The organism is Pseudomonas sp. p21 (genome assembly GCF_001642705.1).
Lineage (GTDB): Bacteria > Pseudomonadota > Gammaproteobacteria > Pseudomonadales > Pseudomonadaceae > Aquipseudomonas.
This window is the reverse complement of sequence record NZ_LWBV01000002.1, coordinates 169,245-224,537: the sequence shown is the minus strand read 5'-3', so window position 1 is coordinate 224,537 and position 55,293 is coordinate 169,245. Positions and strand designations below refer to the sequence as shown.

Genomic DNA, 55,293 nt, shown 5'->3' with positions numbered 1-55,293 from the left:
CAGCCGATCGTGCGAGAGGCGGGCGAGGTGGCGCAGCGCACCGGCGTTGAGATTGGCGCGATGGCCCAGCGCAATGCCGGCGCCGATGCTGCCGCTGCGCTGCAACGCGATGAAGTGGCGGCCAGCCTGCGTGACCTTTCGAGCATGGCCGACGAGGCTCAGGCTGAAAGCCATGCGATGCAGGCAGCCCTGCAGCAGGTGGTGGATATCCGCCAGGCGACTGACGAGAACAGTCGCACCTCGACCCAACTTGCCGGTTTGATCGAGAACCTGGCCGGGCAGGTGGATACCGGCTCCCAGGTGATCGAGCGCTTGGCCAAGCAGAGCGAGCAGATCGAAGTGGTGCTGACGGTGATCCACGGTATTGCCGAGCAGACCAACCTGCTGGCCTTGAACGCCGCCATTGAAGCAGCCCGTGCTGGTGAAACCGGGCGCGGGTTTGCCGTGGTGGCCGATGAGGTGCGGGCGCTGGCGAGCAAGACGCAAAGCTCCACGGGTGATATCCAGGCGCATATCGCCGCGTTGCAGAAGGGCGCCAAGGAGGCCGTGGCCACCATCAGTCAGGCAGGGCTAAAGGCCAGCGAGGGGCTTCTGGTGTTGCGTGATAACGAGCGCCGCCAGCAGTCGGTGCAGGCGGCAGTGGAGCAAGTACACGCAGCCATCGGCCTGGCCACTCGGGCGGCCGAGCAGCAGGCGAGCGGGGCGCAGGCCGTGCGTGGACGGGTGGAAACCATACACGCCCAGGCCGAACGCTCGGCCGAGGTGGTGATGCAGACCACCGCCAGCAGCAAGGTGCTGGATGAGCTGGCGTCGCAGCTACGGGCGAGCCTGGGCCAATTCAGGGCCTGACCGGATCATTGTGGGAGCGGGCGTGCCCGCGAAGCAGGCGACACGGTGGATGGCACCGGCTTCGCCGGTGTTCGCGGCGGTTCGACGCCTCGACATGCCCGCTCCCACATCGATCGCGATACAGGTCCTTACCTCAGTGGGCAGTGTTGCTATGATGGCAACGAAACATGGCAAACGGAGTTGTTCATGTCAGCCCAACTGGTCGCCGCCCCGGCCGCCCTGGATTTCCTTCATTGCGACAGCGTGCATGTCAGTACGCCAATGACCGCCCTCCAGGCCTACTGCGCCATGACCTCGGATATTCCCGGCTGGCTGGCCCAGGCCTTCCGCCTGCGCGATTTCATCTCGCGCCGCTTCAATGTCACTCCTATTCATGGTTTCTCAGCGCGCAGCCCCGAACGCTCGCCGGCAGTAGGAGAGCATCTGGACTTTTTCCTTGTCGAGGCAATCAGCGACCAGCAATTGGTCCTGACCTCGCGTGACACGCACCTGGCGGTGATGGTGAGCATGGATCTGGATGAGCAGAGGAATGGCCGGCAGCGTTTGAGTGTGACCACCTCGGTGCAGTGCTTCAACCGCTTCGGCCGCCTCTACATGCTGCCGGTCGGCAAAGCCCATGGGCCGATTGTGCGCCGCATGCTGCGTAACATCTGATGGCCTCATCGCCGGCAAGCCAGCTCCCACAGGTACTGCACAGGCCTTAAGGCGGCGCGGTATCTGTGGGGGCTGGCTTGCCGGCGATGAAGGCGAGGCGGATCAAGCCTTGTTCAGATACATCCGCGTAGTCAGCAGATATACCGGCAACCCCGAAACCACAATCAGCAACGCCGCATAAGGCGCCGCCGCCGCGAACTCGACGTTGGCCGTATGCGCCCACACCTCTGTGGCCAGGGTGGTCATGCCGGTCGGGCTGAGCAGCAAGGTGGCAGTCAACTCCTTCATGGCGTCCAGGAACACCAGGGCGAAGGCTGCCGCCATGGCTGGGAAGATGATCGGCAGGGTCACCCGGCAGAACGCGGCAAAGCTGCCTGCGCCCAGCGTGCGCGCGGCCTCTTCCAGCGTTGGCGAAGCCTTGTTCAGTGCGGTGCGCACCGGCGACTGCGCCAGCGGCAGGAACAGCAGCGCATAGGCCAGCAGCAACAGTGCCGTGGTCTGGTACAGCGCCGGCACGTAATGCAGGGCGAAGAACACCAGGGTCAGGGCAATCACCAGGCCTGGCAGGGCGTGCAACAGGTATGGCAGGCGCTCGGCCCAAATTGCCAGGCGGCCCTTGTAGCGCACCACCAGGAAGCTGATTGGCAGGGCTAGCAGCACGCAGAAACCGGCCCCCCCCAGCGACACCGACAGCGAGGTGAGCAGCGCCTTGGAAATGGCTGCCACAGGGAATGCCGCCGATGAACCCACGCTCAACCAGTAGCCGAGCATGGCCAGCGGAATACCGCTGCCCAACACCGCCAGGCCCACGCAGAACAGTTGCGCCAGCACTGCCCAGCCACGCAGCCGCACCGGTTGTGCTCGCCGCGCCACACCCTGGCCGATGCGCACATGGCGTGCTTTGCCACGTACCCGCAGTTCAAGCCACAGCATCACCAGGCACATCGCCAACAGTACGGCGGACAGCATGGCCGCGTTGGCATTGCTGAACTCCAGTTCGAACTGCTGGTAAATCGCCGTGGTGAAGGTTTGCAAGCCGAGGATCGACAAGGCGCCGAACTCCACCAGCATGTGCAGGGCGATCAGCAGCGCGCCGCCCAGCATCGATGGCCACAGCAGCGGCAGGGTGACCTTGATGAATACGCCCCAGCGGCTGCAGCCCAGCGTACGTGCCGATTCCTCCAGCGAGGTATCGAGGTTGCGCAGGGTTGCCGCCACCGGCAGGAACACCAGCGGGTACTTGGACAGGGCCATGACCATGATTGCCCCGCCCAGCCCTTCGAAGTCCGAGCTCAGCGACACCCAGGTGAAGCTGCTGACGAACGACGGCACGGCGAACGGCAGGCACAGCACCACGCCCCACAACCGACGGCCGGCCAGGTTGCTGCGCTCCAGCAGCCAGGCCAGGGCCATGCCGACCACCATGCAGGTCAGTGTCACCCCGGCCATCAACATCAGGGTGTTGCGCATCAGCCCCCAGACAAACGGCCGCCACAGCAGGTGCAAGGCTTCGCGCCAGCCGGCTTCCCAGGCTTTCATGGCAACGTACAGCAATGGCAGCAAGCTCATGGCCACCAGGAACAGCACAGGTAGCACCACCCAGATCGAGGGGCGCTTGCGGCTCGGCACGAAGCGTGCCGGCACCGGCTCGGACAGGGCGGCAGTCATCAGAGCAGGCCGACCTCGCGCTCAAGCTCGATCGCTTCCTCGGCATTGCCCAGGTCAGCTGGCGAGATCTTCGGCGGGCGCAGGTCTTCGAACGGCTTCAGGCCACGGTCGGAGACCATGCCTTTATGCAGCGGGTACTCGGCTGTGGTCTGTGTGATCACGCGCTGGCCCTCTTCGCTGGCCATCCAGTTGAGCAGGGCCTGGGCTTCTTTCGGGTGCTTGCTGGCCTTGACCACGGCTGCGCCAGAGATGGTGACCAGGTTGCCGGCATCGCCGTCGGTCAGGTAGTAGAGCTTGGTGTCCAGCTTGCCGCGCTCGCGCTCAAGCGCATACCAGTAGTAGTTGTTCACCAGTACCGCAGCCACTTCGCCTTTTTCCACGGCTTTGAGGGCAACCATGTTGTTGGTGTAGGGCTTGCCGAATGCCTTCAGGCCGGTCAGCCATTCTTCGGTGGCTTCTCGCCCGTGCATCTTCAGGATGGCCACGGCCTGCTCCTGGAAGGCGCCGCTGGTAGGCACATAGCCGACGCGCCCTTCCCACTCGGGGTTGGCGAAGTCCATCACTGTGGTCGGCAGGTCTTTCTCGTCGACCTTCTTCGGGTTGAACACGACGATGCGCGTACGGGCGGTGATGCCCATCCAGGTGCCGTTGGCGCCAACGTACTCCTTGGGCATCATGTTCGCGGTGGCGTCGTCGATTTTCGCCAGCAGGCCCAGCTCGCCCAGGTTGTTCAGGGGAGGGGACTCTTCGGTATAGATGATGTCGGCCGGCGAGCGTTCGCCTTCCTCGATGATCTGGCTGGCCAGCTGGTTGCTGCTGCCCTTGCGGATATCGATATGAATGCCGGTCTTGGCCTCGTAGGCCTGGGCGATGGCTTCGCCGATTTCCTTGTGCTGACCGTTGTACATGGTCAGGGTGACCGGTGCGTCTGCCATGGCGGCCGGAGCGCCGATGGCCAGGCTCAGCACGGCGGCGGCCAAGGTACGCATCAGCGGTTGCGGGCGGATCGTCATGCGGGTACTTCCTCGCTTACGGCTACATATTTGGAAACAATGGTAAACGAAATCGTTTCTCAAGTGGCCGGGTGACGAGAAATTCATGGTCGGATTGCCTTGGGCCTTTTTGCGCCTGTGAGATCGAGCGCCGCCCGCGCGGCGCATCGCGGCTAAAGCCGCTCCTACATTTGTTGCAACGTGCCGAACCTGTTACGCCATGGTTGCCAGCCCTGGCTCATGACTTGAACCATGCAAACAAGGCTGACAACCATGGCTTCACAGGCATGGCCACGTTGCAACAAATGTAGGAGCGAATTTATTCGCGATGCGCCGCGCGGGCGGCGCTCGATCTCATAGACGCCAGAGCAGTCCGGGCAGGCGAGGAGGGAGAGACAAAAATCGCAGGCAAGAAAAAACCCACTAGCAAGCTAGTGGGTTTTTGTATGGTGCCCAGGAGAAGACTCGAACTTCCACGGCCGTTAAGCCACTGATACCTGAAACCAGCGCGTCTACCAATTCCGCCACCTGGGCAAAGCTTTACATCATCTGGAGAAGGCGACTATCGTTCGCTTTCACACAGTAGTAACAGATCCTTGGTCATCTGTTACTTGAAAATATTTGGTGCCCAGGAGAAGACTCGAACTTCCACGGCCGTTAAGCCACTGATACCTGAAACCAGCGCGTCTACCAATTCCGCCACCTGGGCACACATTCGAGATTACTTGATGCTTTACAGCGCCGCTCATCTCTACTACAACTTCGGGGTTGTCCGTCGTTGTGGTGCGCACTATACGGACGGTCCGGGAGGCTGTAAACCCCCCAAGCGAAAAAAAATTCAAAAAATTCAACTTGTTGATTCCGCAGGCCTATTCCGGCTCGCCGGAGACGCCGGTGGGGCTGTCCAAGGCTGACATTTCCGGTTTCAATACGCCTATGCCAGAATTCCTATCTATATACCCCAAGGTGAACCCCTTCTGATGGCCGATTGGCAATCCCTCGATCCCGAGGCCGCTCGCGAAGCGGAAAAATACGACAACCCTATTCCCAGCCGTGAGCTGATCCTGCAGCGCCTTGCCGACCGTGGCGAACCGGCCGCACGCGAGGAACTGGCGGCCGAGTTCGGTCTGTACGACGAAGACCAGATCGAAGCCCTGCGCCGCCGCCTGCGTGCCATGGAGCGCGATGGCCAGCTTATCTATACCCGGCGCGGCACTTATGCCCCGGTAGACAAGCTGGACCTGATCTGCGGCCGCGTCTCCGGTCACCGCGACGGTTTCGGCTTCCTTATTCCGGACGACGGCAGCGAAGACCTGTTCCTCAGCCCGTCGCAGATGCGCCTGGTGTTCGACGGCGACCGCGGCCTGGCCCGCGTCTCTGGCGTCGACCGCCGTGGCCGCCGCGAAGGCGTGCTGGTCGAAATCATCTCCCGTGCCCACGAAAGCGTGGTCGGCCGTTACTTCGAAGAAGGCGGTATCGGCTACGTGACTCCGGACAACCCGAAGATCCAGCAGGAAGTGCTGGTCACCGCCGGGCGCAACGGCGGCGCCAAGATCGGCCAGTTCGTCGAGATCAAGATCACTCACTGGCCGACTCCGCGCTTCCAGCCGCAGGGCGATGTGGTCGAGGTTATCGGCAACTACATGGCGCCGGGCATGGAAATCGACGTAGCCCTGCGCAGCTACGATATCCCGCACGTCTGGCCCAAGGACGTGATCAAGGAAGCGCGCAAGTTCCGCTCCGAAGTCGAAGAGAAGGACAAGGAGAAGCGCGTCGACCTGCGCCACCTGCCGTTCGTCACCATCGACGGCGAGGACGCCCGCGACTTTGACGACGCCGTGTATTGCGAGCCACTGGGCAAGCTGCGACTGTTCTCCGGTGGCTGGCGCCTTTATGTGGCCATCGCCGACGTGTCCAGCTACGTGCGCCTGGGCTCGGCCCTGGATGTCGAGGCCCAGCAGCGCGGCAACTCGGTGTACTTCCCCGAGCGCGTGGTGCCGATGCTCCCCGAAGAGCTGTCCAACGGCCTGTGCTCGCTGAACCCGCATGTCGATCGCCTGGCCATGGTCTGCGAAATGACCATGAACAAAGCCGGCCAGATGGTCGACTACCAGTTCTACGAAGGTGTCATCCACTCCCACGCCCGCCTGACCTACAACAAGGTCAGCAGCATGCTCGAGCACTCCCGCACCCGTGAGGGCAAGGCGCTGCGCGAGGAGTACAAGGCAGTCGTGCCGGACCTGAAGAACCTGTACAACCTGTACAAGGTGCTGCTGGATGCCCGTCACGCCCGGGGTGCCATCGACTTCGAAACCCAGGAAACCCGTATCATCTTCGGTGACGAGCGCAAGATCGCGGAAATCCGCCCGACCGTGCGCAACGATGCCCACAAGCTGATCGAGGAATGCATGCTGGCGGCCAACGTGGCCACTGCCGAGTTCCTGCAGAAGCACGGCGTGCCGGCCCTGTACCGTGTGCACGACGGTCCGCCGCCGGAGCGCCTGGAAAAGCTGCGCGCCTTCCTGGGCGAACTGGGCCTGACCCTGCACAAGGGCAAGGACCCGTCGCCGAAGGATTACCAGGCACTGCTGGCGAGCATCGCCGGGCGCCCGGACTTCCACCTGATCCAGACCGTGATGCTGCGTTCGCTGAGCCAGGCGGTGTACAGCACCGACAACAACGGCCACTTCGGTCTGAACTACGAGGCGTACACCCACTTCACCTCGCCGATCCGCCGTTACCCGGACCTGCTGGTGCACCGCGCCATCCGTAGCATCATCCGTTCCAAGGTGGATACCCCGCACGTCAAGCGTGCCGGCGCCATGAGCATCCCCAAGGCGCGCATCTACCCATACGACGAGAACACTCTGGAGCAACTCGGCGAGCAGTGCTCGATGACTGAGCGCCGGGCCGATGAAGCCACCCGTGACGTGGTCAACTGGCTCAAGTGCGAGTTCATGAAGGACCGCGTGGGCGAGACCTTCCCGGGTGTGATCACCGCGGTGACCGGTTTCGGCCTGTTCGTGGAACTGACCGATATCTATGTGGAAGGCCTGGTGCATGTCAGTGCGCTGCCGGGTGACTACTACCACTTCGATCCGGTGCACCACCGCCTGTCCGGCGAGCGTACCGGGCGCAGCTTCCGCCTGGGTGACACCATCGAAGTCAAGGTCATGCGTGTTGACCTCGACGAGCGCAAGATCGACTTCGAAGTGTCGGAGAAAACCCTCGCTGCGCCGATTGGCCGCAAGCAGCGTGGCGCTGCGCCAGCCGCCGAGCAGCCCGCGCAGGCACCGGTCGAGGCCAAGGCTACGCCGAAACCACGCAGCCGCAAGAGCGAAACCGCCGAGGCATACTTCCCGAAAGATGCCGTGCAGCGTAACGCCGAAGTGCGCAAGAGCCGCGAAATGAAGAAGGCGCTGATGAGCGAGGCGCGCAGCGGCGGCCATGCCAGCAGCAAGTCGGACAAGGGCGGCAAGTCGTCCGGCAAGCCGACCAAGCACCGTAAAGGCCCGCCGAAGTCCGGTGCGCCACGCAAGAGCAAGAGCAAGTCATGAGTCAGCTGGAAAAGATCTACGGTGTGCACGCCGTGCAGGCATTGCTGCAGCACCATCCGAAGCGGGTCAAACAGATCTGGCTGTCGGAAGGGCGCAGCGAGCCACGTCTCGAAACGTTGCTGGCGCTGGCTGCGGAGAACCGCGTGCCGGTCGGCCAGGCCGAGCGTCGTGAGCTGGATGCCTGGGTAGAAGGCGTGCACCAGGGCGTGGTCGCCGAGGTGAGCCCGAGCCAGGTGTGGGGCGAGTTGATGCTCGAGGAGTTGCTCGAGCGCACCGAAACACCACCGCTGATTCTGGTGCTGGATGGTGTGACCGACCCGCACAACCTTGGCGCCTGCCTGCGTACCGCCGATGCCGCCGGTGCCACGGCAGTGGTGGTGCCCAAGGACAAGTCCGCGACCCTGACGCCGGTTGTGCGCAAGGTGGCCTGCGGCGCGGCGGAGGTGATCCCGCTGGTGGCCGTGACCAACCTGGCGCGCACCCTGGAAAAGCTGCAGCAGCGTGGCCTGTGGGTGGTGGGTACCGCCGGCGAGGCCGAGCAGGAGATCTACCAGCAAGACCTGACCGGGCCGCTGGTGATGATCATGGGGGCGGAAGGCAAGGGCATGCGCCGGCTGACCCGCGAGCATTGCGATTTTTTGGTGAAGTTGCCGATGGGCGGTAGCGTCAGCAGCCTGAACGTGTCGGTGGCGACTGGCGTGTGCCTGTTCGAGGCTGTGCGTCAGCGTCAGGCCAAGCGCTGATCTTCGGCCTGTACCGGCCTCTTCGCGGGTAAACCCGCTCCCACAGGGATCGCACAAGGCCTGAGCCCTGTGGGGTACCTGTGGGAGCGGGTTTACCCGCGAAAGGGCCGGCAGTCTGTAATGTGTTTCAGGCTGTTCAAATATTCACCAATCACCTTGCTTGTACGCCTCGCCTTCTCTACAATTGCGCCCCTTGCCGAGCTGGCAGGCGCTCAGGTGCCTCCCCTCCGTGCAAGACATACAGTGTCATTCACTCCTTGTCTGACCAGATTTACTGGCAGACTACTAACCCGTAAGGAGCATTCATGCGTCATTACGAAATCATCTTCCTGGTTCACCCGGACCAGAGCGAACAAGTCGGCGGCATGGTTGAGCGTTACACCAAGCTGATCGAAGAAGATGGTGGCAAGATCCACCGCCTGGAAGACTGGGGCCGTCGTCAACTGGCCTACGCAATCAACAATGTTCACAAGGCTCACTACGTGATGCTGAACGTTGAGTGCACCGGCAAGGCCCTGGCCGAGCTGGAAGACAACTTCCGCTACAACGATGCCGTTATCCGTAACCTGGTCATCCGTCGCGACGAAGCCGTTACCGGCCAGTCCGAGATGCTGAAGGCTGAAGAAAACCGCAGCGAGCGCCGTGAGCGTCGTGAGCGTCCTGAGCATGCTGAATCCGCCGACGGCGACGACAGCAATGACAGCGACTCCAGCGATAACGCTGACGAGTAATCCACGGACCTTTAGAGGAGCCTATTAAATGGCACGTTTCTTCCGTCGTCGTAAATTCTGCCGCTTCACTGCTGAAGACGTGAAAGAGATCGACTTCAAAGATCTCAACACCCTGAAAGCTTACGTATCCGAAACCGGCAAGATCGTTCCAAGCCGTATCACCGGTACCAAAGCTCGTTATCAGCGTCAGCTGGCTACCGCTATCAAGCGCGCCCGCTTCCTGGCCCTGCTGCCCTACACCGACAGCCACGGCCGCTGAGACCGGGTCGTCGACAAGCAGTAAGGGATTAGCATGCGAGCGTTAGCAAGTTTCATCATGCGCGGTCGTGTGCAGGCCACCCTGGTGGTGGTCATCAGCGCGGTACTGCCGCTGCTGTTCTGGTTGAGTGCCGCTGCCGGCAGCCTTGTGCTGCTGCGGCGTGGGTTCAAGGATGCTACAACGGTCATCGCCGGCGGCCTGCTGGCCGGGCTGGCCGTGTGGGTCATGGGCGATCCCATCACCTTTCTGGTGATTGCGGGTGCCCTGGCCCTGGCCGCCATGTTGCGTGCCGAGCATCCCTGGAGCCGGGTGTTGCTCGCCAGTGCCGTGTTCGCCGTGGCTTTCAGCCTCGTGCTTGATCTGGCGCTGGCGCAAACCTTCGATGTGCTGGCCAAGGCGTTTGCCGAAGCCATGCCGAAAATCGAGGGGCAACCGGTGCTCTCTGGTGAGCTGATCCGCCCCGTGCTGGTCGCTTCTACAGCAGTGACGGTGCAATTGTTCAGTGTGCTGGCGTTGATGCTGGCGCGCTATTGGCAGGCAGCGTTGTACAACCCTGGAGGCTTCGGTCGCGAGTTTCGCGAACTGAAGTTGCCGAAACAGACCATGGCGGTCTTGGTGGCAGTGATGGTGGTGGCGCCGTTTATCGGCCCGCAGTTCATCATCCTGGCATCGGCCTCGAGCCTGGTACTGGTGCTGGCCGGCATCGCCTTGATGCACGGGCTGGTGGCGCAGGGGCGACTGGCCGGTTTCTGGCTGGTAGGCATGTACGTGACGCTGCCGCTGATCATGCAGCTGATTTATCCGTTGCTGGTGGTTCTGGCCATTGTCGACAGCCTGATTGATTTTCGCGGTCGCAAGTCCCCCAAGGGGAATGACTCCGCGAACGGTGAAGGTTAAAAGTTAAGAGGTTTTACCAAATGGAACTGATCCTGCTGGAAAAAGTCGCTAACCTGGGCAACCTGGGCGACAAAGTAAAGGTTAAGGCTGGTTACGGCCGTAACTTCCTGCTGCCATTCGGCAAGGCCACCGTTGCCAACGCCGCCAACCTGGCTGCGTTCGAAGAGCGTCGCGCCGAGCTGGAAAAAGCAGCTGCTGACAAGAAAGCTTCGGCTGAAAGCCGCGCTGCCCAACTGGCCGAGCTGGAAGTGACCATCACTGCCACCGCTGGTGACGAAGGCAAGCTGTTCGGTTCGATCGGCACCCACGACATCGCTGACGCCCTGACCGCCTCCGGCGTTGAAGTGGCCAAGGCTGAAGTTCGTCTGCCGAACGGCACCATCCGTCAGGTTGGCGAATACGACGTAGCCGTGCACCTGCACAGCGACGTTGAAGCCACCGTACGCGTGGTCGTCGTAGCTGCCTAAGCTGCGCTGACTGGCTGGCCCGTCAGGTGTCAGCCGGTTAACATCGGGCACGGTCCTGTTCATACAGGCCGTGCCCTTTGTCTTTTTCATCCTCCAGAATTCTTTCGTGGCCATGAACGAGATCACCACCTCCGAACAGCTCGACCTGCAAACCGCAGCCCTGAAGGTGCCGCCGCATTCCATCGAGGCCGAACAGGCCGTGCTCGGTGGCCTGATGCTGGACAACAACGCCTGGGAGCGGGTACTGGACCAGGTGTCGGATGGCGACTTCTACCGGCATGACCACCGCCTGATCTTCCGTGCCGTGCACAAGTTGGCCGACGCCAACCAGCCATTCGACGTGGTGACCCTGCACGAGCAGCTGGACAAGGAAGGCCTTTCTTCGCAAGTCGGTGGGTTGGCGTACCTGGCCGAGCTGGCCAAGAACACCCCGTCGGTGGCCAACATCAAGGCCTACGCTGCGATCATTCGCGAGCGCGCCACCCTGCGCCAGCTGATCAGTATCAGTACCGACATCGCCGACAACGCGTTCAACCCGCAAGGGCGTAACGCCGAAGAGATTCTTGACGATGCCGAGCGGCAGATCTTCCAGATCGCCGAGGCGCGGCCGAAGACCGGCGGCCCGGTAGGCGTCAACGAACTGTTGACCATGGCCATCGACCGCATCGACACGCTGTTCAACTCCGACAGCGACATCACCGGCGTATCCACCGGCTTTACTGACCTGGACGAGAAAACCAGCGGCCTGCAGCCGGCCGACCTGATCATTGTTGCCGGGCGTCCGTCGATGGGTAAGACCACCTTCGCGATGAACCTGGTGGAAAACGCTGTACTGCGTACCGACAAGGCGGTACTGGTGTTCTCTCTCGAGATGCCAGGTGAATCGCTGATCATGCGTATGCTCTCGTCCCTGGGCCGTATCGACCAGACCAAGGTGCGTTCCGGCCAGCTGGACGACGACGATTGGCCGCGTCTGACCTCGGCGGTGAACCTGCTCAACGACCGCAAGCTGTTCATCGACGATACCGCCGGCATCAGCCCCTCGGAAATGCGCGCGCGTACCCGCCGCCTGGCCCGTGAGCACGGCGAAATCGCCATGATCATGGTCGACTACCTGCAGCTGATGCAGATCCCGGGGTCGGCCGGTGACAACCGGACCAACGAAATTTCCGAGATTTCCCGCTCGCTCAAGGCCCTGGCCAAGGAGTTCAACTGCCCGGTCATCGCCCTGTCGCAGCTGAACCGCTCGCTGGAACAGCGCCCGAACAAGCGCCCGGTGAACTCCGACTTGCGTGAATCCGGTGCGATCGAGCAGGACGCCGACGTGATCATGTTCGTGTACCGCGACGAGGTGTACCACCCTGAGACCGAGCACAAGGGCGTGGCGGAAATCATCATCGGTAAGCAGCGTAACGGCCCCATCGGCTTCGTGCGCCTGGCGTTTATCGGCAAGTACACCCGCTTCGAGAACCTTGCGCCGGGTATGTACAACTTCGACGACGACGAATAAGCCACTGGCCTCATCGCCGGCAAGCCATGAATCCGACAACCACCGTCGGATTTGGTCAAAATTTGTGCTATATTCCGCGCCCGCGATTTCCCTGCACACCAGAACCGGTCACTGACATGCAAGCAGCCAAACCACTCTACGACTATCCCAAGTACTGGGCCGAATGCTTCGGGCCAGCACCTTTCCTGCCAATGAGCAGGGAGGAGATGGATCTGCTCGGCTGGGATTCCTGCGACATCATCATCGTGACCGGTGATGCCTACGTTGACCACCCGTCGTTCGGCATGGCCATCATCGGCCGCCTGCTGGAGGCCCAGGGCTTCCGCGTGGGCATCATCGCCCAGCCGAACTGGCAGTCGAAAGACGACTTCATGAAGCTCGGCGAGCCGAACCTGTTCTTCGGCGTGGCCGCGGGCAACATGGACTCGATGATCAACCGCTACACCGCGGACAAGAAGATCCGCTCTGACGACGCCTACACCCCCGGTGGCCTGGCCGGCAGCCGTCCGGACCGTGCCAGCCTGGTATACAGCCAGCGCTGCAAGGAAGCCTACAAGCATGTGCCGATCGTATTGGGTGGCATCGAGGCCTCGTTGCGCCGCATCGCCCACTACGACTACTGGCAGGACAAGGTCCGCCACTCGATCCTGATCGACGCCAGCGCCGACATCCTGCTGTTCGGCAACGCCGAGCGTGCGGTGGTCGAGGTCGCCCAGCGCCTGTCCAACGGCGAGAAGATCGAGACCATCACCGATGTGCGCGGCACTGCTTTCGTGCGTCGTGATACGCCCCAGGGCTGGTACGAGATCGACTCGACCCGCATTGACCGCCCGGGCCGCGTCGACAAGATCATCAACCCGTACGTGAATACCCAGGACACCCAGGCCTGTGCCATCGAGCAGGCCAAGGGCGACCAGGAGGACCCGAACGAAGCCAAGGTCGTGCAGATTCTCGACAGCCCGAGCATGACCCGGGAAAAGTCGGTGATCCGCCTGCCGTCGTTCGAGAAGGTGCGTAACGACCCGGTGCTCTATGCCCACGCCAACCGCGTGCTGCACCTGGAGACCAACCCGGGCAACGCCCGCGCCCTGGTGCAGAAGCATGGCGAAGTGGATGTGTGGTTCAACCCGCCACCCATCCCCATGAGCACCGAGGAAATGGACTACGTGTTCGGCATGCCCTACGCCCGTGTGCCGCACCCGGCCTACGGCAAGGAGCGCATCCCGGCCTACGAGATGATCCGCTTCTCGGTGAACATCATGCGTGGCTGCTTTGGTGGCTGTACCTTCTGCTCGATCACCGAGCACGAAGGCCGCATCATCCAGAACCGCTCGCACGAGTCGATCCTGCACGAAATCGAAGAGATGCGTGACAAGGTGCCGGGCTTCACCGGCGTTGTCTCCGACCTTGGCGGCCCGACTGCCAACATGTACCGCATCGCCTGCAAGAGCCATGACATCGAGAAGCACTGCCGCAAGCCGTCGTGCGTGTTCCCGGGCATCTGCGAAAACCTCAACACCGACCACAGCTCGCTGATCGAGTTGTACCGCAAGGCCCGTGCCTTGCCGGGTGTGAAGAAGATCCTGATCGCCTCGGGCCTGCGTTACGACCTGGCCGTGGAGTCGCCGGAGTACGTCAAGGAACTGGTTACCCACCACGTTGGCGGTTACCTGAAGATTGCCCCGGAGCACACCGAGCGTGGCCCGCTGGACAAGATGATGAAGCCGGGCATCGGCACCTACGACCGCTTCAAGCGCATGTTCGAGAAATTCTCGAAAGAGGCGGGCAAGGAGCAGTACCTGATCCCGTACTTCATCGCCGCGCACCCAGGCACCACCGACGAAGACATGATGAACCTGGCCCTGTGGCTGAAGGGCAACGGCTTCCGTGCCGACCAGGTGCAGGCGTTCTACCCATCGCCGATGGCCTCGGCCACGGCCATGTACCACTCGGGCAAGAACCCGCTACGCAAGGTGACCTACAAGAGCGAAGGGGTGGAGATCGTCAAGAGCGAGGAGCAGCGCCGCCTGCACAAGGCGTTTCTGCGTTACCACGACCCGAAGGGCTGGCCGATGCTGCGTGAAGCGCTGCAGCGCATGGGCCGCGCCGACCTGATCGGGCCGGGCAAGCACCAGCTGATCCCGCTGCACCAGCCGCAGACCGATACCTACCAGAGTGCGCGCCGCAAGAACTCGACCCCGGCGGGTAGCCACAAGGTGGGCAAGGACCAGAAGATCCTTACCCAGCACACCGGCCTGCCGCCGCGTGGCAGCGATGGCAGCAAGCCGTGGGACAAGCGTGAAAAGGCCAAGGCCGAAGCGTTTGCGCGCAACCAGCAGGCGGCCAAGGAGCGCAAGGAAGCGGCCAAGGGTGGCAAGGGCAACAAGAAGCCGCGTCAGCCAGTCATTCCGCGCTAACTGATCCATATTGGGACCGCTTTGCGGTCCTTTCGCGACACAAGGCCGCTCCCACATTGATCGGCGCACGCAGTGCTTTTGTGGGAGCGGCCTTGTGTCGCGAAAGGGCTGCAGAGCAGCCCCAAAATCTGCAAATCAATCGGGCTTCTTGTCGACCCACTTCGGCGCCACTGGCGCTACAAAGCTTTCCATCCCGTCCAGCAGCTCATCCGGCTGCTGCCCCAGCAGCAACATCGCCCGATGCTGCGGCCGCACGAAGCCTTCTTCGACGATATGGTCGAGGAATCCGCCTAGCTTCTCGTAGAAGCCGTTCTCATCCAGCAGCCCCAGCGGCTTGGCGTGATAGCCCAATTGCCCCCAGGTCCATACCTCGAACAATTCCTCCAGCGTACCCAGCCCACCGGGTAGGGCGATGAAGGCATCGCTAAGCTCGGCCATGCGAGCCTTGCGTGCATGCATGCCGTCGACCACTTCCAGGCGGCTCAGGCCTTTGTGGCCGATTTCGGCATTCATCAGGCTTTCGGGGATGATCCCGATCACTTCGCCGCCGGCCGCCATGGCCGCGTCGGCGACAGTGCCCATCAGGCCGACCGCGCCACCACCATAGACCAGGGTCAGGCCGCGACGGGCAATCGCCTGGCCCAGCGCGATGGCCGCTTCACGGTAGGCAGGGTTGGCGCCGATACTGGCGCCGCAGAACACACAAACGGAACGTACGGGCATTGCTCATCTCCTGTCACTCAGGCTGACAGGGTAAGGTCCATGCCCTACAGTTCCAAGGCCGGTTTCACTCCGGTCGGGAGAATTCGCAGATGGCGCCAGTCGCTCCATGGGCGTAGGCCGCCAGCAGGCTGTTCATCAGGCTACCAAGGGTCATTTCGTATTGCTCCTAAATGAGAGGTTGTCCCATCCTCCAATAAAAGGGCATGATGTGCTCTTGAATTGGTTGTATACAATCGATTGAACAATTCTACTGGCTGGCCGCTTGACACCCCCTTGACCCATATCAGCAAGGGGCTGAACGGTTTCAGGCAGTCTCGCAATTGATAAAACCCTGCCAAGGAGATTCATGATGTTTGCGAAAGCTGTAGCGGTATCCCTGCTGACCCTCGCCAGCGCCTCTGTCTTCGCAGCCGAGTGCTCGGTGACTGTCGACTCCACCGACCAGATGTCCTACAACACCAAGGAAATCAACGTCGACAAGAGCTGCAAGGAATTCACCGTCAAACTGACCCACTCCGGCAACCTGCCGAAGAACGTCATGGGCCACAACCTGGTGATCAGCAAGACTGCCGACATGCAGGGTATTGCCACCGAAGGCATGAGCCAGGGTCTGGAAAAGGACTACATCAAGGCTGACAACGCCGCGATCATCGCCCACACCAAGATGATTGGCGCGCCTGAGAAAGAAACTGAAGTGAAGTTCGACGCTACCAAGCTGGAAGCCGGTGGCGACTACAGCTTCTTCTGCACCTTCCCGGGCCACATCTCGATGATGAAGGGCAAGGTCGTCGTCAAGTAATCAAAGGCTGACGGTGAACCCTGTGGGAGCGGGTTCACCCGCGAATGCGTCGGTGGCTTCACCATCGTATTCGCGGGTGAACCCGCTCCCACAGGTCCTTCTATAGCCTTATCAAGGGGCGAACGGCAGTTCGCGCTTGTGCTGGGTCTTGCGGTAGGTGGCGACGATGATGTCGAACGCTGCCTGGTCAACCGGCTGCCCATGCAGGAAGGCATCGATCTGCTGGTAGGTCACGCCATGGGACGCTTCGTCCGGCTTGCCCGGCGCCAGGTCTTCCAGGTCCGCAGTCGGCACCTTCTCCACCAGTGACTCCGGCGCACCAAAGCTGCGCGCAATCGCCCGTACCTGATTCTTCACCAGCCCGCTCAGCGGCGCCAGGTCGCAGGCGCCATCACCAAACTTGGTAAAGAAGCCCATCACCGCCTCGGCGGCGTGGTCGGTACCGATCACCAGGCCCGCGCGGGCGCCGGCGATGGTGTACTGGGCGACCATGCGGGTACGTGCCTTGACGTTGCCCACGACAAAGTCCACCAGTGTCGGCGAGCCGTTCTTCAGCTCTACGACCTCAGCTGCCAGCGCCTTCACCGCCGGGGCGATATCGACGGTGTGCACTTCATCGGCCTTGATCACGTCCAGGCATGCCTGGGCGTCATGTTCATCGTGTTGTACGTGATAGGGCAGGCGCACCGCGATGAAGGTGTAGGCCTTGTCACCGGTCTCTGCGCGCAACTCGTTGATGGCGCGTTGGGCGAGCAGGGCGGCGGTCAGCGAGTCGACGCCGCCGCTGATGCCCAGCACCAGGGTCTTGAGCCGGGCGTTGGCCAGGCAATCCTTGATGAACGCTACGCGCCGGGCGACTTCGGCCTCGAGCGCGGCGGCGTCGGCGAACGGCGGCTGTACCTTCAGCGCCTGGGCAATTTCTTGCTGAACCGCTTGCATGGGTTACTCCTTGCTGGGGACTTTGAATACATGGCGCATGTAGGCGACGAAGTTCTCGTCGCGGCACTGGGTCTTGGCAGCTTCGTCCGAGATCTTCGCCACCGGCGCGCCGTTGCAGTCGGTCATTTTAAGCACGATGTTCATCGGGGCCACGCCCGGGATATCACAGGTCAGGTTGGTGCCGATGCCAAAGCTGACGTTGATGCGACCGCGCAGGGCACGGAAGATTTCCAGCGAGCGGGTCAGGTTGAGGCCGTCGGAAAACACCAAGGTCTTGGTCATCGGGTCAATACCCAGTTTCTGGTAATGGGCAATGGCCTTTTCCGCCCAGGCCACCGGCTCGCCCGAGTCGTGGCGCAGGCCGTCGAACAGCTTGGCGAAGTACAGGTCGAAATCGCCGAGGAAGGCATCCATGGTGATGCAGTCGGTCAGGGCGATGCCGAGCAGGCCGCGGTACTCGCGCACCCAGCAGTCCAGTGCGGCGATCTGGCTGTCGATCAGTCGCGGGCCGAGTTGCTGGTGAGCCATGATCCATTCATGGGCCATGGTGCCCAGCGGCTTGATATCCAGTTTCCATGCCAGGTCGACGTTGCTGGTGCCAACGAAGCGACCCGGGAAATCGTCGCGCAGCACGCGCACCACTTCTTCCTGCACGCGGCTGGAAAAGCGCCGGCGGGTGCCGAAGTCAGCCACCTGCAGTTCGGCCAGTTCGTCGTCGCTGGCATGTGCGCGCAGCCAGTCGAACTTGCGGTACAGCTGGTCGCGGGCTTCGGCCAGGCGCATGCGCGGGTGCAGCTGGCGGTTGCGCACTTCACTGATGATCGCCAGCAGCGGCACTTCGAACAGGATCACATGCAGCCATGGGCCTTTCAGGCGCAGGAACAGCTGGTCGTTTTCTATCCCCAGGCGCACGTAGCGCAGGTTGAAGCGGAACAGGCGCAGAAAGCGCAGGAAGTCGGGCTTGAGGAAGGTGATGCGTTCGAGGAAGGCCAGTTGGCCGTCATCCAGGGTGAGGTCGCTGAGCAGTTCGAGCTGGTTGCGGATCTCGCCGAGGTAGGGGCGCAGGTCCTCGCCGTTGCGGCAGCGGAATTCCCATTCGACGTCGGCGTCCGGGTAGTTGTGCAGCACGCCCTGCATCATGGTGAGTTTGTAGAAGTCGGTGTCGAGCAGGTTGTGCACGATGCGCTCGGCGAATGCGCTCTCGCTCATCAAGGGGGCTCCGGAAGCGGCGAATGGCGGACATTGTGCCAGCCTTTGCGTCTCGTGTGGCTGTTCCGGCCTCTTCGCGGGCTTGCACTATACCACAGGCACTCTTCCGAGCTCAAGAACGGTGCAATACCTGTGGGAGCGGGCGAGCCCGCGAAGAGGCCGGAACAGCCAAAACCGCGTGTTTTTTTGTGCACCAGCTAGCCTTGAAACGGTGCCGCCTGTAGCAGTCGCGCACCAGCGGTGTGCAGTTCGGTGACGTCCGCTGTTACAGGGCGGTTGCACGTAAACACTTGCCAGGGTTGCAATGATGGCACTCGACGGTTGCTCCTTGTCTGTACGTGTGGTGGCGCCTGCCGCGTGGCAGACGGTTGCACGCTCAATAAAGAAAAGGCCGTCGGTCGCCTGCCTGCAACCTGCACAGTGTGTTTTCCCGGAAGACAAAACCTATGGCACGGCCCTTGCTCAGAGCACAGGGCTGAGAAGTTGTAGTGCCAACCAAAAAAAACTCTAGGAGCACCACCTCATGTCGCAGACGTTTTACAAGAAAGGTTTCCTGGCTCTGGCCGTAGCTACGGCACTGGGTGTTTCTTCGTATGTTCAGGCCGACGTCAAGATCGGTGTAGCGGGCCCGATGACCGGGGCTAACGCAGCGTTTGGCGAGCAGTACATGAAAGGTGCGCAGGCAGCGGCCGACAAGATCAACGCCGCCGGTGGCGTGAACGGCGAGAAAATCGTCCTGGTCAAGGGCGATGACGCCTGCGAGCCGAAGCAGGCCGTGGCCGTGGCCAACCGCCTGGTCGACCAGGACAAGGTGATCGGCGTGGTCGGCCACTTCTGTTCTTCCAACACCATCCCGGCCTCCGAGGTGTATGACGAGGCTGGCGTCATCGCCATTACCCCGGGCTCCACCAACCCACAGGTCACCGAGCGCGGCTTGGGCGCCATGTTCCGCATGTGCGGCCGTGACGACCAGCAGGGCATCGTCGCTGGCGACTACATCGTCGATGTGCTCAAGGGCAAGAAAGTCGCGGTGTTGCATGACAAGGACACTTACGGGCAAGGCCTGGCCGACGCGACCAAGGCACAGCTGGAAAAACGCGGCGTCAAGCCGGTGCTGTACGAAGGCCTGACCCGTGGCGAGAAGGACTTCAGCGCCGTGGTCACCAAGATCCGCTCCACCGGTGCCGACGTGGTCTACTTCGGCGGCCTGCACCCGGAAGCCGGCCCGCTGGTACGCCAGCTGCGCGAGCAGGGTCTGAAGGACGTCAAGTTCATGTCCGATGACGGCATCGTTACCGACGAACTGGTGGCCACCGCCGGCGGCGCGCAGTACGTCGATGGCGTGTACATGACCTTCGGCGCCGACCCGCGCCTGCTGCCAGACAGCAAGGCGGTGGTGGAGGAGTTCCGCAAGGCCGGTACCGAACCTGAGGGCTATACCCTGTACGCCTATGCCTCGCTGCAGGCGCTGGCCGCCGCGTTCAACGGCGCCAAGTCGAACAAGGGCGAAGCGGCTGCCGAGTGGCTCAAGGCCAACCCGGTGCAGACCGTCATGGGCGAGAAAAAGTGGGACAAGAAGGGCGACCTGACCGTGTCCGACTACGTGGTCTACCAGTGGGACAAGGACGGCAAGTACCACCAGCTGGAAAAACAAAAATAATAACGGCCCACGGCCCGGGCGCAGCTGACCCGGGCCCAAGCCCCGCGGTACCTGTCTTTATCCGTAGATCTGCACAGTACTGCGCTGCGAGGGCCGCTTGTCCCAGGCCCGCCGTGGTCGGCGCTCGTGCAATCTCAATCAGGTGAGATTGCGTTATGGATGGTATTTTCCTGCAGCAACTGGTCAATGGCCTGACCCTCGGGTCGGTCTATGGCCTGATCGCCATCGGCTACACAATGGTCTATGGCATCATCGGCATGATCAACTTCGCGCACGGCGAGGTGTATATGATTTCCGCGTACCTCGCGGCGATCAGCCTGGCATTGCTGGCTTACTTCGGTATCGAATCCTTCCCGCTGCTGATGCTCGGCACGTTGTTGTTCACCGTGGTCGTCACTGGCGTATATGGCTTCACCATCGAGCGCATCGCCTACAAGCCTCTGCGTAACTCCACCCGCCTGGCACCGCTGATCAGTGCCATCGGTATTTCGCTGATCCTGCAGAACTACGCGCAGATCAGCCAGGGCGCCCGCCAGCAAGGCGTGCCGACCCTGCTCGAAGGCGCCATGCGCATCGAAGTCGGCACCGGCTTCGTGCAACTGACCTACACCAAGATCTTCATCCTGGTGGCGGCCTTTGTCGGCATGGGCCTGCTCACCTACGTGATCAAGTACACCAAGCTCGGCCGCATGTGTCGTGCCACCCAGCAAGACCGCAAGATGGCCTCGATCCTGGGCATCAACACCGACCGGGTGATTTCCTACGTGTTCGTCATCGGTGCGGTGATGGCCGCCCTGGCCGGCGTGCTGATCACCATGAACTACGGCACCTTCGACTTCTACGCCGGCTTCATCATCGGCATCAAGGCGTTCACCGCCGCGGTGCTCGGCGGGATCGGCTCGCTGCCTGGCGCCATGCTCGGCGGAATCATCCTGGGCATTTCCGAGTCGCTGTTCTCTGGCCTGATCAACTCCGACTACAAGGACGTGTTCAGCTTCTCGCTGTTGGTGATGATCCTTATCTTCCGCCCACAAGGCCTGCTGGGTCGCCCGCTCGTGGCTAAGGTGTGAACATGTCCATTGCCAAAACTGCCTCTGTTACCGAAACCAAGGGTTTCGACCTTAAACGCAGCCTGCTGGAGACTATCGTCGCCGGCCTGCTGGCGCTCATCGTGTTTGGCCCGGTGGTCGGCGTAGTGCTCGACGGCTACAGCTTCAACGCCGAGCCGCGGCGTGTGGCCTGGCTGGTCGGCGGGGTGATGCTGGGGCGCTTCCTGCTCAGCCTGTACCTGCAGACCGCCGCCGGCTCGCGCATGCTCCAGGGCTTCGAAAGCGGTGGCTCGGGCGTGCATGTGCGCGCGCCGGACTACGTGTCGCGCCTGCGCTACATCATCCCGGCGCTGGTGGTGATCGCCATCGTCTTCCCGATCTTCGCCAACAAGTACCTGCTGACCGTGGTCATCCTCGGTCTGATCTACGTGCTGCTGGGCCTGGGCCTGAACATCGTTGTCGGCCTGGCCGGCCTGCTCGACCTGGGTTACGTGGCGTTCTATGCCATTGGCGCCTACGGGCTGGCGTTGGGTTACCAGTACCTGGGCCTGGGCTTCTGGAGCGTGCTGCCACTGGCGGCTATCGCCGCGGCGCTGGCAGGGTGCATCCTCGGCTTCCCGGTGCTACGGATGCACGGTGACTACCTGGCGATCGTGACCCTGGGCTTCGGCGAGATCATCCGCCTGGTGTTGAACAACTGGCTGTCGTTCACCGGCGGCCCCAACGGCATGCCGGCACCGTCACCAACCTTCTTCGGCCTGGAGTTCGGCCGCCGAGCCAAGGACGGCGGGGTACCGATCCACGAGTTCTTCGGCTTCGAGTACAACGCCAACCTCAAGTTCGTGTTCATCTACGCGGTGCTGTTCATCGTCGTGCTGGCTGTGCTTTACATCAAGCACCGCCTGACCCGCATGCCGGTCGGCCGCGCTTGGGAAGCGCTGCGCGAGGACGAAATCGCCTGCCGCTCGATGGGCCTGAACCATGTGCTGGTCAAGCTTTCGGCGTTTACCTTGGGTGCCTCCACCGCCGGCCTGGCCGGGGTGTTCTTTGCCACCTACCAGGGCTTCGTCAACCCGTCGTCGTTCACCTTCTTCGAGTCGGCGCTGATCCTGGCCATCGTCGTGCTCGGCGGCATGGGCTCGACCGTGGGTGTGGTGATCGCGGCCTTCGTGCTGACCGTGGCGCCCGAATTGCTGCGCAGCTTCTCCGAGTACCGCGTGCTGTTGTTCGGTGTGTTGATGGTGCTGATGATGATCTGGCGACCGCGTGGGCTGATCCGCATCAGCCGTACCGGTGTGACCCCGCGTAAAGGAGTGGCGCCATGAGCGACGATATCATTCTCTCGGTCGACAACCTGATGATGCAGTTCGGTGGCATCAAGGCGCTCAGCGATGTCAGCCTGAAGGTCCGGCGCAACCAGATCTTCGCCCTGATCGGCCCCAACGGCGCCGGCAAGACCACTGTGTTCAACTGCCTGACCGGCTTCTACAAGGCCAGTGGCGGGCGTATCGAGCTGAACGTGCGCGGCAGCCACACCAATGTCATCCAGCTGCTCGGCGAACGCTTCCAGGTCGCGGACTTCGTCTCGCCGGCGCGCTTTGCCAACCGCATGTACTACAAGATGTTCGGCGGTACCCACCTGGTCAACCGCGCCGGCCTGGCACGCACCTTCCAGAACATTCGCCTGTTCAAGGAAATGTCGGTGGTGGAAAACCTGCTGGTGGCCCAGCACATGTGGGTCAACCGCAACCTGCTGGCCGGGGTGCTCAACACCAAGGCTTACCGCAAGGCCGAGAGTGATGCGCTGGACCATGCGTTCTACTGGCTGGAAGTGGTCGACCTGGTCGATTGCGCCAACCGCCTGGCTGGCGAGTTGTCGTACGGCCAGCAGCGCCGCCTGGAAATCGCCCGGGCCATGTGCACGCGGCCGAAGATCATCTGCCTGGACGAACCAGCGGCTGGCCTGAACCCGCAGGAAACCGAGGCCCTCAGCCGCATGATCCGCGTGCTGCGCGACGAACACGACATCACCGTGGTGCTGATCGAACACGACATGGGCATGGTCATGAGCATTTCCGACCATATCGTGGTGCTCGACCACGGCAACGTGATTGCCGAAGGCTCGCCACAGGATATCCGCCACAACCCGACGGTTATCGCCGCCTACCTGGGTGCCGATGAAGAGGAACTGGTATGAGTGCACCCATTCTCGAACTGAAGGACCTGGACGTTTTCTACGGCCCGATCCAGGCGCTGAAAAAGGTCTCGATGCACATCAACGAGGGCGAGACGGTCAGCCTGATCGGCGCCAACGGTGCCGGCAAATCCACCCTGCTGATGTCGATCTTCGGCCAGCCGCGGGCGGCGTCGGGGCATATCGTGTACCGCGGTACCGACATCACCCGCAAGTCGTCGCACTACATCGCCTCCAACGGCATCGCCCAGTCGCCGGAAGGGCGCCGGGTGTTCCCCGACATGACCGTCGAGGAAAACCTGATGATGGGCACCATCCCCATCGGCGACAAGCATGCCGACGAAGACATGCAGCGCATGTACGAGCTGTTTCCACGCTTGAAAGAGCGGCGTAACCAGCGGGCCATGACCATGTCCGGTGGCGAGCAGCAGATGCTGGCCATTGCCCGCGCGCTGATGAGCCGGCCGAAGTTGCTGTTGCTGGACGAGCCATCGCTGGGGCTGGCGCCGATCGTGGTCAAGCAGATCTTCTCGACCCTGCGTGAGCTGGCCAAGACCGGGATGACCATCTTCCTGGTGGAGCAGAACGCCAACCATGCGCTGAAGCTGTCGGACCGGGCTTATGTGATGGTCAACGGGCAGATTCGCATGACCGGGACCGGGCAGGAGCTGTTGGTCAACGAGGAAGTGCGCAACGCTTATCTGGGCGGGCATTGAGTTGCATTCGGGGGCTGCAACGCAGCCCCATTCTCGATGTGGACAACTCCTAGCACACCTGTCCCTGTACACATCATCATCCCATCCCAAGCCCTTGTTTCCACAGGCCAGATCTTTTCCACGGATAATGTGGAACCGCCTGTGGAAAACATGGTGGCATATGCTTCAAGCCCTTTGATAGCAAGCCCTACAGAGTCATGATCATTTTTTGATCATATCGCCCTTGTGGATGATTTTCCCAAGCTTTTCAAAGTCCTGCATGCATGCGCAGAGTAATGAAAGCCCTGTGGATAACTCTGTGAAAAAACCTTGGACAGACCGCTGCAGGCGGCATGCTTGAAAGCCTTGCGCCATCACCGAAAAGATATCCACCGACCACAAGGCGCTGAAAGGGTTCCGCGCCGTGGACAAGTTGCCCCCAATCCGTGGGGAAAGCCTTGTGGATAACGTGCGTATAGCTGGCGCCGAGCCCTCTGCTGCAAGGGTTTGCCGAAGGCGAACAAAAAATGAACAGCACCCTGGACGGGTTGCTGCCAGCGCCCGGCGCGGGCATGCTGCAAAACTGCCGATGATAATCCACCGTGAGGAACAGAGCATGACGTCCACCGTATTCATCACTGGCGCGACTTCCGGTTTCGGCGAGGCCACTGCCCGCCGCTTCGCCGAAGCCGGCTGGAAGCTGGTGCTCACAGGCCGCCGCAAGGAGCGCCTGGACGCCCTGTGTGCCGAGCTGTCTGCCAAGACCGAAGTACACGGCCTGGTGCTCGACGTGCGTGACCGCAAGGCCATGGAGCAGGCCATCGCCAGCCTGCCGTCCGGCTTCGACAAGCTGCGCGGCCTGGTCAACAACGCTGGCTTGGCGCTGGGTGTGGACGCGGCGCAGAACTGCAGCCTGGACGACTGGGAAACCATGGTCGACACCAACATCAAGGGCCTGATGTACACCACCCGCCTGCTGCTGCCACGGCTGATTGCCCATGGCCGTGGGGCGTCGATCCTCAACGTAGGTTCCGTGGCGGGCAACTACCCATACCCGGGCAGCAACGTGTATGGCGGCACCAAGGCCTTTGTCGGCCAGTTCTCGCTGAGCCTGCGCTGCGACCTGCGGGGAACCGGCGTGCGGGTGAGCAACATTGAGCCGGGCCTGTGCGAAAGCGAGTTCTCGCTGGTGCGCTTCGGCGGTGACCAGGCCAAATACGACGCCACCTACGCTGGCGCAGAGCCGATCCAGCCGCAGGACATTGCCGAGACCATCTTCTGGATTCTCAACCAGCCGGCGCATATCAACATCAATAGCCTGGAGCTGATGCCGGTGAGCCAGGACTGGGCAGGCTTCTCGATCGACCGGTCGGTCAAGGGATAACAGGGATAAACATGGGCAAACCGGTGCTTGCCGGTTCGCCCATGACGTTGAGATCACTTCGGAATGTAAGAAATGTAGGTACGATCTGGCGGGATGATCCCAAGCAGCTGCAGGACATCATTGATTCCGTCATGCCGACCGAAATCCTCACGGACTGCGTTGCCACTGGTGATACGGCGGAGGCTGAGCAGATAGCTCAGCTTGCCATGAGCGAAGTAATCGACATTGTCGGATCGGTTGACGATGTCTTGCGCTGCTTTGTTGATTTCCTGTTGGAGATACTCTGCAAATGTCTGCTTGTTCACTGGCTTGAACCCATCACATGAAGGAACGTGGATGGTAGAAGGCAGAGAACTTCAGCTTCAGCAGGAACCCGTACCTCTAGAGTCATGTGCCAGGGTCGCTTCAAGGCAAGTTGCCAAGTGATAAGGGGTTGTAGAAGGCATATCATGCCGACTTACCGCGCCCTCACCATCCCGGCACTCATACCAGCCCGCCTCACGCAGGAACCGCGCGTCCAGCGCCTGCAACTGCCCAGCCAGCTTCGCCTCGCCCCCCGCCCGCAATACCAGCGCCCGTAGGTATTCCGCCTGCGCCCAGATCCGCTGGGTGGCGTCGAGCACCTTGCCATCCACATCCAGCATCGCCAGCACAGCGGCATCCTTCACCCCGTACTGCTCGGCGTAGTCGAAAGCCCGGTCGATGGACGCATGCAGCGGCGTGTCGCGCAGCAGTGGCGAGGTATGCAGCAGGTAGAACCACTCGAACTGGTGCCCCGGCTCGAACCAGTTATCCACAGCGCCGCGTGGCTTTTCCAGCATCAGGCCGTGGGCCGGTTCGATGAAGTGCGCCTGCAGCGCCTCGCACAGTTGCAGCAGCGACTGCCGGGCCTGCTCGTCGTCACGCACCGCCAGTACCTGCAGGAAGGCTTCGGCCAGGTGCATCTGCGGGTTTTGCAGCGGGCCGCTGCCAAGGTCGGCCCAGTCTTCCCCGAGGCTGGCTTCGTACAGGCCGTCGTCGCGGGCGAACTGCTGGTCAATGATGTCCAGCGCGGCGTTCAGCGTGGATTCCACCAGGTTTTCACGCACCTTGCCCCAGTAGTGGGCACAAGCGAAGACGATGAAGGCATGCGTGTACAGGTCCTTGCGCCGGTCCAGCGGTTTGCCCTGGGCGTCGATGCTGTAGAACCAGCCGCCGTGCTCGGCGTCATGGAAGTGCTTCTGCAGCGAGCGGAACAAGGCGGCGGCGCGCTCGGCTGCGCCGGGTTGCCCGATGCGGCTGCTGAACAGGTAGAGCTGGCGTGCGCAGGCCATGGCCCGATAGCGCTGCACCGGCAACGGTTGATGCTGGGCGTCCAGGGCCTCGTAGGGCAGGGCCATGTCGGCGTTCCAGCCCGGGCCTTGCCACAACGGCACGATGCGTTCGGCGAAGTGCTGGTTGAAGCGGGCCAGTTCGGGCAGGGTGGGGCGGGGGTCGGACATTTCGGCGCTCGTCGCTGTCGGGCAGGGCGCCATGGTAAGCAGAACTGGGGTTGTGGGTAGCCTGTGCCGGCCTCTTCGCGGGCACGCCCGCTCCCACAGCGAGTAATGTGGGGTACCTGTGGGAGCGGGCGTGCCCGCGAAGAGGCCAGAACAGGCTAGCGATCAGCCCGGGTTGCCGAGCCCCTGCCAATGCCGCGCACCGACGAAGATGAAGCGCAGCTGCTGGGTGATCTTTTCCTGCGGCGTCAGCGCCTGTGGATAACCCGCCTCGGGGCTGTCGATAAGCTCGGGCAGGGTGGCGAACACGGTTTTCACCACCAGGTCGGCCATCACCGCCAGCGCGGCGCTGTCCAGGTGCTGCCAGCGCTTCATCCGCGCCAGGTCGGTGGCCAGGTCGTCGCTGATGTCCTGGCGCAGGCGGGCAATGGCCTGGCGTACGGCCTGCGAGCCGCCGTACTGTTCACGGGCGAGGAACAGGAACTGCGCGCGGTGGGCGGCGACCACATCGAGGAAGATGCGCACCGAGGCGTCGGTGATGCCGCCCAGTTCGAATTCGTTGTGGCGCACCAGGCGGATAGTCTGGCGGAAGGTAGTGTCGACTTCGGCCACCAGGGCCAGGCCCAAGGCGTCCATGTCGGAAAAATGCCGGTAAAAGCCGGTGGGTACGATGCCGGCCGTCTTTGCCACTTCGCGCAGGCTGATACTGCCGAAACCACGGCCACTCTCCATGAGCTGGCAGGCGGCATCGAGCAGGGCCTGGCGGGTCTGTAGCTTCTGTTCGGCGCGCGGCAGCATGGTGCGGGCTTCTGTGACGGTAAGGCTGGGCACTCTAGTTAAAAAAACAAAGCCCGGTCAATGGACCGGGCCTGGAGGGGAGCAGGCGTTGTGACAGAGGTTGTTCTTTTCGGCCATGGTGATCAGCTCACACGGCTGATTTCAACCAGGCGATCGGAGCCACCTTCGGCGACGCGGCCAGTACGTTCGATCAGGCGATCGGAGCCACCTTCGGCAACGCGACCAGTACGTTCGATCAGGCGATCGGAGCCACCTTCGGCAACGCGGCCACTACGTTCGATCAGGCGATCGGAGCCACCTTCGGCAACGCGGCCACTACGTTCGATCAGGCGATCGGAGCCACCTTCGGCAACACGGCCACTACGTTCGATCAGGCGATCGGAGCCACCTTCGGCAACACGGCCAGTACGTTCGATCAGGCGATCAGAGCCACCTTCGGCAACGCGACCAGTACGTTCGATCAGGCGATCAGAGCCGCCTTCGGCAACGCGGCCAGTACGTTCGATCAGGCGATCGGAACCACCTTCGGCAACAGTTTTCAGCGGTTGGGCGATTTCCGCAGCGCTGGAGCGCGATTCGGCGGTCAGGTGTTGCTCGTCGGCTGGCAGGGCAAAAGCGTTGGCAGCCAGGATGGACAGGGTCAGGGTCAGCAGATGGCGTTTCATGATTTCGGTGCTCCTCTCGGGGGCTGGAAAGTGGGTACGGAGCCAATGCTACGCCGGGTAACGCCAGAGAGAAGTTCATACGGGTAATGGTAACAATCGACCGTATTGATAGAGGTTGCAAGCTGCTCTAGACAGCGCTTTTCAGACTGCATAGTGGCGGTTTGATAGTGCTGTTGGCGGGTAACACGCACGGCTTGGCGCGACGAACTGCTGAGCAAAAGGCCAGGAAAAACTTCGCTATCATGGCGCCATCGATAAAACCCCACGGGTTTTCATCAGTCCGAGATATTGAGCGCCACCGCTGCGCCTGTTCTGTGCCATACCGCAAGGAGAATCACGCAATGACGCGCCCCGCCAGAATCCTCGTCTGGACCCTCACCAGCCTGCTGACCCTGCTGGCGATCCTGGTGGCGGTGATTGCCACCTTCGACTGGAACCGCGTCAAGCCCCTGCTCAACGAAAAAGTCTCCGAAGCCCTGCAGCGGCGCTTCGCGATCAATGGCAACCTTGCCGTGGACTGGCGCATCGAACCTGAAGAGGGGGGCTGGCGTGCCTGGGTGCCCTGGCCGCACTTCATTGCCGAGGACCTGACCCTGGGCAACCCCGAGTGGCTCAAGGAGCCGAAGATGGTCGGCCTGGAGCGCGTGGCGTTCCGCCTGGCGCCGTTGCCGCTGCTGTTCCAACAGATCAGCATCCCGCGCATCGACCTGACCAGACCCACTGCCAGCCTTACCCGCCTGGCCGATGGTCGCGCCAACTGGGCCTTCGACTTCGGCCCCAAGGATGAAGATGCAGAACCTTCCAAATGGCAACTGGACATCGGCACCATCGGCTTCGACCAAGGCAGTGTCAGCTTCGATGACCAAACCCTGAAAACCAGCATGAAGGTGCAGATCGACCCGCTGGGCAAGCCTGTCCCGTTCAGCGACATCGTCGGCAAGGCCCGCGCCGAGAAGGCCGGTGCAGCGCAGGACTATGCCTTCGGGCTCAAGGCCCAGGGCCGCTACAAAGGCCAGCCGGTGTCCGGCACCGGCAAGATCGGTGGCCTGCTGGCCCTGCAGGACGCCAGCCAGCCGTTCCCGCTGCAGGCTGACGTGCGCATCGCCGACACTCATGTTGTGCTCGCCGGCACCCTGACCGACCCGCGCAACCTCGGCGCCCTCGACCTGCGCCTGCGCCTGTCCGGTGCCAGCCTGGGCAACCTCTACCCGTTGATCGGCGTAACCTTGCCCGACACTCCGGCCTATTCCACCGACGGTCACCTCAGTGCCAACCTGCACGCGGCGCAAGGGGCGACCTTCAACTACCAGGGTTTCAACGGCAAGATCGGTGACAGCGATATCCACGGCGACCTGGCCTTCGTTGCCACCCAGCCACGGCCCAAGCTGTCCGGCAACCTGGTGTCCGACCAGTTGCTGTTCAAGGACCTGGCGCCGCTGATCGGCGCCGACTCCAACGCCGAGCAGAAGGCCCGCGGCGGTGCCAGCAAGCAGCCGGCGGGCAAGGTGCTGCCGGTGGAGGAGTTCCGCACCGAACGTTGGCGTGCCATGGACGCCGACGTCACCTTCGCCGGCAAGCGCATCGTGCACAGCGCGCAATTGCCGTTCAACGACCTGTCGGCCCACGTGATTCTGGAGGACGGCCTGCTGCGCCTGGAGCCCCTGCGTTTTGGCGTGGCTGGCGGTAACCTGGCCTCCAGGATCCGCCTGGATGGCCGCAACGTACCGTTGCAGGGGCGCGCCCGTCTGACGGCGCGGGGCTTCAAGCTCAAGCAGTTGTTCCCCTCCTTTGCGCCGATGCAGACCAGCTTCGGTGAGTTGAATGGTGATGCCGATATCACCGGCCGGGGCAACTCGGTGGCCGCCTTGCTGGGCACAGCCAATGGCGACTTGCGCATGCTGATCAACGATGGCGCCATCAGCCGCAGCCTGATGGAGATTGCCGGGTTGAACGTGGGCAACTACGTGGTCGGCAAGCTGTTTGGCGATGAGGATGTGAAAATCAACTGTGCGGCGGCCGATGTGGGCATCAAGGATGGCCTGGCGACCACGCGCTTGTTCATCTTCGATACCGAGAACGCGATCATCTACATCAACGGCACGGCCAATTTCGCCACCGAGCAGCTGGACCTGAAAGTTACCCCGGAATCGAAAGGCCTGCGGCTGTTCTCGCTTCGCTCGCCGCTGTATGTGCGCGGGCCGTTCGCCAAACCCAGTGCCGGGGTGCAGGCAGTACCGCTGGCGTTGCGCGGGGCGGGGATGGTGGCGTTGGGAGTGGTAGCCGGGCCAGCGGCGGGGTTGCTGGCGCTGATTGCGCCTAGCAGCGGGGATGATCCGAACCAGTGCACGCCGCTGTTGCAGCAGATGAAAGCCGGCAAGGCGCCAGCGGTGGTGAAAGGCAAGAAATGACAGGGGGCCGCTTCGCGGCCCATCGCGACACAAGGCCGCTCCCACACGTATTTCACAACCCTAAAGACTTGTGGAAAACCTGTGGGAGCGGCCTTGTGTCGCGAAAGGGGCGCAAAGCGCCCCCAAGAATCACAAGCCTTGCAACAGGTCGGACATATCGTCCGCGTGCTCTTCTTCCTGCGCGAGGATGTCTTCAAAAATCCGCCGCGTAGTCGGATCTTTATCCCCAATGTACCGAATGATCTCGCGATAGCTATCGATGGCGATCCGCTCCGCCACCAGGTCCTCCAGCACCATTTCCTTCAATGAAGTGCCCGCCACATATTGGGCATGAGACCGCTGGCTCAGGTTGTCCGGGTTGAAATCCGGCTCTCCACCTAACTGCACGATCCGTTCGGCAAGCTTGTCGGCGTGCTCGGCTTCCTGGTTGGCATGCTCGAGGAATTCATCGGCAGCCACGCTGGCCTTGATGCCGCTGGCCATGAAGTAGTGGCGTTTGTAGCGCAATGTGCAGACCAGCTCGGTGGCCAGGGCTTCGTTGAGCAGGCTGATGATTCGCTCGCGGTCAGCCTGGTAACCCTCGGTCACGGCCCCGTTCTCGACATGCTGGCGGGCACGTTCGCGCAGGGTTTGTACATCGGTAAGTTCCGTCGCATTCATGTTCATCTCCTAAAGCATCAGGGTGGTCATGGGCAGGCCTGGAAGGCTTACGCGCCGTGGACGGCGGCGCTGTCTTCTTCGCGCTGTTTGCAAGTCTTGAAGCCCTTGGCATCGACATGGCCGGTGGCGTCGAAGCGCACGTAGTAGGGCTGCTGGTGGCCGTCACGGTTGAGGATGTAGTCGTTGCAGGTGCCGCCATGGGGCAGGTCGATCACGTTGGACGGGCTGCCGCCGATGGCGATGACTTTCTGCATGGTCATGCCTTTTTCCACCTGCCTGACCAGCGGCTCGTCGCGGTAGGTGACGTAGTCAACCGGGTTTTCCGGGCGGCTGCCGCAGGCGGCGAGGGTGGCGCTTGCCAGAAGGATTGCCAGGGTCTGCTTGTACATGGTCCCGCTCCTTGCAAAGGTCTGTGTGGTTTTGAACCGCAGCGCGCTCCGGGAGTTCGATTGCGATGGTCATCAAGGCCGCTGTAGTGTTGGCCGGTCGTCCACGGAAAGGGGCTGGGGCAATGCAGCAGGAATTGGCCACGCGATACCCGTTGGTGCTGGTGCCGGGCATGCTCGGTTTTGTCCGGCTAGTGCTCTACCCCTACTGGTTCGGCATCGTGCCGGCCCTGCGCAAGGGCGGGGCGCAGGTGTTCCCGGTGCAGGTTTCGCCGCTGCATTCCAGCGAGGTGCGCGGCGAGCAGTTGCTGGCCATCATCGAAGACATCTGCCAGCGCACCGGCGCGGAAAAGGTCAACCTCATCGGCCACAGCCAGGGCGCCCTGAACGCACGCTACGCTGCCGCCAGGCGGCCCGGACGGGTGGCTTCGGTCACGTCGGTGGCGGGGCCCAACCATGGCTCGGAACTGGCCGACTACCTGGCGCGTACGGCACCGGGCGAATCCCCGCAGGGGCGCATCCTCAAGGCTGTGCTGCATGGCTTGGCCGTGCTGCTGGTGTGGCTGGAAACCGGCTGGCGCCGCGACCCGCTGCCGGTGGATGTACACGCCTCGCACCAGTCGTTGACCAGTGCCGGGGTGGCGCTGTTCAACCAGGCTTATCCACAGGGGCTACCAGGCACCTGGGGCGGGGAAGGGGCCTATGAGGTCGATGGTGTGCGCTATTACTCCTGGTCCGGCACCTTGCAGCCCGGCCTGACCGACCAGGGGCGCAACCGCTTCGACGGCAGCAGTCACTTCTGCCGACTGTTCGCACGCAGTTTCGTCAAGGAAAAGGGCCATTGCGACGGCATGGTCGGGCGCTTCAGTTCGCACCTGGGGCAGGTCATCGGCGACGACTACCCGCTCGACCACCTGGATATCGTCAACCAGTCGCTTGGCGCGGTGGGCAAGGGCAGCGAACCGGTGCGGCTGTTCATCGAACATGCTGCCCGGCTCAAGGCGGCAGGGCTCTAACGGCGGATCGGTGTGGTCCAGCGCTCGGCCAGTATCACGCCGGCCAGGGTCAGCAGGCCGCCGACCAGGTGATAGCGGGCCAGCTGCTCGTCGAGCACCACGGCGGCGATCAGCGCGGTGACCAGCGGCAGCAGGTTGAAGAACAGCGTGGTACGGCTTGGGCCCAGGCGGTGCACGGCCTTCATCCATACCAGGGGCGCGATCATCGAGGCCAGCACGCAGGCGTACAGCACCAGGCCAATGTTGCGGCTGTTCAGGCCAGTCTTGTCCGACAGCAGGAACAGCGGCAGCAGCACGACGATGGCCACCAGCACCTGCAGGTACAGCAACTGCATCGGTGGCAGGCGCAGCTGCCATTTCTTCAGCAGGAAGCTGTACAGCGCGTAGGCCAGGGTGGCCACGAGCATCAGCAGGTCGCCGCTGTTAAGGCCTTGTTGCAACAGGGCGGCGGGCTGGCCGGCGCTGACCACTTCCAGTACGCCGAAGAATGACACCAGCGCGCCCAGCAGGGCGCCGTAGCTCAGGCGCTGGCCCAGCCAGGCGATGGACAGCGCCAGTGACATCAGCGGCATCAGCGAGAGGATGATGCCCATGTTGGTGGCGCTGGTGATGCCGGCGGCGAAGTAGGCCAGGCTCTGGTACAGCGCCATGCCCAGCACGCCCAGTACGAACACCTTGCCCAGGTGCGGGCGGATGGCCGCACGATTGCGCCACACGGTGGGCAGCAGGAACGGGGTGAACAGCAGCGCGGCCAGCAGCCAGCGGTAGAAGCCGATCTCGGCGGGGTGGATGGCACCGGCGGACATCTTGGTGACCACGGTGTTGCCGGCCCAGATGAGGATGGCGGTGAGGGGGAACAGGTAGTTCATGTAGCAGGTTACTCGTCGGGGCTTGGATTGGGGCTGCTTTGCAGCCCTTCGCGGGCTTGCCCGCTCCCACAGGGACATCACAGGCCTGGAGACTGTGGGAGCGTGCGAGCCCGCGAAGGCCTGCGGAGCAGGCCCTCGATAGGCCTGTATTATCGATTGTCTGTTCACAAGCCTATACTCCTATCCAGACAACCCACCCCGCAAAGCAGACAGCATGCCGCGCAAATACCTCGACATTCCCCAGTTCACCCAGCTCCCGGCCCCGGTGTACTTCCGCCACGACGAGTTCGGTGCCGACACTCGCAGCGCTCTGCACCGCCACGCCTGGGGCCAGCTCAACTACACCGCCCACGGCGTGATGCACCTGGAGGTCGGCGGCCAGCACTTCCTGTCGCCGCCGCAATACGCCGTGTGGGTGCCGCCCGACACCGAACATGGCTGCTACAACCCGCAGGCCATCGTCTACCGTTCGGTCTACCTGGACCGCAGCCTGTGCGCCGCACTGCCGCAGCAACCGTGCAGCCTGATGATCAGTGACATCCTCAAGGCCATCCTCGCCGACTTTGCCCGGCGCGACCTGCGGGTGGCCGAGGGCGAGCGCGACCAGCGCCTGGTGCAGGTGCTGCTCGACCAGTTGCTGCTGGCGCCCACCCAGGCCTGCTACCTGCCGTTTGCCCACAGCGAAGGCTTGCGCCAGGTGCTCGATGCCCTCGGTGCCGAGCCAGGCGACAACCGCCCGCTGGCCGACTGGGCTGCCCGGGTGCATGTCAGCGAACGTACCCTGGCCCGCCAGTTCCTGCGCGAACTGGGCATCAGTTTTGGCGAATGGCGCCTGCGCCTGCGCTTTCTGCGCGCCATCGAAGCGCTGGAGGCCGGCCAGCCGATCCAGGCCATTGCCTTCGACCTGGGCTACAGCAGCGCCTCGGCGTTCATCGCCATGTTCCAGCGCCAGGCCCATTGCACGCCCGAGCAATACCGCCGCCAGGCACGGGCAGGGCGTTGAGAATTCTTGGCTACACTCAGCTCGATCCCCGTGCATCGGGCACGGAGCCAAGGAGACCACTCCATGAAAGTGCTGCAAATCCCCTTGCTGGCGTTGGCGGTGCTGTTCAGCGCCCAAGGCTTCGCCGCCAATACCGCGCAGCAGGAAAAGATGAAAACCTGCAACGCCGACGCCACCGCCAAAGCCCTCAAGGGCGATGAGCGCAAAGCCTTCATGAGTACCTGCCTGAAGAAGGAAGTGCCGCAAACCCAGCAAGAGAAGATGAAAACCTGCAACGCTGACGCCACCACCAAGGCCTTGAAGGGGGACGAGCGCAAAGCGTTCATGAGCGACTGTCTGAAGAAGAAATGACCTGCGCCTATGCCTGCAGGCGTAAGGCTGGCAGACTGCGGGTCTTTCCCGTTGTCTGCCGTTGAGGCTGTATGACCTTCACCCCCCGCCAAGTCACCCTGGCCAGCTGGATCATCGTGTTTGCCGGCCTGTTGCTGGCGCTGCCCCTGAAATTGCTGCCGAGCCTGCTGGCCGGCTTGCTGGTGTTCGAGCTGGTCAACATGCTCACGCCGCGGCTGCAGCCGCTGCTGGCCGGGCAGCGCGCCCGTTGGCTGGCGGTGGCGCTGCTCGGCACGCTGGTGGTCAGCACCCTGACCCTGCTGTTTGCCGGTGCCTTCAGCTTCCTGCTGCACGAGGCGGAAAACCCCGGTGCCTCGCTGGACAAGTTCATGGCCTTGGTGGAGCGTGCCCGTGGGCAGCTGCCGCCGTTCATCGAAGGCTACCTGCCGGCCAGTGCGGCGGAGTTCAAGGTGGCCATCGGTGACTGGATCAAGAGCCACCTGAGCGACCTGCAACTGGTGGGCAAGGGCATGGCGCACATGTTCGTCACCTTGTTGATCGGCATGATCCTCGGTGCCATCGTCGCCTTGCAGCGCATCCCCGACATCTCCCGGCGCAAGCCGCTGGCGGCGGCGCTGTTCGAGCGCCTGAGCCTGCTGGTGCAGGCGTTTCGCAACATCGTCTTCGCGCAGATCAAGATTTCGCTGCTCAACACTACCTTCACCGGCATTTTCCTGGCCGTGGTGCTGCCGATGTTCGACGTGCACCTGCCGCTGACCAAGACGCTGATCGTGCTGACCTTCCTGCTGGGCCTGCTGCCGGTGATCGGCAACCTGATGTCGAATACCCTGATCACCATCGTCGGCCTGTCGCTGTCGATCTGGGTGGCGGCGGCGGCGCTGGGTTACCTGATCGTCATCCACAAGGTCGAGTACTTCCTCAACGCGCGGATCGTGGGCGGGCAGATCAGTGCCAAGTCGTGGGAACTGCTGCTGGCGATGCTGGTGTTCGAAGCGGCATTCGGGCTGCCGGGGGTGGTGGCGGGGCCGATCTACTATGCCTACCTGAAGAGTGAGCTGAAGCGGGCCGAACTGGTCTGATTCTTCATTAGCCTGTACCGGCCTCTTCGCGGGTAAACCCGCTCCCACAAGTACGCCACAGCTCTCAAGACTTGCGGCAGCCCTGTGGGAGCGGGTTTACCCGCGAAGAGGCCGGTACAGGTAAAAGGGATGGCTCAGGCAGCGCCGTAACGCTTGCGTGCCTCGATGGCCAGCCCGCTACCAATGCTGCCAAAGATATTGCCTTCCACATGCCGCGCATTCGGCAGCATCGCCGACACACTGTTGCGCAGCGCCGGGATCCCACTGGAACCACCGGTGAAGAACACCGTATCGACCTGGGTCTCACTCACACCAGCCTTGGCCAGCAGTTCGCTCACGCTACCACGCACCCGCTCCAGCAACCCTTCGATAGCCCCCTCGAACAGCGCCCGTGACAGGTCCACGCCCAGCTCGCGCTCGATGCGGCCGAGGTCGACGTGGCGGCTCTGCTGCTCGGTCAGTTCGATCTTGCTGGCCTCCACCTCCATCGCCAACCAGTGGCCGGCACGCTCTTCGATCAGCTTGAACAGGCGGTCGATGCCCAGCGTGTCCTCGATGTCATAGCGCATGCTGCCCAGCGCCAGCTGCGACTTCTGCGAGTACAGGGCGTTGATGGTGTGCCAGGTGGCGAGGTTGAGGTGGTAGCTGGTCGGCATCAGTGCGCCGCTCTTCATGCGGCTGCCGTAGCCGAACAGCGGCATCACGCCCTGCAGGCTCAGCTGCTTGTCGAAGTCGGTACCGCCGATGTGCACGCCGCCGGTGGCGAGGATGTCGCTCTGGCGCTCGGCCACCAAGTGGCGCTCGGGCGACAGGCGGATCAGGGTGAAGTCCGAGGTACCACCGCCGATGTCGACGATCAGCACCAGCTCTTCGCGGCTGATGCCTGACTCATAGTCGAACGCCGCGGCAATCGGCTCGTACTGGAACGACACGTCCTTGAAGCCGATCTTGCGCGCCACTTCGGCCAGGGTGTCTTCGGCCTCCTGGTCGGCAGCCGGGTCTTCGTCGACGAAGAACACCGGGCGACCCAGTACCACCTGGTCGAATTCGCGGCCGGCAGCGGCCTCGGCGCGCTTTTTCAGCTCGCCGATGAACATGCCCAGCAGGTCCTTGAACGGCAGGGCGCTGCCCAGCACGCTGGTGTCGTGCTTGATCAGCTTGGAACCCAGCAGGCTTTTCAGCGAGCGCATCAGGCGGCCTTCGTAGCCTTCCAGGTACTCGTGCAGCGCCAGGCGGCCATATACCGGGCGACGCTCCTCGATGTTGAAGAACACCACCGAGGGCAAGGTGATCTTGCCGTCTTCCAGGGCAATCAGCGACTCGACGCCGGGGCGATGCCAGCCGACCGTGGAGTTGGAGGTGCCAAAGTCGATGCCCAGGGCACGGGCCGGGGATACGTCAGACATGGGGAATGAGCTTCCGGAGGCAAAACGGCCGCGCAGTTTATGCCAGTTGGCTACAGAATCAAGACCAGTCGTCTGCCATGGCGCAAACCCAAGGCGGTCTTGAAAGGCTATGCTTGACCCCTATCTTCTTTTGCAACACGCACATTCACATTGGTGATCCATAGATGGACTTCAAAGACTATTACAAGATACTCGGCGTAGAGCCCACGGCGGATGACAAGGCGATCAAGGCCGCGTACCGCAAGCTGGCGCGCAAGTATCACCCCGACGTCAGCAAGGAGCGCGACGCCGAGGAAAAATTCAAGGAGGCCAACGAGGCCTACGAAGTGCTGGGCGACGCGCAGAAACGTGCCGAGTTCGACGAAATCCGCAAGTACGGTGGCCAGCATGGCCGGCCGTTCCAGGCACCACCGGGGTGGGAAAGCCGTGGCGGTGGCGGTGGCTTCGAGGGCGGTGATTTTTCCGACTTCTTCAGCTCGATCTTTGGTGGCCGAGGAGGCAACCCGTTCGGTGGCGCCCGGCAGCAGCAACGCAGCGCCGGCAGGCGAGGGCAGGACGTGGAGCTAGAACTGGCAGTGTTCCTTGAAGAGACCCTGAGCAAGGAGTCCAAGCAGATCAGCTTCCAGGTGCCGCAGACCAATGCCATGGGCCAGCGCACCGGCTTCACTACCAAGACCCTGAACGTGAAGATTCCGGCCGGGGTGACCGATGGCGAGCGCATCCGCCTCAAGGGCCAGGGCGCGCCGGGCAGCGGTGGCGGGGCCAATGGCGACCTGTTCCTGACCATTCGCATGGCACCGCACCCACTGTTCGATGTCGAAGGTCATGACCTGATCATCACCGTGCCGCTGGCACCGTGGGAGGCAGCACTGGGCGCCAAGGTGGCCGTGCCGACCCTGGACGGCAAGATCAACCTCACCATCCGCCCCGACAGCCAGAGCGGCCAGCGCCTGCGCGTACCGGGCAAGGGCCTGGCCAACAAGAGCGGCGAGCGCGGCAACCTTTACGCGCAATTGAAAGTGGTCATGCCGCCAGCATCCGACGAGTCTGCCCGCGAACTGTGGACCAAGCTTTCCGAGAAGGCTGCGTTCAACCCGAGGACACAATGGAGTAAGTGATCATGAGCAGCACCCTGATCGTTCAACTGGACATGCGTACCCTGTGTCAGGAGGCCGATATCACGGCTGACTGCGTGATCGAAATCGTCGAGCACGGCATTGTCGAACCTTCCGGGCGAACGCCGGAGGACTGGTTGTTCGACGATCAGGCGCCGTTATTGGCCAAACGTGCGGCGAAGCTGCATCAGGAGCTGGAACTGGAGTGGGAAGGGGTGGCGCTGGCGCTGGAGCTGCTGCAGGAAGTGCAGCAGTTGCGCAGTGAGAACAGCATGCTGAGGCAGCGGTTGGGCAGGTTTATCCAGATGTGAGTTTTGCAGGCCCGGCCTCTTCGCGGGTGAACCCGCTCCCACAGGAATCGCACGATCCCTGAGATGTGTGCAGTACCAGTGGGAGCGGGTTTACCCGCGAAGAGGCCAGTACAGGCAAAATCAAATTCAGCTTGGTTCAGTCCCCGGGTTCAGCACCAGCTGCATGAAGGTCAAGTCCAGCCACCGGCCAAACTTCACCCCCACCTGCGGCATCTGCCCGGTCACTACGAAGCCCAGGCGCTCGTGCAGGTGCACCGACGCTGCATTGCCGCTCTCGATGGCCGCCACCATCACATGCTTGCCACACTTGCGTGCACGCTCGACCAGCGCTGCCATCAGCAGCGGCCCCAGCCCCTTGCCACGCTGGTCGCCACGGATGTACACCGAGTGTTCAACGGTGTTGCGAAAGCCCTCGAATGGCCGCCAGTCGCCAAACGATGCATAGCCCAGCACACCGCTCCCATCCACCGCCACCAGGATCGGGTAGCCCTGCTGCGCCCGAGCGGCGAACCAGGCCAGGCGGTTGGCCAGGTCCACCGGGGTTTCATTCCAGATCGCCGTGGTGTTGCGCACCGCGTCGTTGTAGATGTCGAGGATGCCCGGCACGTCGGAGGGCAGGGCGTCGCGGATTTCATGACTCATGACAGCGTCTCGCAGGGTGGTTGTTTGCAGATTAAATGGTTACCAGCCCACGCACACCCTCGGCTTGCATGTTTTTGCCATGGCCCCGCTGGATGATCTCGCCACGGGCCATTACCAGGTACTGGTCAGCCAGTTCCTCGGCGAAGTCGTAGAACTGCTCGACCAGCAGGATGGCCATGTCGCCGCGCTCGGCCAGGCGACGGATGACCGCGCCAATTTCCTTGATGACCGAAGGCTGAATGCCCTCGGTGGGCTCGTCGAGGATCAGCAGGCGCGGGCGGCTGGCCAGGGCGCGGCCGATGGCCAGCTGTTGCTGCTGGCCGCCGGACAAGTCGCCGCCACGGCGCTGTTTCATTTGCTCCAGCACCGGGAACAGTTCGTAGATGAAGGACGGCACTTCGCGCGCTTCACGGGCGGGAAAGCGCGACAGGCCCATCAGCAGGTTCTCCTCGACAGTGAGGCGCGGGAAGATCTCGCGGCCCTGTGGCACGTAGGCGATGCCGGCGTGGACCCGTTGCTGCGGCTTGAGGCTGGTGATCGGCTTGCCTTCCCATTCGATGCTGCCATCGCGGGCGGGTACCAGGCCCATCAGGCAGCGCAGCAGGGTGGTCTTGCCCACGCCGTTGCGGCCCAGCAGGCAGGTGACTTCGCCGACCTTGGCTTCGAAGGACAGGCCCCGGAGGATATGGCTTCCGCCGTAGTACTGGTGCAGGGTGTCGATCTTGAGCATGTGTGTATTCCTGAAATTGTTGCTGTGCCTGTGCCGGCCCTTTCGCGGGCTCGCCCGCTCCCACAGGTACTCCACAGGGCTCGAAAACTGTGGGTTTCCTGTGGGAGCGGGCAAGCCCGCGAAGAGGCCGGTACAGGCTTCAAAAATTCAAACGCCGGTCACCGGCCCAAGTAGACCTCGACCACCCGCTCATCCGCCTGCACCTGCTCCAGCGACCCTTCCGCCAGCACACTGCCCTGGTGCAGCACGGTCACATGGTCGGCAATGCTGCCGACAAACCCCATGTCATGCTCCACCACCATCAGCGAATGCTTGCCGGCCAGGCCCTTGAACAGTTCGGCGGTGAACTCGGTCTCGGCATCGGTCATGCCCGCCACCGGCTCGTCCAGCAACAGCAGTTGCGGCTCCTGCACCAGCAGCATGCCGATCTCCAGGAATTGCTTCTGCCCATGCGACAGCAAGCCTGCCTGGCGCTGGGCCAGCGGCAACAGGCGCAAGGTGTCCAGCACCTCGTCGATGCGCTGGCGCTGCTCACCACCCAGCCGCGATGCCAGGCTGGCCCACACCGATTTGTCGGTCTTCAGTGCCAGCTCCAGGTTCTCGAACACCGTCAGCGCCTCGAACACCGTGGGCTTCTGGAACTTGCGACCAATGCCGGCCTGGGCGATCTGGTATTCGCTCATGCGGGTCAGGTCGAGGGTGTCACCGAAATAGGCCGTGCCGCTGTCGGGCCGGGTCTTGCCGGTGATCACATCCATCATCGTGGTCTTGCCGGCACCGTTGGGGCCGATGATGCAGCGCAGCTCGCCCACGCCGATGTAAAGGTTCAGTGCGTTCAGCGCCTTGAATCCATCGAAGCTGACGCTGATGTCTTCCAGGCTCAGCACTGTGCCGTGGCGGGTGTCGAGGCCGGCCTTGCGGCTGTGACCCAGGCCGATGGCGTCGCGGCCAGCGCCGAGGTTGTCGAACACCGGTTCGAGCATGAATTCAGGGTGTATCGGGGGCACGCCTCTCATGGCTGGCTCCTTTTCTTCAACAGGCCGACCACGCCCTTGGGCAGGTACAGGGTGACGAGGATGAACAACGCGCCGAGGAAGAACAGCCAGAACTCCGGGAAGGCCACGGTGAACCAGCTTTTCATGCCATTGACCAGGCCGGCGCCGAGCAGCGGGCCGATCAAGGTGCCGCGCCCGCCCAGGGCCACCCATACGGCGGCTTCGATGGAGTTGGTAGGCGACATCTCGCTGGGGTTGATGATGCCCACCTGCGGCACATACAGCGCGCCGGCCAGGCCGCACAGTACGGCGCTGAGCACCCACACCAGCAGCTTGAAACCGCGTGGGTCGTAGCCGCAGAACATCAGGCGGTTCTCGGCGTCGCGCACGGCGGTGAGCAGGCGGCCGAACTTGCTGCGGGTCAGGCGCCAGCACAGGTACAGGCTGGCCAGCAGCAGGGCCACGGTGAGCAGGAACAACACCGCGCGTGTGCCCGGCGCGGCAATGTCGAAGCCAAGGATGGTACGGAAACTGGTGAAGCCGTTGTTGCCGCCAAAGCCGGTTTCGTTGCGGAAGAACAGCAGCATACCGGCGAAGGTCAGCGCCTGGGTCATGATCGAGAAGTACACGCCCTTGATCCGCGAGCGGAAGGCGAACCAGCCGAACACCAGCGCCAGCAGCCCGGGCGCCAGCACCACCAGGCACAGGGCCCAGGCGAAATGCTGGGTACCGGCCCAGTACCACGGCAGCTCGCTCCACGACAGGAAGGTCATGAACCCTGGCAGGCCGTAACCGGCGGCCTGGCGCATCAGGTACATGCCCATGGCGTAGCCACCGAGGGCGAAGAACAGCCCGTGGCCCAGCGAAAGCAGCCCGGCGTAGCCCCAGACCAGGTCCAGGGCCAGGGCGACGATGGCATAGCAGAGGATCTTGCCGACCAATGTCAGGGTGTAGGCCGACACTTGCAGGGTATGGTCCGCCGGCAGCAGCGACAGCAGCGGCAGGGCCACCAGCAGTAGGACAACGACGGCGCCGATGGCAAGGGACAGCCGTGGCCCGGCCTTTTGCGAAGCGGTGACAAGCAGTGGCTGGTTCATCAGTCGATTACCCGTCCCTTGAGGGCGAACAGGCCTTGCGGGCGCTTCTGGATGAACAGAATGATCAACGCAAGGATGAGGATCTTGCCGAGCACTGCACCGATCTGCGGTTCCAGCAGCTTGTTGGCGATGCCAAGGCCGAAGGCGGCCCACAGGCTACCGGCCAGCTGGCCGACGCCGCCGAGCACCACCACCAGGAACGAGTCGATGATGTAGCTCTGGCCCAGGTCCGGGCCGACGTTGCCGACCTGGCTCAGGGCCACGCCGCCGAGCCCGGCGATGCCCGAGCCGAGGCCGAAGGCGAGCATGTCGACGCGCCCCGTGGACACGCCGCAGCAGGCCGCCATGTTGCGGTTCTGGGTGACCGCGCGCACGTTCAGGCCCAGCCGAGTGCGGTTGAGCAGCAGCCAGGTAAGCAGTACCACGGCCAGGGCGAAGCCGATGATCACCAGGCGGTTGTATGGCAGCACCAGGTTGGGCAGCAGCTGGATGCCACCCGACAACCAGGCCGGGTTGCTGACTTCGACGTTCTGCGCGCCGAACAGCAGGCGGATGGCCTGGATCAGGATCAGGCTGATGCCCCAGGTCGCCAGCAAGGTTTCCAGTGGTCGGCCGTAGAGGTGGCGGATCACTGTGCGCTCCAGTGCCATGCCGACCCCGGCACTGACGGTGAAAGCGACTGGCAGGGCGATCAGCGGGTAGAACTCGATGGCGCCGGGGGCGTAGCGCTGCAGCAGTACCTGGACCATGTAGGTGCTGTAGGCGCCGAGCATCAGCATTTCGCCGTGGGCCATGTTGATCACCCCGAGCAGGCCGAAGGTGATGGCCAGGCCAAGGGCTGCCAGCAGCAGGATCGAACCCAGCGACAGGCCGCTGAAGGCCTGACCGAGCAGCTCGCCGACCAGCAGCTTGCGCTGGACCTGGGCCAGGCTGGTTTCGGCGGCGGTGCGCACGCCCGGGTCGTTTTCCGCGTCGGGTTGCAGCAGCGCTTCGAGGCGGGTGCGGGCCTGCGGGTCACCGGTTTCGCCGAGCAGGCGTACGGCGGCCAGGCGTACTGCCGGTTCGCTGGCGCCCAGTTGCAGGTTGGCCAAGGCCAGGCCGAGAGCGGCGTGCACGGCGGCGTCCGGTTCGCTGGCGAAGCGCCGGTCGAGGAAGGCCATTTGTGCCGGTTGTGCGCTTTTTTGTAGTTGTTGGGCTGCGGCCAGGCGGATGTCGCTGTTGTCGCTGAGCAACTGGTGGCTGGCCAGGGCATTGTCGATCAGGCCGCGCAGGCGGTTGTTCAGGCGTACCTTGCGCGTGTCATCGGCGGCGATGCGGCCCTGGCGCAGGTTGTCCAGCAGCGGCAGGCGTGCGGCATCGGGTTGCGCCGCCCAGCTTTCGAGCAGTTGGGCCTGCTCGGCGGGCTTGGCGGTGAGGAAGAATTCGCCCTCGCTGGCCTGGGTGGCCAGGGGCATCAGCAGAAGAAGGGTTAGCAGGAGTCTAAGCATGCGAGCAATCCTGGAATACAGCGGTGGATTCTTCGCGGGTTTACCCGCGAATGGGCCGCAAGGCGGCCCCAACGGCTCTCAATTACCTTTCACGGCGTAATCAGGGCGCTTGTCGTTGCCCGGAATGAACGGGCTCCATGGCTGCGCCCGCAGCGGTTGCTCGGTTTCCCACACCACGCTGAACTGCCCGTCATCCTGGATCTCGCCGATCATCACCGGTTTGTGCAGGTGGTGGTTGGTCTTGTCCATGGTCAGGGTGAAGCCGGATGGCGCCTCGAAGCTTTGTCCGGCCAGCGCCTTGCGTACCTTGTCGACATCGGTGGACTTGGCTTTCTCCACCGCCTGGGCCCACATGTGGATACCGACGTAGGTGGCTTCCATCGGGTCGTTGGTCACCGCCTTGTCGGCACCCGGCAGGCCCTTGGCCTTGGCGTAGGCCTTCCAGTCGGCGACGAATTTCTGGTTGACCGGGTTATCCACCGACTCGAAGTAGTTCCACGCCGCCAGGTGGCCCACCAGCGGCTTGGTGTCGATGCCGCGCAGTTCTTCTTCGCCCACCGAGAAGGCCACCACCGGCACGTCGGTGGCCTTCAGGCCCTGGTTGGCCAGCTCCTTGTAGAACGGCACGTTGGAATCGCCGTTGACCGTGGAGATGACCGCAGTCTTGCCGCCGGCGGAGAACTTCTTGATGTTGGCGACGATGGTCTGGTAATCGCTGTGGCCAAACGGCGTGTACACCTCTTCGATGTCCTTGTCGGCCACGCCCTTGCTGTGCAGGAAGGCGCGCAGGATCTTGTTGGTGGTGCGCGGGTAGACGTAGTCGGTGCCCAGCAGGAAGAAGCGCTTGGCGCTGCCGCCATCTTCGCTCATCAGGTATTCCACGGCCGGGATGGCTTGCTGGTTGGGCGCGGCGCCGGTGTAGAACACGTTCGGCGACATCTCCTCACCTTCGTACTGCACTGGGTAGAACAGCAAGCCGTTGAGTTCTTCGAACACCGGCAGCACCGACTTGCGCGACACCGAGGTCCAGCAGCCGAACACCACTGCCACCTTGTCCTGGGTCAGCAGCTGTCGGCTCTTTTCGGCGAACAGCGGCCAATTGGAGGCCGGGTCTACCACCACCGGTTCGAGCAGCTTGCCATTGACGCCGCCCTTGGCGTTGATCTGCTCGATGGTCATCAGCGCCATGTCCTTGAGCGAAGTCTCGGAAATGGCCATGGTCCCCGACAGCGAATGCAGGATGCCGACCTTGATGGTCTCGGCGGCCTGGATGCTCCAGCTCAGGCCCATTGCGGCAATCGATGCGCTAAGGGTGAAGGCCTTGATCAGACTGCGTCGCTTCATGTGCTCTCTCCGCTGAGTTTTTTATGTGTTGGGCAAGCGGGGAGGGGGTTGCAAGGGGTGTGCCTAACGGCGGAAGGTGCGCAATAGAGGGGTTGTGCGAGGTGTTGGGGCGTTGGTTGGATCCAGGTTGGTGCCTGCGGGATTTGTGTGCACAGGATTGGGGCTGCAAAGCAGCCCCCGAGGCCATCAGCCGTTACGCACCGCCGTGCGCGGATGGCGCTTGCTGCGCACCCCCTGATAGGTCACCGCCAGCAGCACAAACCAGATCGGCGTCACCAGCAATGCCGCGCGGGTATCTTCCTCCAGGCTCAGCAACACCAGGATGAAGGCAAAGAACACCAGGCACACGTAGCACATGAAGCGCCCGCCCGGCATCTTGAACTTCGACGCCTGGTGCAGCGCCGCTCGCTGCTTGCGGTACTGCAGGTACGACAGCAGGATCAGCGTCCAGACAAACATGAACAACACTGCCGAAACGGTGGTGATCAGGGTGAATGCCTCGACCACGTTCGGCACCAGGTAGATCATCACTGCACCCAGCAGCAGGCAGGTGCAGGAGAAGTACAGGCCATTGGCAGGCACCGAGCGGCCCGACAGCTTCTCGAACGCCTTGGGTGCGTCACCTTCCCGCGCCAGGCCGTACAGCATGCGGCTGGTGGAGAACACGCCGCCGTTGGCCGACGAGGCCGCCGAGGTCAGCACCACGAAGTTGATGATACTCGCTGCCGCCGGCAGGCCGGCCAGCACGAACAGCTCGATGAACGGGCTCTTGCCCGGTACCACGTCGCGCCAAGGTGTGACGGCCATGATTGCGATCAGTGCCAGTACGTAGAACATGATGATCCGCAACGGGATCGAGTTGATCGCCCGCGGCAGGGTTCGCTCCGGGTTCTTCGCTTCGGCGGCGGTGGTACCCACCAGCTCGATACCGACGAAGGCGAACACGGCGATCTGGAAACCGGCGAAGAAGCCCATCAGGCCATTGGGGAACATGCCACCGTCGTTCCACAGGTTGGCCAGCTGCGCGGTGCGCCCACTGGGCGAGGTAAAGCCGCTGATGACCATGTATGCGCCGGTAGCGACCAGACCGAGAATGGCGACGATCTTGACCAGGGCGAACCAGAACTCCAGTTCACCGAACATCTTCACGGTTACCAGGTTCAGTGACAGCAGCAGCGCCACGAAGGTCAGCGCCGGTATCCACTGCGGCAGCTCCGGGAACCAGAATTGCGTGTATGCCGCGATCGCGACCACGTCGGCGATGCCAGTGACCACCCAGCAGAACCAGTAGGTCCAGCCGGTGAAGTAGCCCGCCCAGGGGCCGAGCAGGTCGGCGGAGAAATCGATGAACGACTTGTAGTTGAGGTTGGACAGCAGCAGTTCGCCCATGGCGCGCATGACGAAGAACAGCATGAAGCCGATGATCATGTAGACGAAGATGATCGACGGCCCGGCCAGGCTGATGGTCTTGCCCGAGCCCATGAACAGGCCGGTACCGATCGCGCCGCCGATGGCGATCAGCTGGATGTGGCGGTTGGTCAGGTTGCGTTGCAGATGCTGTTCATCTGGCGCTGTGGGTGAGGTTTGCGTCATAGGCTGCATTCCGTTGAACGGTCGGTCGTCTTGTCAGAGGTAGCCGGCTAGGCTAACACGCGCGTTCCAGTTCGGGGCGCGACAGATCGACTCGACTTTTGGGTAGCAGTGTCATGCCTGTGCCGGCCTCTTCGCGGGCTTGCCCGCTCCCACAGGTACGCCACAGGCCTCGAAATCTGTGATGATCCTGTGGGGGCGGGCAAGCCCGCGAAGAGGCCGGTAGAGGCCAACACTCAAGCGCTGGCCAGCACCCGGCCGCGCCTGACCACCAGGCTATCCACCAGCCACATCACCACCATCGACACCCCCACCAGCGGGAACATCAGCCCCAGCACCAGCATCACCCCCACCGCCGCCTTCCAGCGCGCCAGGTCATGGCGCAGCGGCGGCACGCCCAGCCCGCCAGCCGGCCTGCGCTTCCACCACATCACCAGCCCGCTCACCGAGCCCAGCAAGATCATCAGGCACACCAGCAGGATGATGATCTGGTTGAACGCCCCGAACATCTTGCCTTCATGCAGCATCACGCCCAGCTCGGTGGCGCGGGCGACCGGGCTGTAGTCCTGCCAGCGCACATCGGCCAGGACCTTGCCGGTGTACTGGTCGACATGCAGGGTGGCGTCGTTGCGCGGGTCGTCGGCGAATACGGCAACGGTGAACACGCCATCGGCCGAGGTGGGCAGGGTGATGCTGTAGCCCGGTTCGACCTGGCGCGCGGTAGCGATGTCTTCGACCTGCTGCAGGCTTACCTGCGGCGCTGCCGGCGCGCTCGACATCATGTGGTGCCCGGCATGTTCGGCGTGTGCAGCGGACTGCGGCATCGGCGTGTTTTCCAACGCCCAGGGAACGGTCTGGCGGTGTGCGCTGTTGAGTTCACCCGCCTGCCGGTCCGACTTGGGCACGTCGTTCCACATGGCCGCCGGAAAGCGGTTCCACAAGTCGGCGTACTGCTTGCCCCACAGCCCGGTCCAGGTCATGCCGCTGACCAGCATCAGCAGCAACAAGGCCGAGCCCCAGAAACCGGTGACCGCATGCAGGTCGCGCCAGAACGGTCGGCCGCGTGCCGACAGCCGCGGCCACAGCACGCCAGCGCCATTGCGCCCGCGTGGCCACCACAAGTAAAGCCCCGACACCACCAGCACGATGCCCCAGCCGGCGGCCAACTCCACCAGGCGGTCGCCGACCGTGCCGACCATCAGCTCTCCATGCAGGGCGCGGGCGATGGCCTGCAGGTTCTGCTTGCCATCCTGTTCGCCGAGGACTTTGCCGCTGTAGGGGTCGACGAAGACGTTAAGTTCGCGCCCAGCGTCATGTACCACGAATTGCGCGCTGCGTTCGGCGTCCAGCGGCGGCAGGTACTGGCCAACGTGGCCCTTGGGGTAGGCCTTGCGCACCTCGGCCAGCAGCGCGTCCGCGCCCTGTCGGTGGTGGCCGGCTTCGACCACCATCAGCTCGCGATACAGCAGTGGGTCGAGTTGCGGCTTGAACAGGTAGATGATCCCGGTGATCGCCAGCAGGATCATGAACGGGGCCACGAACAGTCCCGCATAGAAGTGCCAACGCCAGGCCAGGTTGTAGAAATTGATGCGTGTTCCTCTCATGGGAACCTCCTGTTTGACCAGCAGATGGGCGCGACCTGCGCCGCGCCCGTTGTTGTTGTCAGAAGCTGAAGTCGACCTTGGTCCAGAAGGTCCTGCCTGGCTCGTTGACCGGCTGTGGATCGGTTGCCGGGTAGCCGAACCCGGCGTTCCCGGCCAGGTTCAAGTGCTCGGCGTAGGTCTTGTCGAACAGGTTGTCGACCCCCGCGCTGAGCTTGAGGTGGTTGCTTACCTTGTAGGCGCCATTGAGCGAGAACACGCCGAAGCCGGCGCTCTTGTCGTAGTCCTTGCCGACCACGTTGCCCTGTTTCTCGGCGATGCGGTTCTGTTCCGCCACCAGCCGCCACAGTGCGCCGACGCTCCACACATCACGGCTGTAGGTCAGGCCCAGGCGGCTTTCCAGGGGCGGCATTTGCGGCAGCGCTGTGCCATCGCTGCTGTTCTTGCCCCAGGCGTAGGCCAGCGTGGCGTCGGCCTTCCAGTTTTCCGTCAACTGGTAGGCCGCGCCCAGTTCGCCGCCCATGATGCGGGCGTCGATGTTACGGGCCCGGGAGCTCATCCCCAGGTAATCGAACAGGATGTAGTCGCGGATCTGCCCCACGTAGCCGGACGCCCAGGCTTCCATGCGTTCGTCGCGGTACTGGACACCGAAGTCGAGCTGGGTGGTCTTCTCCGGCTTGATGCTGTCGAAGGCATTGACCGAGCCCGAGGGGCCACCTGCGGAGAACAGCTCCCAGTAGTCGGGGAAACGTTGCACATGGCCGAGGCCGATGTAGGTGGTGGCTGGCAGCGCCGCCAGGTCGTGCTCGTAGCGCACGAAGCCGCTGGGCAGGGTGTCGGCGCGGGTGTTGCCGTTGGTGGCGCTGGTCGCGCGGAAGTCGCGGGCCGAGGCACGGTCCAGGCGGGCACCGCTGATCAACCGGTCCTCACCGCTGACGTACCAGGTCAGCTCGCCGAAGGCACCATAGTTGTGGAAGTCGGCGTCCTTGGTCCAGGCCTTGCCCTTGTGCGCATTAACACCCATGCCACTGCGCTTGCGATGTTCGTTGGTCTGCGCGTCGATGCCGCCGATCAGTTGCACGTCGGCCCAGCGCCAGGTGGCCTTGATGCGTGCGCCCATGGTGCGGCGGTCGACGTTGCTGACCATCGGCATGCCCATCATGCCGCTGCCAGAAGGCGTGCGCAGGCTGTAGTTGTCCATCACGTGGTCGGCGTAGTTGTAGTAGACCTGTGCTTCGACCTTGTCGAGCACCTCGCCGAGGTTGGACTTTTCAAACCGCATGCCCAGGCTTTCGCGCTTGAACTGCGAGCCGTCCATGCCGCGCCCGGCATAGCGGGCCTCGCCATCGCCCTTGCCAGCGGTGAGTTCCAGCAAGGTGTCCTGGTCGGGCGTCCAGCCGAGGGCGACATCGCCGTTCCATTTGTCCCAGCGTGACGGCACGGTGTTGTTATCGCCGTCGTGGTAGTCGTCCGAGCGCGACTGGTTGCCGACGAAGCGGGCGTAGCCCAGGTCGTTGCCAGCGGCGGCGTCCAGCACCTTGTCGAAGCGGCCATTGGAACCGGCCAGCAGGCTGGCGTTGACCCGGCTGCCGAGGGTGCCGAACTTCTCCGGCTCGCGCTCGAAGAGGATGGTGCCTGCCGAACCGCCCGGGCCCCAGATAACGCTTTGCGGGCCTTTTATCACGGTCAGGCGGTCGTAGGTTTCCGGCGAAATGTACGATGTGGGGGCGTCCATGCGGTTGGGGCAGGCGCCCAGCATCAGGCCGCCATTAGTGAGGATGTTCAGGCGCGAGCCGAACATGCCACGCAGTACCGGGTCGCCGTTGGTGCCGCCGGCGCGGATGGCCGAGAAGCCGGGGATGGTCTTCAGATAGTCGGCACCGTCGCTGGCCGGCACCGGCTGGCGGGGGTCTTTCGGGTTGGTGACCACGGTCAGCGGCGAGCTCGGGGCTACGGCGGTGATCACCGTCGGGCTCAGCTCGGGGGCGTCGTGTGCATGGCCTTCATGGCCAGGGTCGGCGGCCAGGGCCACGGGCGCGAGCAGCGAGCCGCACACGGCGGCAATGGTCCCTCGCAGGGACAAGGCAAAAACAGGGGTGCAGCCGGACATAATGATTCCAGTCGATCAGTCATGAGTCAGCACGAAGCCTCCTGGCTCCGTGCAAAAAAATGTGGGTTCAGACGTTGATCGAGGAAGGTGGGGCGCGGCTGCGCGCGCCGGGGAATACAGCCTGCCGGGCATGGCCCTGGCGCGTGGGCGCGAACAGGTGGGTGGTAGGGACGACGCTTCCGGCGCTGAGCGGGCTTAGGGCCTGGGGCAGGGCCGGGCAGTTGAACAACAGGCTGCAGTAACCGCACTTTTCCCACATCACATGCAGCTGGCCATCGCCAGCCTGGCCGTGATGGGGGTCGCCGCCATGCTGATGGGCAGTCGCCATCGGCATGTCCATCGGCATGCTCATGCCGGCGTGGTGGTCCATTGGCATCGACTGGGAAATCAGCGGGCCGATGAAGATCATCCACATGGCGAACAGGCTCAGCCATCCGCCACCGGCGCGCCTGCGGTCAGGGCGGGTGGTGCGGCTGAGGCTGTTGCGCGGCAGGCTCATGACGAGTGCCTTTCAGCAGGTGGTCAATGCGCGTGTTCGTGGGCTTGCGGCTGGTCCGTCGGCGCCTGCTTCTGCACGGCCACATCGACGGTGATATTGCCGGCCTTTTCGAAGTGCAGGGTCAACGGGAAGCGCTTGCCGTCGCTGAGCAGGCTGCGGTCCTTGGGCTGCATCAGCATCACATGGTAGGCGCTGGGGGCGAAGATCAGGTCCTTGCCGGCGGGCACCACCACGCTGGGCACCTGCTGCATCTTCATGGCGCCGCTGGCGCTCATGGCATGCTCGTGCAGCTGCGCGTCATCGCTGATTGGGCTGTCGACGCTGAGCAGGCGGTCGTCGACCTGGCCGTTGTTGTGCACCACGAAATACGCCGCGACGTTGGGGGCGTTGGGGGGCAACTGCAGTGACCAGGGGTGGGCGATGTGCAGGTCACCCACGCTGTATTCGTGGGCATTGGCAAAGGCGCCGGGCAGCAGCAGGGCGGCCAGGACGAGGGCGTGCTTGAGCATGGTGAATCTCCGTTTCTGTTCAGGTTCAGGCAGACAGCGTGATGAACTCAGGCCAGCGGAGATGCACGGGGGTTGAGCGCCGGCCAGAGTTGGCGCGGCGTGGCGTGGTAGTCGGCAGGTGGCGGCAGCAGCCCGGCGAGCAGTATCGGCGGGTTGTGCAGCTGCGGCGGGTAGCCGGGCAGGGCCAGCAGCGGCGCGGCGCCGGAGCAGCACCAGCAATTCATCATGCTGGCGCTGTCGTCGCTTTGCGGGCCGAGGTCGATCTTGGCCAGGGCCTGGACGTCGGCCTTGGCCTTGTTGGCCATGCTGGAACAGAAGGCCCCCCACAGCAGCTGCTCTGCCGGGCCCTTGGGCGCGGCAGAGGACAGCGGCATGGCCAGCAGGTTGAACAGCACTGCAAGGCAGGCTATCCAGGCGATGTGCCGACGTGGGGGCATGGAGAGATCCGGTCAGGAATCGTGGTGGGTATTGTAAGGCCGAGTATAGGTAAAAATGGCGGGGTGCGGTGAAGTGACGCAGGCCTGCAGTTGAAGCAGTGTCGCCTGCTTCGCGGGCACGCTCGCTCCCACAGGTTTGTCACCAGCCGGGGGGCAATGGGTAACCTGTGGGAGCGGGCGTGCCCGCGAAGAGGGCTAAATCAATCTCAAGCCTTGTTGCGGCCCATCAGCCCGCGCACTGTCTCCTGCAGGTCCGCCGGCAACACCACCACCTTGGCATTGCTGCTGCCCGCCAGGTTCTCCATCGCTCCCACATAACGCTCGCCCAGCAGGTACATCGCCGGCACGGTCTCGTTGCCGACCGCGTCCTTGACCAGCGAAATCGCCCGCGCCGAGGCTTCGGCCAGGCTGATCTGTGCCTCGGCATCCAGCCTGGCCGCCTGCAAGCGTGCTTCTGCCTCGAGGATCGCCGCCTGCTTGGCCCCTTCGGCGCGGGTCACGTCGGCCTTTCGCTCACGCTCGGCGGCCGCCTGGCGCTCCATGGCCAGTTGCATGTTCTCCGAAGGCTTGATGTCCTGGATTTCCACCGAGCGTACGGTCACACCCCAGTCTTCGGTCTGCTCGGACATCGCTTCGCGCAGGCGCGCCTTGATCTGCTCGCGGCTGGACAGTGCTTCGTCCAGGTCCATGGCACCGACGATGGCGCGCAGCGAGGTCATGGTCAGGCTGGTGACGGCGAACGAGAAGTCCTGCACGCCATAGGAGGCCTTCTGCGGGTCGACCACCTTGGCGAAGCACAGCGCGTTGGCGACGATCACCGCGTTGTCCCTGGTGATGATTTCCTGCTGCTGCACATCAAGGATGATGTCCTTGGTCGGCAGGCGGTAGGCGACCATGTCCATGTACGGGATGACGATGTTCAGGCCGGGCTTGAGCGTGCTTTGGTAGCGGCCCAGGCGCTCGACGACCCATTCCTCGCCCTGGGGCACGATGCGCACCCCCTTGAACACGGTGATCAGGACGAACAGGGCGATGGCGACGACAACGATGAGGCTGGTCATGATGCGCAATTCCTTTTAGTGCGGATTCAGGCCCGGATGACCCGGGCGGTGTTCCCTTCGATGGCGGTCAGGCGTACCCGCTCGCCGGCCGCGATCTCGCTGTTGGCGATGCAGGTCCATTCTTCGTTGCCGAGGATCGGCTTCTGGAAGCGCACGCGGCCTTTCTGGAACTCCGAAACGCCAGCGGTCAGCAGCCCCACTTCGCCGATCACGCTGTCGGCGGTCCAGCGCACGTCTGGTTGCTTGCGCCGGAACAGCTTGAACCACAGCGCCGTGGTGACTGACGACAGCAGCACCCACAGCAGCACCTGCATGTCCAGTTGCAGGCTGGGGGCGACCAGGGAAATGAGCGACACCAGCACGGCACCGATGCCGAACCAGAGGATGAAGAACGTCGGCAGGACCAGTTCGAGCAGGATCAGTGCGATGCCGAACACCAGCCAGATCCACCATTGCATTTCCATATGTGTAGCCTTCCGGGGGGGAGGTTCCGAGTTTAAGGTAGCAGGGCGGCACAGGGCCACTTCATGGTTTGAAAGAAAAGTCCGAAAGGGCTGTAGGAGCAATTGTCGTCCGCAAATGTATGAACGTTGCCGCGCCAACTGTGGGAGCGGGTTCACCCGCGAACACCGGCGAAGCCGGTGCCATGCACCGCGTTGATTTCTTCGCGGGTAAACCCGCTCCCACAGGGATCTGCGGTGCGCTTACGGAATTTGTTATCCGCGCAGGTCGAGCGCCGCAGCCAGATCAGGCAGTGAGTCGAATGCCCGGTCCACATCCGGCAAAGCCGGCCGCTTCAGGATCAGCACAGGTATCCCCAGCTCCCGCGCCACCTCCAGCTTCGGTTCGGTCGCCACGCTGCCGCTGTTCTTGCTGATCAGCACATCGATCCTGCGGCGCTGGAACAACGCACGTTCATCTTCAATATGGAATGGCCCGCGCGCGCCAATCACTTCACAGCGATCATTACCAGGGCATGCCTCCAGCGCACGCAAGGTCCAGAACTGCTCCGGCGGTATCTCCTCCAGATGTTGCAGCGGCTCACGCCCCAGCGTGAACAATGGCCTGCGAAACGGCTTGAGCGCCTCGATCAACCCTGCCCAGTCCTCGACCTCGCGCCAGTCGTCCCCCGCTTGTGCCTGCCAGGCCGGGCGGCGCAAGGCCCAGCACGGAATGCCGGCAATGCGTGCGGCGCTGGCGGCATTGCGGCTGATCTGTGCGGCATAGGGATGGGTGGCATCGATCAGCAACGTGATGCCCGCCTCATGCAGGTAGTTGGCCAGGCCCTCGGCGCCGCCAAAGCCACCGACCCGAACCTGGCATTGCAGGTCCTGCGGCACCCGGCCGATGCCCGCCAGGCTGTAGATGTGCTGTGGGCCAAGGCGGCAAGCGATGGCCAGGGCTTCAGTGACGCCGCCAAGCAGCAGGATGCGCCCGTTCATTGCACACCCGCCCGGCCGACGATGCCACCCTGGCGGTCGATGGCGAACACCTCCACCTGCACCTGCGCCGGCACCACGCTGCGGGCGAAGGCCAGGGCGTGGGCGCACACCGCGTCACCCAGGGGGATGCCGGCTGTATGGGCCAGTGCCAGGGCCTGCTGGCTGGTGTTGGCAGTAATGATCGCGGCCTGCAGCACCTCGTCGGCGCCGATGTCCGCAGCCCAGCCGGCCAGTTGCGGCAAGTCGATGCTGGAGTGACGGCTGTGCAGGTCCATGTGCCCGGCGGCCAGCTTGCTGATCTTGCCGAAGCCGCCGCACAAGGTCAGGCGTGGCACCGGCACCTTGCGCAGGTGCTTGAGCACCGCACCGACGAAGTCGCCCATTTCGATCAGGGCGATTTCCGGCAGGCCGTAGACCCGGCGCATGGTGTCCTCGCTGGCGTTGCCGGTGCACGCGGCGATGTGCGTGTAGCCGTTGGTGTGGGCGACGTCGATGCCCTGGTGGATCGAGGCGATGTAGGCCGCGCAGGAAAACGGCCGCACGATGCCACTGGTGCCGAGGATCGACAGCCCGCCAAGGATGCCCAGGCGCGGGTTCATGGTCTTCAACGCCAGTTGCTCGCCGCCCTGTACATTGACCGTGACCTCGAAGCCGCCGAGGTAGCCGCATTCGTCCGCCAGGCGTTGCAGGTGTTCGCTGATCATGCGCCGTGGCACCGGGTTGATGGCCGGCTCACCCACCGCCAGCACCAGCCCCGGGCGGGTCACGGTGCCGACGCCGGTGCCGGCGACAAAGCGGATGCCCGGTT

Annotated in this window: 54 protein-coding genes and 2 tRNA genes (2 of these 56 running past the window's edge); 25 read left to right on the top strand and 31 right to left on the bottom strand. The window is 63.2% G+C overall.

The genetic code is table 11. The annotated features are described in order from the left end of the window. Both A4C63_RS26995 and A4C63_RS06040 read left to right on the top strand, forming a co-directional pair. On the top strand, window positions 1–849 hold the 3' portion of the coding sequence (locus A4C63_RS26995) for a methyl-accepting chemotaxis protein (RefSeq protein ID WP_371106036.1). The gene continues 36 nt to the left of window position 1, outside the view; the window shows 849 of its 885 coding nt (coding positions 37–885); its start codon lies beyond the left edge, outside the window; it ends in the stop codon at window positions 847–849. Between the two features lie 186 nt (window positions 850–1,035). Beyond that, complete coding sequence (locus A4C63_RS06040) at window positions 1,036–1,503, top strand: DUF2867 domain-containing protein (RefSeq protein WP_063911920.1); 468 nt, start codon at window positions 1,036–1,038, stop codon at window positions 1,501–1,503. Window positions 1,504–1,605: 102 nt separating this feature from the next. Here A4C63_RS06040 and A4C63_RS06035 read toward each other — a convergent pair whose 3' ends face one another. From A4C63_RS06035 to A4C63_RS06020, 4 genes are all read right to left on the bottom strand, one after another. Next, on the bottom strand, window positions 1,606–3,171 hold the full coding sequence (locus A4C63_RS06035) for an iron ABC transporter permease (RefSeq protein WP_063911919.1): 1,566 nt from the start codon (window positions 3,169–3,171) through the stop codon (window positions 1,606–1,608). Beyond that, on the bottom strand, window positions 3,171–4,184 hold the full coding sequence (locus A4C63_RS06030) for an extracellular solute-binding protein (RefSeq protein ID WP_063911918.1): 1,014 nt from the start codon (window positions 4,182–4,184) through the stop codon (window positions 3,171–3,173). Before A4C63_RS06030 ends, A4C63_RS06035 begins: the two co-directional genes overlap by 1 nt. A 426-nt stretch (window positions 4,185–4,610) precedes the next feature. Next, window positions 4,611–4,697, bottom strand: a tRNA-Leu gene (locus tag A4C63_RS06025). A gap of 88 nt (window positions 4,698–4,785) precedes the next feature. Continuing rightward, a tRNA-Leu gene (locus A4C63_RS06020) sits at window positions 4,786–4,872 on the bottom strand. A 271-nt stretch (window positions 4,873–5,143) separates the two neighbouring features. Between A4C63_RS06020 and rnr the strand changes: the two genes are divergently transcribed. The 8 genes from rnr (at window position 5,144) to A4C63_RS05980 (ending at window position 14,744) form a co-directional block, all read left to right on the top strand. Then, entirely contained in the window at window positions 5,144–7,720 is a 2,577-nt protein-coding gene (gene rnr, locus A4C63_RS06015) for a ribonuclease R (RefSeq protein ID WP_063911917.1), read from the top strand. Next, window positions 7,717–8,463, top strand: coding sequence for a 23S rRNA (guanosine(2251)-2'-O)-methyltransferase RlmB (gene rlmB, locus A4C63_RS06010; RefSeq protein WP_063911916.1), 747 nt, complete (start codon window positions 7,717–7,719; stop codon window positions 8,461–8,463). Before rnr ends, rlmB begins: the two co-directional genes overlap by 4 nt. A 305-nt stretch (window positions 8,464–8,768) precedes the next feature. Beyond that, complete coding sequence (gene rpsF / locus A4C63_RS06005) at window positions 8,769–9,194, top strand: 30S ribosomal protein S6 (RefSeq protein ID WP_013974420.1); 426 nt, start codon at window positions 8,769–8,771, stop codon at window positions 9,192–9,194. Between the two features lie 28 nt (window positions 9,195–9,222). Further along, window positions 9,223–9,453: a 30S ribosomal protein S18 gene (gene rpsR, locus A4C63_RS06000; RefSeq protein ID WP_003249563.1), complete on the top strand. Its 231-nt coding sequence runs from the start codon at window positions 9,223–9,225 to the stop codon at window positions 9,451–9,453. Between the two features lie 33 nt (window positions 9,454–9,486). Continuing rightward, entirely contained in the window at window positions 9,487–10,350 is an 864-nt protein-coding gene (locus tag A4C63_RS05995) for a hypothetical protein (RefSeq protein WP_063911915.1), read from the top strand. A 20-nt stretch (window positions 10,351–10,370) separates the two neighbouring features. Then, window positions 10,371–10,817 (top strand): 50S ribosomal protein L9, encoded by a 447-nt coding sequence (gene rplI / locus A4C63_RS05990; protein WP_003249568.1) that lies wholly within the window; start codon window positions 10,371–10,373, stop codon window positions 10,815–10,817. A gap of 112 nt (window positions 10,818–10,929) precedes the next feature. Continuing rightward, the gene (dnaB, locus tag A4C63_RS05985) at window positions 10,930–12,327 is read left to right on the top strand and encodes a replicative DNA helicase (protein WP_015271992.1); all 1,398 of its coding nucleotides are present in this window, start codon (window positions 10,930–10,932) and stop codon (window positions 12,325–12,327) included. A 116-nt stretch (window positions 12,328–12,443) separates the two neighbouring features. Continuing rightward, on the top strand, window positions 12,444–14,744 hold the full coding sequence (locus A4C63_RS05980) for a YgiQ family radical SAM protein (RefSeq protein ID WP_063911914.1): 2,301 nt from the start codon (window positions 12,444–12,446) through the stop codon (window positions 14,742–14,744). 135 nt (window positions 14,745–14,879) lie between these two features. Here the strand turns inward: A4C63_RS05980 and A4C63_RS05975 are convergent, their stop codons facing one another. Beyond that, the gene (locus A4C63_RS05975; protein ID WP_063911913.1) at window positions 14,880–15,467 is read right to left on the bottom strand and encodes a TIGR00730 family Rossman fold protein; all 588 of its coding nucleotides are present in this window, start codon (window positions 15,465–15,467) and stop codon (window positions 14,880–14,882) included. Window positions 15,468–15,816: 349 nt separating this feature from the next. Here A4C63_RS05975 and azu point away from each other — a divergent pair, with 349 nt between their 5' ends. Further along, window positions 15,817–16,266, top strand: a complete 450-nt coding sequence (gene azu, locus A4C63_RS05970; RefSeq protein ID WP_063911912.1) for an azurin — start codon at window positions 15,817–15,819, stop codon at window positions 16,264–16,266. Window positions 16,267–16,377: 111 nt separating this feature from the next. Here the strand turns inward: azu and nadE are convergent, their stop codons facing one another. Further along, window positions 16,378–17,205 carry an ammonia-dependent NAD(+) synthetase gene (gene nadE / locus A4C63_RS05965; RefSeq protein ID WP_063911911.1) on the bottom strand — a complete coding sequence of 276 codons (828 nt, stop codon included), beginning with the start codon at window positions 17,203–17,205 and terminating at the stop codon, window positions 16,378–16,380. Between the two features lie 3 nt (window positions 17,206–17,208). Continuing rightward, window positions 17,209–18,414, bottom strand: a complete 1,206-nt coding sequence (gene pncB, locus A4C63_RS05960; RefSeq protein WP_063911910.1) for a nicotinate phosphoribosyltransferase — start codon at window positions 18,412–18,414, stop codon at window positions 17,209–17,211. A 523-nt stretch (window positions 18,415–18,937) separates the two neighbouring features. Here pncB and A4C63_RS05955 point away from each other — a divergent pair. The 5 genes from A4C63_RS05955 to A4C63_RS05935 all read left to right on the top strand — a co-directional run bounded on the left by A4C63_RS05955 (window position 18,938) and on the right by A4C63_RS05935 (window position 24,033). Next, on the top strand, window positions 18,938–20,074 hold the full coding sequence (locus A4C63_RS05955) for a branched-chain amino acid ABC transporter substrate-binding protein (RefSeq protein WP_063911909.1): 1,137 nt from the start codon (window positions 18,938–18,940) through the stop codon (window positions 20,072–20,074). A 155-nt stretch (window positions 20,075–20,229) separates the two neighbouring features. Continuing rightward, a complete protein-coding gene (locus A4C63_RS05950) occupies window positions 20,230–21,144 on the top strand; it encodes a branched-chain amino acid ABC transporter permease LivH (protein ID WP_063911908.1) in 915 nt (304 codons plus the stop codon). Between the two features lie 2 nt (window positions 21,145–21,146). Then, window positions 21,147–22,448 (top strand): high-affinity branched-chain amino acid ABC transporter permease LivM, encoded by a 1,302-nt coding sequence (livM, locus tag A4C63_RS05945; protein ID WP_063911907.1) that lies wholly within the window; start codon window positions 21,147–21,149, stop codon window positions 22,446–22,448. Beyond that, on the top strand, window positions 22,445–23,320 hold the full coding sequence (locus A4C63_RS05940; protein ID WP_063911906.1) for an ATP-binding cassette domain-containing protein: 876 nt from the start codon (window positions 22,445–22,447) through the stop codon (window positions 23,318–23,320). Before livM ends, A4C63_RS05940 begins: the two co-directional genes overlap by 4 nt. Next, entirely contained in the window at window positions 23,317–24,033 is a 717-nt protein-coding gene (locus tag A4C63_RS05935; protein WP_004576969.1) for an ABC transporter ATP-binding protein, read from the top strand. The genes A4C63_RS05940 and A4C63_RS05935 overlap by 4 nt, the downstream gene beginning before the upstream one ends. A 201-nt stretch (window positions 24,034–24,234) precedes the next feature. Here the strand turns inward: A4C63_RS05935 and A4C63_RS26245 are convergent, their stop codons facing one another. After that, complete coding sequence (locus A4C63_RS26245; protein ID WP_156510852.1) at window positions 24,235–24,648, bottom strand: hypothetical protein; 414 nt, start codon at window positions 24,646–24,648, stop codon at window positions 24,235–24,237. Here A4C63_RS26245 and A4C63_RS05930 point away from each other — a divergent pair. Both A4C63_RS05930 and A4C63_RS26240 read left to right on the top strand, forming a co-directional pair. Further along, the gene (locus A4C63_RS05930; protein WP_063911905.1) at window positions 24,629–25,396 is read left to right on the top strand and encodes an SDR family oxidoreductase; all 768 of its coding nucleotides are present in this window, start codon (window positions 24,629–24,631) and stop codon (window positions 25,394–25,396) included. The genes A4C63_RS26245 and A4C63_RS05930 overlap by 20 nt on opposite strands. Before the next feature lie 11 nt (window positions 25,397–25,407). After that, window positions 25,408–25,722, top strand: coding sequence for a hypothetical protein (locus A4C63_RS26240; protein ID WP_063911904.1), 315 nt, complete (start codon window positions 25,408–25,410; stop codon window positions 25,720–25,722). Window positions 25,723–25,758: 36 nt separating this feature from the next. Here the strand turns inward: A4C63_RS26240 and A4C63_RS05920 are convergent, their stop codons facing one another. From A4C63_RS05920 to A4C63_RS05910, 3 genes are all read right to left on the bottom strand, one after another. Beyond that, window positions 25,759–26,877 carry an AGE family epimerase/isomerase gene (locus A4C63_RS05920; protein ID WP_063911903.1) on the bottom strand — a complete coding sequence of 373 codons (1,119 nt, stop codon included), beginning with the start codon at window positions 26,875–26,877 and terminating at the stop codon, window positions 25,759–25,761. 162 nt (window positions 26,878–27,039) lie between these two features. Next, window positions 27,040–27,672: a TetR family transcriptional regulator gene (locus tag A4C63_RS05915; protein WP_063911902.1), complete on the bottom strand. Its 633-nt coding sequence runs from the start codon at window positions 27,670–27,672 to the stop codon at window positions 27,040–27,042. Window positions 27,673–27,794: 122 nt separating this feature from the next. Next, window positions 27,795–28,337, bottom strand: a complete 543-nt coding sequence (locus A4C63_RS05910; protein WP_063911901.1) for a hypothetical protein — start codon at window positions 28,335–28,337, stop codon at window positions 27,795–27,797. A 341-nt stretch (window positions 28,338–28,678) separates the two neighbouring features. Here A4C63_RS05910 and A4C63_RS05905 point away from each other — a divergent pair, with 341 nt between their 5' ends. After that, window positions 28,679–30,745, top strand: coding sequence for an AsmA family protein (locus A4C63_RS05905; protein ID WP_063911900.1), 2,067 nt, complete (start codon window positions 28,679–28,681; stop codon window positions 30,743–30,745). A gap of 129 nt (window positions 30,746–30,874) precedes the next feature. On the opposite strand, the gene A4C63_RS05900 is transcribed toward A4C63_RS05905, so the two are convergent. Beyond that, a complete protein-coding gene (locus A4C63_RS05900; protein ID WP_063911899.1) occupies window positions 30,875–31,405 on the bottom strand; it encodes a bacterioferritin in 531 nt (176 codons plus the stop codon). A 47-nt stretch (window positions 31,406–31,452) separates the two neighbouring features. Further along, complete coding sequence (gene osmE, locus A4C63_RS05895; RefSeq protein WP_063911898.1) at window positions 31,453–31,794, bottom strand: osmotically-inducible lipoprotein OsmE; 342 nt, start codon at window positions 31,792–31,794, stop codon at window positions 31,453–31,455. Between the two features lie 122 nt (window positions 31,795–31,916). Between osmE and A4C63_RS05890 the strand changes: the two genes are divergently transcribed. After that, a complete protein-coding gene (locus tag A4C63_RS05890; protein ID WP_063911897.1) occupies window positions 31,917–32,807 on the top strand; it encodes a triacylglycerol lipase in 891 nt (296 codons plus the stop codon). Here A4C63_RS05890 and A4C63_RS05885 read toward each other — a convergent pair. Beyond that, on the bottom strand, window positions 32,804–33,676 hold the full coding sequence (locus tag A4C63_RS05885; RefSeq protein ID WP_063911896.1) for a DMT family transporter: 873 nt from the start codon (window positions 33,674–33,676) through the stop codon (window positions 32,804–32,806). The two genes, A4C63_RS05890 and A4C63_RS05885, sit on opposite strands and share 4 nt — an antisense overlap. A 214-nt stretch (window positions 33,677–33,890) precedes the next feature. On the opposite strand from A4C63_RS05885, the gene A4C63_RS05880 reads away from it, so the two are divergent. The 3 genes from A4C63_RS05880 (at window position 33,891) to A4C63_RS05870 (ending at window position 36,109) form a co-directional block, all read left to right on the top strand. Continuing rightward, window positions 33,891–34,679: a helix-turn-helix transcriptional regulator gene (locus tag A4C63_RS05880; RefSeq protein WP_063911895.1), complete on the top strand. Its 789-nt coding sequence runs from the start codon at window positions 33,891–33,893 to the stop codon at window positions 34,677–34,679. A gap of 63 nt (window positions 34,680–34,742) precedes the next feature. After that, window positions 34,743–35,030 carry a PsiF family protein gene (locus A4C63_RS05875; RefSeq protein WP_063911894.1) on the top strand — a complete coding sequence of 96 codons (288 nt, stop codon included), beginning with the start codon at window positions 34,743–34,745 and terminating at the stop codon, window positions 35,028–35,030. A 71-nt stretch (window positions 35,031–35,101) separates the two neighbouring features. Beyond that, window positions 35,102–36,109 (top strand): AI-2E family transporter, encoded by a 1,008-nt coding sequence (locus A4C63_RS05870; RefSeq protein WP_063911893.1) that lies wholly within the window; start codon window positions 35,102–35,104, stop codon window positions 36,107–36,109. Between the two features lie 134 nt (window positions 36,110–36,243). On the opposite strand, the gene A4C63_RS05865 is transcribed toward A4C63_RS05870, so the two are convergent. Beyond that, a complete protein-coding gene (locus A4C63_RS05865; RefSeq protein WP_063911892.1) occupies window positions 36,244–37,515 on the bottom strand; it encodes an Hsp70 family protein in 1,272 nt (423 codons plus the stop codon). A gap of 164 nt (window positions 37,516–37,679) precedes the next feature. On the opposite strand from A4C63_RS05865, the gene cbpA reads away from it, so the two are divergent. Next, window positions 37,680–38,633: a curved DNA-binding protein gene (gene cbpA / locus A4C63_RS05860; protein WP_025340804.1), complete on the top strand. Its 954-nt coding sequence runs from the start codon at window positions 37,680–37,682 to the stop codon at window positions 38,631–38,633. Window positions 38,634–38,635: 2 nt separating this feature from the next. Beyond that, window positions 38,636–38,941, top strand: coding sequence for a chaperone modulator CbpM (locus A4C63_RS05855; RefSeq protein WP_063911891.1), 306 nt, complete (start codon window positions 38,636–38,638; stop codon window positions 38,939–38,941). Window positions 38,942–39,067: 126 nt separating this feature from the next. Here A4C63_RS05855 and A4C63_RS05850 read toward each other — a convergent pair whose 3' ends face one another. The 16 genes from A4C63_RS05850 to A4C63_RS05775 all read right to left on the bottom strand — a co-directional run. After that, window positions 39,068–39,583: a GNAT family N-acetyltransferase gene (locus tag A4C63_RS05850; protein WP_063911890.1), complete on the bottom strand. Its 516-nt coding sequence runs from the start codon at window positions 39,581–39,583 to the stop codon at window positions 39,068–39,070. Between the two features lie 31 nt (window positions 39,584–39,614). Beyond that, window positions 39,615–40,313, bottom strand: coding sequence for an urea ABC transporter ATP-binding subunit UrtE (gene urtE, locus A4C63_RS05845; protein WP_063911889.1), 699 nt, complete (start codon window positions 40,311–40,313; stop codon window positions 39,615–39,617). Window positions 40,314–40,471: 158 nt separating this feature from the next. Further along, entirely contained in the window at window positions 40,472–41,329 is an 858-nt protein-coding gene (gene urtD, locus A4C63_RS05840; RefSeq protein ID WP_063911888.1) for an urea ABC transporter ATP-binding protein UrtD, read from the bottom strand. Beyond that, on the bottom strand, window positions 41,326–42,405 hold the full coding sequence (urtC, locus tag A4C63_RS05835) for an urea ABC transporter permease subunit UrtC (RefSeq protein ID WP_063911887.1): 1,080 nt from the start codon (window positions 42,403–42,405) through the stop codon (window positions 41,326–41,328). The genes urtD and urtC overlap by 4 nt, the downstream gene beginning before the upstream one ends. Then, complete coding sequence (urtB, locus tag A4C63_RS05830) at window positions 42,405–43,892, bottom strand: urea ABC transporter permease subunit UrtB (protein ID WP_063911886.1); 1,488 nt, start codon at window positions 43,890–43,892, stop codon at window positions 42,405–42,407. The genes urtC and urtB overlap by 1 nt, the downstream gene beginning before the upstream one ends. 78 nt (window positions 43,893–43,970) lie before the next feature. Then, a complete protein-coding gene (gene urtA / locus A4C63_RS05825) occupies window positions 43,971–45,236 on the bottom strand; it encodes an urea ABC transporter substrate-binding protein (RefSeq protein ID WP_063911885.1) in 1,266 nt (421 codons plus the stop codon). Between the two features lie 186 nt (window positions 45,237–45,422). Continuing rightward, window positions 45,423–46,829: a D-serine/D-alanine/glycine transporter gene (gene cycA, locus A4C63_RS05820; protein ID WP_063911884.1), complete on the bottom strand. Its 1,407-nt coding sequence runs from the start codon at window positions 46,827–46,829 to the stop codon at window positions 45,423–45,425. 233 nt (window positions 46,830–47,062) lie between these two features. Next, entirely contained in the window at window positions 47,063–48,430 is a 1,368-nt protein-coding gene (locus A4C63_RS05815) for a PepSY domain-containing protein (RefSeq protein ID WP_063911883.1), read from the bottom strand. 58 nt (window positions 48,431–48,488) lie between these two features. Continuing rightward, complete coding sequence (locus A4C63_RS05810) at window positions 48,489–50,537, bottom strand: TonB-dependent copper receptor (RefSeq protein WP_063911882.1); 2,049 nt, start codon at window positions 50,535–50,537, stop codon at window positions 48,489–48,491. A 67-nt stretch (window positions 50,538–50,604) separates the two neighbouring features. Beyond that, window positions 50,605–51,036: a DUF2946 domain-containing protein gene (locus A4C63_RS05805; RefSeq protein ID WP_063911881.1), complete on the bottom strand. Its 432-nt coding sequence runs from the start codon at window positions 51,034–51,036 to the stop codon at window positions 50,605–50,607. Between the two features lie 23 nt (window positions 51,037–51,059). Then, entirely contained in the window at window positions 51,060–51,545 is a 486-nt protein-coding gene (locus A4C63_RS05800; RefSeq protein ID WP_063911880.1) for a copper chaperone PCu(A)C, read from the bottom strand. A 47-nt stretch (window positions 51,546–51,592) separates the two neighbouring features. Beyond that, window positions 51,593–51,982, bottom strand: a complete 390-nt coding sequence (locus A4C63_RS05795; RefSeq protein WP_063911879.1) for a DUF2946 domain-containing protein — start codon at window positions 51,980–51,982, stop codon at window positions 51,593–51,595. Between the two features lie 206 nt (window positions 51,983–52,188). Beyond that, complete coding sequence (locus tag A4C63_RS05790; protein ID WP_063911878.1) at window positions 52,189–53,043, bottom strand: SPFH domain-containing protein; 855 nt, start codon at window positions 53,041–53,043, stop codon at window positions 52,189–52,191. 26 nt (window positions 53,044–53,069) lie between these two features. Next, window positions 53,070–53,507 (bottom strand): NfeD family protein, encoded by a 438-nt coding sequence (locus A4C63_RS05785; RefSeq protein ID WP_063911877.1) that lies wholly within the window; start codon window positions 53,505–53,507, stop codon window positions 53,070–53,072. Window positions 53,508–53,759: 252 nt separating this feature from the next. After that, entirely contained in the window at window positions 53,760–54,485 is a 726-nt protein-coding gene (locus A4C63_RS05780; RefSeq protein WP_063911876.1) for a cobalt-precorrin-6A reductase, read from the bottom strand. Continuing rightward, window positions 54,482–55,293, bottom strand: partial view of a cobalt-precorrin-5B (C(1))-methyltransferase gene (locus A4C63_RS05775; RefSeq protein ID WP_063911875.1) — the 3' portion only. The gene runs 283 nt beyond the window's last position; only the last 812 of its 1,095 coding nucleotides appear in the window; the start codon falls outside the window, past its right edge — the gene reads right to left on this strand; it ends in the stop codon at window positions 54,482–54,484. The genes A4C63_RS05780 and A4C63_RS05775 overlap by 4 nt, the downstream gene beginning before the upstream one ends.

What these genes read in the sequence shown, in the direction of transcription:
- A4C63_RS06040 (WP_063911920.1), top strand. Translation starts at nt 1,036, where the DNA reads ATGTCAGCCCAACTGGTCGCCGCCCCGGCCGCCCTGGATTTCCTTCAT.
- A4C63_RS06035 (WP_063911919.1), bottom strand. Translation starts at nt 3,171, where the DNA reads ATGACTGCCGCCCTGTCCGAGCCGGTGCCGGCACGCTTCGTGCCGAGC.
- A4C63_RS06030 (WP_063911918.1), bottom strand. Translation starts at nt 4,184, where the DNA reads ATGACGATCCGCCCGCAACCGCTGATGCGTACCTTGGCCGCCGCCGTG.
- rnr (WP_063911917.1), top strand. Translation starts at nt 5,144, where the DNA reads ATGGCCGATTGGCAATCCCTCGATCCCGAGGCCGCTCGCGAAGCGGAA.
- rlmB (WP_063911916.1), top strand. Translation starts at nt 7,717, where the DNA reads ATGAGTCAGCTGGAAAAGATCTACGGTGTGCACGCCGTGCAGGCATTG.
- rpsF (WP_013974420.1), top strand. Translation starts at nt 8,769, where the DNA reads ATGCGTCATTACGAAATCATCTTCCTGGTTCACCCGGACCAGAGCGAA.
- rpsR (WP_003249563.1), top strand. Translation starts at nt 9,223, where the DNA reads ATGGCACGTTTCTTCCGTCGTCGTAAATTCTGCCGCTTCACTGCTGAA.
- A4C63_RS05995 (WP_063911915.1), top strand. Translation starts at nt 9,487, where the DNA reads ATGCGAGCGTTAGCAAGTTTCATCATGCGCGGTCGTGTGCAGGCCACC.
- rplI (WP_003249568.1), top strand. Translation starts at nt 10,371, where the DNA reads ATGGAACTGATCCTGCTGGAAAAAGTCGCTAACCTGGGCAACCTGGGC.
- dnaB (WP_015271992.1), top strand. Translation starts at nt 10,930, where the DNA reads ATGAACGAGATCACCACCTCCGAACAGCTCGACCTGCAAACCGCAGCC.
- A4C63_RS05980 (WP_063911914.1), top strand. Translation starts at nt 12,444, where the DNA reads ATGCAAGCAGCCAAACCACTCTACGACTATCCCAAGTACTGGGCCGAA.
- A4C63_RS05975 (WP_063911913.1), bottom strand. Translation starts at nt 15,467, where the DNA reads ATGCCCGTACGTTCCGTTTGTGTGTTCTGCGGCGCCAGTATCGGCGCC.
- azu (WP_063911912.1), top strand. Translation starts at nt 15,817, where the DNA reads ATGTTTGCGAAAGCTGTAGCGGTATCCCTGCTGACCCTCGCCAGCGCC.
- nadE (WP_063911911.1), bottom strand. Translation starts at nt 17,205, where the DNA reads ATGCAAGCGGTTCAGCAAGAAATTGCCCAGGCGCTGAAGGTACAGCCG.
- pncB (WP_063911910.1), bottom strand. Translation starts at nt 18,414, where the DNA reads ATGAGCGAGAGCGCATTCGCCGAGCGCATCGTGCACAACCTGCTCGAC.
- A4C63_RS05955 (WP_063911909.1), top strand. Translation starts at nt 18,938, where the DNA reads ATGTCGCAGACGTTTTACAAGAAAGGTTTCCTGGCTCTGGCCGTAGCT.
- A4C63_RS05950 (WP_063911908.1), top strand. Translation starts at nt 20,230, where the DNA reads ATGGATGGTATTTTCCTGCAGCAACTGGTCAATGGCCTGACCCTCGGG.
- livM (WP_063911907.1), top strand. Translation starts at nt 21,147, where the DNA reads ATGTCCATTGCCAAAACTGCCTCTGTTACCGAAACCAAGGGTTTCGAC.
- A4C63_RS05940 (WP_063911906.1), top strand. Translation starts at nt 22,445, where the DNA reads ATGAGCGACGATATCATTCTCTCGGTCGACAACCTGATGATGCAGTTC.
- A4C63_RS05935 (WP_004576969.1), top strand. Translation starts at nt 23,317, where the DNA reads ATGAGTGCACCCATTCTCGAACTGAAGGACCTGGACGTTTTCTACGGC.
- A4C63_RS05930 (WP_063911905.1), top strand. Translation starts at nt 24,629, where the DNA reads ATGACGTCCACCGTATTCATCACTGGCGCGACTTCCGGTTTCGGCGAG.
- A4C63_RS26245 (WP_156510852.1), bottom strand. Translation starts at nt 24,648, where the DNA reads ATGAATACGGTGGACGTCATGCTCTGTTCCTCACGGTGGATTATCATC.
- A4C63_RS26240 (WP_063911904.1), top strand. Translation starts at nt 25,408, where the DNA reads ATGGGCAAACCGGTGCTTGCCGGTTCGCCCATGACGTTGAGATCACTT.
- A4C63_RS05920 (WP_063911903.1), bottom strand. Translation starts at nt 26,877, where the DNA reads ATGTCCGACCCCCGCCCCACCCTGCCCGAACTGGCCCGCTTCAACCAG.
- A4C63_RS05915 (WP_063911902.1), bottom strand. Translation starts at nt 27,672, where the DNA reads ATGCTGCCGCGCGCCGAACAGAAGCTACAGACCCGCCAGGCCCTGCTC.
- A4C63_RS05910 (WP_063911901.1), bottom strand. Translation starts at nt 28,337, where the DNA reads ATGAAACGCCATCTGCTGACCCTGACCCTGTCCATCCTGGCTGCCAAC.
- A4C63_RS05905 (WP_063911900.1), top strand. Translation starts at nt 28,679, where the DNA reads ATGACGCGCCCCGCCAGAATCCTCGTCTGGACCCTCACCAGCCTGCTG.
- A4C63_RS05900 (WP_063911899.1), bottom strand. Translation starts at nt 31,405, where the DNA reads ATGAATGCGACGGAACTTACCGATGTACAAACCCTGCGCGAACGTGCC.
- osmE (WP_063911898.1), bottom strand. Translation starts at nt 31,794, where the DNA reads ATGTACAAGCAGACCCTGGCAATCCTTCTGGCAAGCGCCACCCTCGCC.
- A4C63_RS05890 (WP_063911897.1), top strand. Translation starts at nt 31,917, where the DNA reads ATGCAGCAGGAATTGGCCACGCGATACCCGTTGGTGCTGGTGCCGGGC.
- A4C63_RS05885 (WP_063911896.1), bottom strand. Translation starts at nt 33,676, where the DNA reads ATGAACTACCTGTTCCCCCTCACCGCCATCCTCATCTGGGCCGGCAAC.
- A4C63_RS05880 (WP_063911895.1), top strand. Translation starts at nt 33,891, where the DNA reads ATGCCGCGCAAATACCTCGACATTCCCCAGTTCACCCAGCTCCCGGCC.
- A4C63_RS05875 (WP_063911894.1), top strand. Translation starts at nt 34,743, where the DNA reads ATGAAAGTGCTGCAAATCCCCTTGCTGGCGTTGGCGGTGCTGTTCAGC.
- A4C63_RS05870 (WP_063911893.1), top strand. Translation starts at nt 35,102, where the DNA reads ATGACCTTCACCCCCCGCCAAGTCACCCTGGCCAGCTGGATCATCGTG.
- A4C63_RS05865 (WP_063911892.1), bottom strand. Translation starts at nt 37,515, where the DNA reads ATGTCTGACGTATCCCCGGCCCGTGCCCTGGGCATCGACTTTGGCACC.
- cbpA (WP_025340804.1), top strand. Translation starts at nt 37,680, where the DNA reads ATGGACTTCAAAGACTATTACAAGATACTCGGCGTAGAGCCCACGGCG.
- A4C63_RS05855 (WP_063911891.1), top strand. Translation starts at nt 38,636, where the DNA reads ATGAGCAGCACCCTGATCGTTCAACTGGACATGCGTACCCTGTGTCAG.
- A4C63_RS05850 (WP_063911890.1), bottom strand. Translation starts at nt 39,583, where the DNA reads ATGAGTCATGAAATCCGCGACGCCCTGCCCTCCGACGTGCCGGGCATC.
- urtE (WP_063911889.1), bottom strand. Translation starts at nt 40,313, where the DNA reads ATGCTCAAGATCGACACCCTGCACCAGTACTACGGCGGAAGCCATATC.
- urtD (WP_063911888.1), bottom strand. Translation starts at nt 41,329, where the DNA reads ATGAGAGGCGTGCCCCCGATACACCCTGAATTCATGCTCGAACCGGTG.
- urtC (WP_063911887.1), bottom strand. Translation starts at nt 42,405, where the DNA reads ATGAACCAGCCACTGCTTGTCACCGCTTCGCAAAAGGCCGGGCCACGG.
- urtB (WP_063911886.1), bottom strand. Translation starts at nt 43,892, where the DNA reads ATGCTTAGACTCCTGCTAACCCTTCTTCTGCTGATGCCCCTGGCCACC.
- urtA (WP_063911885.1), bottom strand. Translation starts at nt 45,236, where the DNA reads ATGAAGCGACGCAGTCTGATCAAGGCCTTCACCCTTAGCGCATCGATT.
- cycA (WP_063911884.1), bottom strand. Translation starts at nt 46,829, where the DNA reads ATGACGCAAACCTCACCCACAGCGCCAGATGAACAGCATCTGCAACGC.
- A4C63_RS05815 (WP_063911883.1), bottom strand. Translation starts at nt 48,430, where the DNA reads ATGAGAGGAACACGCATCAATTTCTACAACCTGGCCTGGCGTTGGCAC.
- A4C63_RS05810 (WP_063911882.1), bottom strand. Translation starts at nt 50,537, where the DNA reads ATGTCCGGCTGCACCCCTGTTTTTGCCTTGTCCCTGCGAGGGACCATT.
- A4C63_RS05805 (WP_063911881.1), bottom strand. Translation starts at nt 51,036, where the DNA reads ATGAGCCTGCCGCGCAACAGCCTCAGCCGCACCACCCGCCCTGACCGC.
- A4C63_RS05800 (WP_063911880.1), bottom strand. Translation starts at nt 51,545, where the DNA reads ATGCTCAAGCACGCCCTCGTCCTGGCCGCCCTGCTGCTGCCCGGCGCC.
- A4C63_RS05795 (WP_063911879.1), bottom strand. Translation starts at nt 51,982, where the DNA reads ATGCCCCCACGTCGGCACATCGCCTGGATAGCCTGCCTTGCAGTGCTG.
- A4C63_RS05790 (WP_063911878.1), bottom strand. Translation starts at nt 53,043, where the DNA reads ATGACCAGCCTCATCGTTGTCGTCGCCATCGCCCTGTTCGTCCTGATC.
- A4C63_RS05785 (WP_063911877.1), bottom strand. Translation starts at nt 53,507, where the DNA reads ATGGAAATGCAATGGTGGATCTGGCTGGTGTTCGGCATCGCACTGATC.
- A4C63_RS05780 (WP_063911876.1), bottom strand. Translation starts at nt 54,485, where the DNA reads ATGAACGGGCGCATCCTGCTGCTTGGCGGCGTCACTGAAGCCCTGGCC.